The 55782-nt window shown below is 64.6% G+C and carries 55 protein-coding genes, 1 other RNA gene and 1 riboswitch (1 of these 57 only partly in view); of the genes, 25 read left to right on the forward strand and 31 right to left on the reverse strand.

The window, feature by feature from the left end:
• Both CFP68_RS02555 and CFP68_RS18050 read left to right on the forward strand, forming a co-directional pair.
• Positions 1 to 151: transposase (locus CFP68_RS02555; protein WP_145953387.1), on the forward strand; the 151-nt coding region annotated here is incomplete at its 5' end.
• A gap of 455 nt (positions 152 to 606) precedes the next feature.
• Complete coding sequence (locus CFP68_RS18050; protein ID WP_158234117.1) at positions 607 to 774, forward strand: hypothetical protein; 168 nt, start codon at positions 607 to 609, stop codon at positions 772 to 774.
• 202 nt (positions 775 to 976) lie between these two features.
• Here CFP68_RS18050 and CFP68_RS02560 read toward each other — a convergent pair whose 3' ends face one another.
• Positions 977 to 1552 (reverse strand): MotA/TolQ/ExbB proton channel family protein, encoded by a 576-nt coding sequence (locus CFP68_RS02560; RefSeq protein WP_099824230.1) that lies wholly within the window; start codon positions 1550 to 1552, stop codon positions 977 to 979.
• A gap of 75 nt (positions 1553 to 1627) precedes the next feature.
• On the opposite strand from CFP68_RS02560, the gene CFP68_RS02565 reads away from it, so the two are divergent.
• The 3 genes from CFP68_RS02565 to CFP68_RS02575 all read left to right on the forward strand — a co-directional run bounded on the left by CFP68_RS02565 (position 1628) and on the right by CFP68_RS02575 (position 6879).
• Positions 1628 to 2116 (forward strand): ATP-binding cassette domain-containing protein, encoded by a 489-nt coding sequence (locus CFP68_RS02565; protein ID WP_241523928.1) that lies wholly within the window; start codon positions 1628 to 1630, stop codon positions 2114 to 2116.
• Positions 2117 to 3856: 1740 nt separating this feature from the next.
• Positions 3857 to 4528: a hypothetical protein gene (locus CFP68_RS02570; protein WP_145953388.1), complete on the forward strand. Its 672-nt coding sequence runs from the start codon at positions 3857 to 3859 to the stop codon at positions 4526 to 4528.
• Positions 4525 to 6879: a Mu transposase C-terminal domain-containing protein gene (locus tag CFP68_RS02575; RefSeq protein WP_158234118.1), complete on the forward strand. Its 2355-nt coding sequence runs from the start codon at positions 4525 to 4527 to the stop codon at positions 6877 to 6879. The genes CFP68_RS02570 and CFP68_RS02575 overlap by 4 nt, the downstream gene beginning before the upstream one ends.
• Positions 6880 to 6990: 111 nt before the next feature.
• On the opposite strand, the gene CFP68_RS02580 is transcribed toward CFP68_RS02575, so the two are convergent.
• From CFP68_RS02580 to CFP68_RS02595, 4 genes are all read right to left on the reverse strand, one after another.
• The gene (locus CFP68_RS02580; protein WP_099824236.1) at positions 6991 to 7431 is read right to left on the reverse strand and encodes a hypothetical protein; all 441 of its coding nucleotides are present in this window, start codon (positions 7429 to 7431) and stop codon (positions 6991 to 6993) included.
• Positions 7432 to 7524: 93 nt separating this feature from the next.
• Positions 7525 to 7947: a hypothetical protein gene (locus CFP68_RS02585; protein WP_099824238.1), complete on the reverse strand. Its 423-nt coding sequence runs from the start codon at positions 7945 to 7947 to the stop codon at positions 7525 to 7527.
• A gap of 164 nt (positions 7948 to 8111) precedes the next feature.
• The gene (locus tag CFP68_RS02590; RefSeq protein WP_099824240.1) at positions 8112 to 8771 is read right to left on the reverse strand and encodes a hypothetical protein; all 660 of its coding nucleotides are present in this window, start codon (positions 8769 to 8771) and stop codon (positions 8112 to 8114) included.
• A 263-nt stretch (positions 8772 to 9034) separates the two neighbouring features.
• On the reverse strand, positions 9035 to 11551 hold the full coding sequence (locus tag CFP68_RS02595; protein ID WP_099824242.1) for an adenosylcobalamin-dependent ribonucleoside-diphosphate reductase: 2517 nt from the start codon (positions 11549 to 11551) through the stop codon (positions 9035 to 9037).
• Positions 11552 to 11686: 135 nt separating this feature from the next.
• Here CFP68_RS02595 and CFP68_RS02600 point away from each other — a divergent pair, with 135 nt between their 5' ends.
• Complete coding sequence (locus CFP68_RS02600) at positions 11687 to 12118, forward strand: DUF1489 family protein (protein ID WP_099824244.1); 432 nt, start codon at positions 11687 to 11689, stop codon at positions 12116 to 12118.
• Between the two features lie 6 nt (positions 12119 to 12124).
• Here the strand turns inward: CFP68_RS02600 and hisG are convergent, their stop codons facing one another.
• The 5 genes from hisG to CFP68_RS02625 all read right to left on the reverse strand — a co-directional run bounded on the left by hisG (position 12125) and on the right by CFP68_RS02625 (position 17623).
• Entirely contained in the window at positions 12125 to 12823 is a 699-nt protein-coding gene (hisG, locus tag CFP68_RS02605; RefSeq protein ID WP_099824246.1) for an ATP phosphoribosyltransferase, read from the reverse strand.
• Positions 12820 to 13920 carry an ATP phosphoribosyltransferase regulatory subunit gene (locus tag CFP68_RS02610; RefSeq protein WP_099824248.1) on the reverse strand — a complete coding sequence of 367 codons (1101 nt, stop codon included), beginning with the start codon at positions 13918 to 13920 and terminating at the stop codon, positions 12820 to 12822. Before CFP68_RS02610 ends, hisG begins: the two co-directional genes overlap by 4 nt.
• On the reverse strand, positions 13917 to 15422 hold the full coding sequence (gene hisS, locus CFP68_RS02615) for a histidine--tRNA ligase (RefSeq protein ID WP_099824250.1): 1506 nt from the start codon (positions 15420 to 15422) through the stop codon (positions 13917 to 13919). The genes CFP68_RS02610 and hisS overlap by 4 nt, the downstream gene beginning before the upstream one ends.
• 114 nt (positions 15423 to 15536) lie before the next feature.
• Positions 15537 to 16544 carry a Gfo/Idh/MocA family protein gene (locus CFP68_RS02620; RefSeq protein ID WP_099824252.1) on the reverse strand — a complete coding sequence of 336 codons (1008 nt, stop codon included), beginning with the start codon at positions 16542 to 16544 and terminating at the stop codon, positions 15537 to 15539.
• A complete protein-coding gene (locus CFP68_RS02625) occupies positions 16544 to 17623 on the reverse strand; it encodes an isocitrate/isopropylmalate dehydrogenase family protein (protein ID WP_099824254.1) in 1080 nt (359 codons plus the stop codon). Before CFP68_RS02625 ends, CFP68_RS02620 begins: the two co-directional genes overlap by 1 nt.
• 78 nt (positions 17624 to 17701) lie before the next feature.
• Between CFP68_RS02625 and CFP68_RS02630 the strand changes: the two genes are divergently transcribed.
• The 4 genes from CFP68_RS02630 (at position 17702) to CFP68_RS02645 (ending at position 19975) form a co-directional block, all read left to right on the forward strand.
• Positions 17702 to 17992, forward strand: coding sequence for a putative quinol monooxygenase (locus CFP68_RS02630; protein WP_099824256.1), 291 nt, complete (start codon positions 17702 to 17704; stop codon positions 17990 to 17992).
• On the forward strand, positions 17989 to 18786 hold the full coding sequence (locus CFP68_RS02635) for an N-acyl homoserine lactonase family protein (protein WP_099824258.1): 798 nt from the start codon (positions 17989 to 17991) through the stop codon (positions 18784 to 18786). The genes CFP68_RS02630 and CFP68_RS02635 overlap by 4 nt, the downstream gene beginning before the upstream one ends.
• 47 nt (positions 18787 to 18833) lie before the next feature.
• Positions 18834 to 19051: riboswitch (cobalamin riboswitch) on the forward strand.
• A 35-nt stretch (positions 19052 to 19086) separates the two neighbouring features.
• Positions 19087 to 19260, forward strand: a complete 174-nt coding sequence (locus tag CFP68_RS02640) for a CbtB domain-containing protein (protein ID WP_099824267.1) — start codon at positions 19087 to 19089, stop codon at positions 19258 to 19260.
• Between the two features lie 13 nt (positions 19261 to 19273).
• Positions 19274 to 19975, forward strand: coding sequence for a CbtA family protein (locus CFP68_RS02645; RefSeq protein ID WP_099824269.1), 702 nt, complete (start codon positions 19274 to 19276; stop codon positions 19973 to 19975).
• Between the two features lie 4 nt (positions 19976 to 19979).
• Here CFP68_RS02645 and CFP68_RS02650 read toward each other — a convergent pair whose 3' ends face one another.
• Positions 19980 to 20303 carry a DUF1636 family protein gene (locus CFP68_RS02650; protein ID WP_099824272.1) on the reverse strand — a complete coding sequence of 108 codons (324 nt, stop codon included), beginning with the start codon at positions 20301 to 20303 and terminating at the stop codon, positions 19980 to 19982.
• A gap of 50 nt (positions 20304 to 20353) precedes the next feature.
• Between CFP68_RS02650 and cobW the strand changes: the two genes are divergently transcribed.
• Positions 20354 to 21406: a cobalamin biosynthesis protein CobW gene (gene cobW / locus CFP68_RS02655; RefSeq protein ID WP_099824274.1), complete on the forward strand. Its 1053-nt coding sequence runs from the start codon at positions 20354 to 20356 to the stop codon at positions 21404 to 21406.
• Between the two features lie 159 nt (positions 21407 to 21565).
• Complete coding sequence (gene cobN / locus CFP68_RS02660; protein WP_099824276.1) at positions 21566 to 25321, forward strand: cobaltochelatase subunit CobN; 3756 nt, start codon at positions 21566 to 21568, stop codon at positions 25319 to 25321.
• Positions 25322 to 25329: 8 nt separating this feature from the next.
• Here cobN and CFP68_RS02665 read toward each other — a convergent pair whose 3' ends face one another.
• Entirely contained in the window at positions 25330 to 25647 is a 318-nt protein-coding gene (locus CFP68_RS02665) for a hypothetical protein (protein ID WP_241523929.1), read from the reverse strand.
• A gap of 152 nt (positions 25648 to 25799) precedes the next feature.
• Here CFP68_RS02665 and CFP68_RS02670 point away from each other — a divergent pair, with 152 nt between their 5' ends.
• Both CFP68_RS02670 and cobO read left to right on the forward strand, forming a co-directional pair.
• Positions 25800 to 26336: a hypothetical protein gene (locus tag CFP68_RS02670; RefSeq protein WP_099824278.1), complete on the forward strand. Its 537-nt coding sequence runs from the start codon at positions 25800 to 25802 to the stop codon at positions 26334 to 26336.
• A gap of 59 nt (positions 26337 to 26395) precedes the next feature.
• The gene (cobO, locus tag CFP68_RS02675; RefSeq protein WP_099824280.1) at positions 26396 to 27040 is read left to right on the forward strand and encodes a cob(I)yrinic acid a,c-diamide adenosyltransferase; all 645 of its coding nucleotides are present in this window, start codon (positions 26396 to 26398) and stop codon (positions 27038 to 27040) included.
• Between the two features lie 24 nt (positions 27041 to 27064).
• Here the strand turns inward: cobO and CFP68_RS02680 are convergent, their stop codons facing one another.
• Together CFP68_RS02680 and nudC are read right to left on the reverse strand one after the other, a co-directional pair.
• Positions 27065 to 27523 carry an SRPBCC family protein gene (locus CFP68_RS02680; RefSeq protein WP_099824283.1) on the reverse strand — a complete coding sequence of 153 codons (459 nt, stop codon included), beginning with the start codon at positions 27521 to 27523 and terminating at the stop codon, positions 27065 to 27067.
• Between the two features lie 58 nt (positions 27524 to 27581).
• Positions 27582 to 28571, reverse strand: coding sequence for an NAD(+) diphosphatase (gene nudC / locus CFP68_RS02685; protein WP_099824285.1), 990 nt, complete (start codon positions 28569 to 28571; stop codon positions 27582 to 27584).
• A 244-nt stretch (positions 28572 to 28815) separates the two neighbouring features.
• Here nudC and CFP68_RS02690 point away from each other — a divergent pair, with 244 nt between their 5' ends.
• From CFP68_RS02690 to dut, 4 genes are all read left to right on the forward strand, one after another.
• The gene (locus CFP68_RS02690; protein WP_099824288.1) at positions 28816 to 30744 is read left to right on the forward strand and encodes a bifunctional 2',3'-cyclic-nucleotide 2'-phosphodiesterase/3'-nucleotidase; all 1929 of its coding nucleotides are present in this window, start codon (positions 28816 to 28818) and stop codon (positions 30742 to 30744) included.
• A gap of 76 nt (positions 30745 to 30820) precedes the next feature.
• Positions 30821 to 31459: an HAD family hydrolase gene (locus CFP68_RS02695; protein ID WP_158234119.1), complete on the forward strand. Its 639-nt coding sequence runs from the start codon at positions 30821 to 30823 to the stop codon at positions 31457 to 31459.
• 67 nt (positions 31460 to 31526) lie between these two features.
• An RNA gene (gene ffs / locus CFP68_RS02700) (signal recognition particle sRNA small type) lies at positions 31527 to 31623 on the forward strand.
• Positions 31624 to 31746: 123 nt separating this feature from the next.
• The gene (gene dut / locus CFP68_RS02705; protein WP_479494863.1) at positions 31747 to 32202 is read left to right on the forward strand and encodes a dUTP diphosphatase; all 456 of its coding nucleotides are present in this window, start codon (positions 31747 to 31749) and stop codon (positions 32200 to 32202) included.
• Positions 32203 to 32214: 12 nt separating this feature from the next.
• Here dut and CFP68_RS02710 read toward each other — a convergent pair whose 3' ends face one another.
• The 7 genes from CFP68_RS02710 to rsfS form a co-directional block, all read right to left on the reverse strand.
• Positions 32215 to 32694: a hypothetical protein gene (locus tag CFP68_RS02710; protein WP_099824296.1), complete on the reverse strand. Its 480-nt coding sequence runs from the start codon at positions 32692 to 32694 to the stop codon at positions 32215 to 32217.
• Entirely contained in the window at positions 32691 to 33170 is a 480-nt protein-coding gene (locus CFP68_RS02715) for an RNA pyrophosphohydrolase (RefSeq protein WP_099824298.1), read from the reverse strand. Before CFP68_RS02715 ends, CFP68_RS02710 begins: the two co-directional genes overlap by 4 nt.
• A 64-nt stretch (positions 33171 to 33234) precedes the next feature.
• A complete protein-coding gene (locus tag CFP68_RS02720) occupies positions 33235 to 34569 on the reverse strand; it encodes a S41 family peptidase (RefSeq protein ID WP_099824300.1) in 1335 nt (444 codons plus the stop codon).
• A gap of 7 nt (positions 34570 to 34576) precedes the next feature.
• The gene (locus CFP68_RS02725; RefSeq protein ID WP_241523930.1) at positions 34577 to 35734 is read right to left on the reverse strand and encodes a murein hydrolase activator EnvC family protein; all 1158 of its coding nucleotides are present in this window, start codon (positions 35732 to 35734) and stop codon (positions 34577 to 34579) included.
• The gene (gene gpmI / locus CFP68_RS02730; RefSeq protein ID WP_099824302.1) at positions 35731 to 37248 is read right to left on the reverse strand and encodes a 2,3-bisphosphoglycerate-independent phosphoglycerate mutase; all 1518 of its coding nucleotides are present in this window, start codon (positions 37246 to 37248) and stop codon (positions 35731 to 35733) included. The genes CFP68_RS02725 and gpmI overlap by 4 nt, the downstream gene beginning before the upstream one ends.
• A 108-nt stretch (positions 37249 to 37356) precedes the next feature.
• The gene (gene rlmH, locus CFP68_RS02735) at positions 37357 to 37827 is read right to left on the reverse strand and encodes a 23S rRNA (pseudouridine(1915)-N(3))-methyltransferase RlmH (protein ID WP_099824304.1); all 471 of its coding nucleotides are present in this window, start codon (positions 37825 to 37827) and stop codon (positions 37357 to 37359) included.
• A gap of 19 nt (positions 37828 to 37846) precedes the next feature.
• Positions 37847 to 38212: a ribosome silencing factor gene (gene rsfS, locus CFP68_RS02740; RefSeq protein ID WP_338152794.1), complete on the reverse strand. Its 366-nt coding sequence runs from the start codon at positions 38210 to 38212 to the stop codon at positions 37847 to 37849.
• 226 nt (positions 38213 to 38438) lie between these two features.
• On the opposite strand from rsfS, the gene CFP68_RS02745 reads away from it, so the two are divergent.
• The gene (locus CFP68_RS02745) at positions 38439 to 38624 is read left to right on the forward strand and encodes a PLD nuclease N-terminal domain-containing protein (protein ID WP_099825232.1); all 186 of its coding nucleotides are present in this window, start codon (positions 38439 to 38441) and stop codon (positions 38622 to 38624) included.
• A gap of 34 nt (positions 38625 to 38658) precedes the next feature.
• Positions 38659 to 39591, forward strand: a complete 933-nt coding sequence (locus CFP68_RS02750; RefSeq protein ID WP_099824310.1) for a YihY/virulence factor BrkB family protein — start codon at positions 38659 to 38661, stop codon at positions 39589 to 39591.
• On the opposite strand, the gene CFP68_RS02755 is transcribed toward CFP68_RS02750, so the two are convergent.
• Positions 39584 to 40312 carry a Crp/Fnr family transcriptional regulator gene (locus tag CFP68_RS02755; RefSeq protein WP_099825234.1) on the reverse strand — a complete coding sequence of 243 codons (729 nt, stop codon included), beginning with the start codon at positions 40310 to 40312 and terminating at the stop codon, positions 39584 to 39586. The genes CFP68_RS02750 and CFP68_RS02755 overlap by 8 nt on opposite strands.
• A gap of 89 nt (positions 40313 to 40401) precedes the next feature.
• On the opposite strand from CFP68_RS02755, the gene CFP68_RS02760 reads away from it, so the two are divergent.
• On the forward strand, positions 40402 to 40779 hold the full coding sequence (locus CFP68_RS02760) for a hypothetical protein (RefSeq protein ID WP_099824312.1): 378 nt from the start codon (positions 40402 to 40404) through the stop codon (positions 40777 to 40779).
• Here the strand turns inward: CFP68_RS02760 and CFP68_RS02765 are convergent.
• From CFP68_RS02765 to CFP68_RS02775, 3 genes are all read right to left on the reverse strand, one after another.
• The gene (locus CFP68_RS02765) at positions 40766 to 41110 is read right to left on the reverse strand and encodes a phage holin family protein (RefSeq protein ID WP_099824315.1); all 345 of its coding nucleotides are present in this window, start codon (positions 41108 to 41110) and stop codon (positions 40766 to 40768) included. The two genes, CFP68_RS02760 and CFP68_RS02765, sit on opposite strands and share 14 nt — an antisense overlap.
• Before the next feature lie 3 nt (positions 41111 to 41113).
• Positions 41114 to 41422 (reverse strand): glycine zipper domain-containing protein, encoded by a 309-nt coding sequence (locus CFP68_RS02770; protein ID WP_099824317.1) that lies wholly within the window; start codon positions 41420 to 41422, stop codon positions 41114 to 41116.
• Positions 41423 to 41515: 93 nt separating this feature from the next.
• Entirely contained in the window at positions 41516 to 42343 is an 828-nt protein-coding gene (locus CFP68_RS02775) for a response regulator (protein WP_099824319.1), read from the reverse strand.
• A gap of 132 nt (positions 42344 to 42475) precedes the next feature.
• Between CFP68_RS02775 and CFP68_RS02780 the strand changes: the two genes are divergently transcribed.
• The 3 genes from CFP68_RS02780 to CFP68_RS02790 are packed head-to-tail and all read left to right on the forward strand — an operon-like array spanning position 42476 to position 44871.
• Positions 42476 to 42598 (forward strand): NepR family anti-sigma factor, encoded by a 123-nt coding sequence (locus CFP68_RS02780; RefSeq protein ID WP_241523931.1) that lies wholly within the window; start codon positions 42476 to 42478, stop codon positions 42596 to 42598.
• Position 42599: 1 nt separating this feature from the next.
• Entirely contained in the window at positions 42600 to 43145 is a 546-nt protein-coding gene (locus tag CFP68_RS02785; protein ID WP_099824323.1) for an RNA polymerase sigma factor, read from the forward strand.
• A gap of 1 nt (position 43146) precedes the next feature.
• The gene (locus CFP68_RS02790) at positions 43147 to 44871 is read left to right on the forward strand and encodes a sensor histidine kinase (protein WP_099824326.1); all 1725 of its coding nucleotides are present in this window, start codon (positions 43147 to 43149) and stop codon (positions 44869 to 44871) included.
• 17 nt (positions 44872 to 44888) lie between these two features.
• On the opposite strand, the gene CFP68_RS02795 is transcribed toward CFP68_RS02790, so the two are convergent.
• The 4 genes from CFP68_RS02795 to CFP68_RS02810 form a co-directional block, all read right to left on the reverse strand.
• Entirely contained in the window at positions 44889 to 49805 is a 4917-nt protein-coding gene (locus tag CFP68_RS02795) for a translocation/assembly module TamB domain-containing protein (protein WP_099824328.1), read from the reverse strand.
• A 53-nt stretch (positions 49806 to 49858) separates the two neighbouring features.
• Positions 49859 to 51655: an autotransporter assembly complex protein TamA gene (locus CFP68_RS02800; RefSeq protein ID WP_158234120.1), complete on the reverse strand. Its 1797-nt coding sequence runs from the start codon at positions 51653 to 51655 to the stop codon at positions 49859 to 49861.
• A gap of 173 nt (positions 51656 to 51828) precedes the next feature.
• Entirely contained in the window at positions 51829 to 53172 is a 1344-nt protein-coding gene (locus CFP68_RS02805; protein ID WP_099824332.1) for a mechanosensitive ion channel family protein, read from the reverse strand.
• 84 nt (positions 53173 to 53256) lie between these two features.
• Positions 53257 to 53838, reverse strand: coding sequence for a YqgE/AlgH family protein (locus tag CFP68_RS02810; RefSeq protein ID WP_099825236.1), 582 nt, complete (start codon positions 53836 to 53838; stop codon positions 53257 to 53259).
• Positions 53839 to 53959: 121 nt separating this feature from the next.
• On the opposite strand from CFP68_RS02810, the gene CFP68_RS02815 reads away from it, so the two are divergent.
• The gene (locus tag CFP68_RS02815) at positions 53960 to 54757 is read left to right on the forward strand and encodes a protein-disulfide reductase DsbD domain-containing protein (protein WP_099824335.1); all 798 of its coding nucleotides are present in this window, start codon (positions 53960 to 53962) and stop codon (positions 54755 to 54757) included.
• Positions 54758 to 54808: 51 nt separating this feature from the next.
• On the opposite strand, the gene moaB is transcribed toward CFP68_RS02815, so the two are convergent.
• Both moaB and CFP68_RS02825 read right to left on the reverse strand, forming a co-directional pair.
• Positions 54809 to 55351 carry a molybdenum cofactor biosynthesis protein B gene (moaB, locus tag CFP68_RS02820; RefSeq protein ID WP_099824337.1) on the reverse strand — a complete coding sequence of 181 codons (543 nt, stop codon included), beginning with the start codon at positions 55349 to 55351 and terminating at the stop codon, positions 54809 to 54811.
• A gap of 110 nt (positions 55352 to 55461) precedes the next feature.
• Positions 55462 to 55782 carry the 3' end of a uracil-DNA glycosylase gene (locus tag CFP68_RS02825; protein WP_099824339.1) on the reverse strand. 486 nt of this gene lie beyond the right edge of the window, so only the last 321 of its 807 coding nucleotides appear in the window; its start codon lies beyond the right edge, outside the window; the stop codon is at positions 55462 to 55464.

A 55782-nucleotide genomic window follows, 5' to 3' on the forward strand; every position in this document is an offset into this window, starting at 1 on the left:
TGACAAGCGTCGGTACAAACGCCGCAACCGGATCGAGATCATGTTCGGCAGATTGAAGGACTGGCGACGGGTGGCAACCCGATACGACCGCTGTCCGAAGGTCTTTCTGTCGACCATCGCGCTCGCAGCACTTGTCATCTATTGGCTATGAGTCCTGACCCTAAGGCCTCCAGCGCGACCTTCGCCTTGAACTCCGGCGCATGCTGCTTGCGTTTAGACATCTGTAATCTCCTTGGTGTTGAAGATCAGCAGACTGCATATCGTAGCTTATGTCAGTGTCCGAATTTCGGGGGGTAGCTTACCCCCTATCCCACAACACACAAGTGATAAAGCTGATTTCACTATCCGATTCGGCAAGCAGCTCTCACAAGGACGAAATAATACGATCACTTCACATGTTCCAATTTCTAAGATTTGTGGAACATGCTGCTTTCAACACCGTGATTGTTGGCTTTTGGAAATCAGGATGTTCCAAAATCTGACTCCGCCGTGCGCTACAAATGCTCTCAAAACAATAGCTTGCATGACTTTCGGCAGTCTGCTCATCTTGTGGCATGAGGACTTCCAATCCGGCAGTTCTTGGAAAATCATAAGGAGGGTTCGAACATGACCGATGCAACAAGCCCCATGCACAAGATTATGGAAGCAGCGAACATTAACGCCGCGCCCAAGCCGACGCTGAGAGCCGACATCGATTTTAGCGAACTCGAATTTGGTCTGATGGCGCCGCATCTGTCCGATGAAGAAGCGGACAAATTTATGGATGCACTTTGAGAAATCATGATGACCTTCGTCGAGCTTGGATTTGGCGTTCATCCAACTCAACAGGTCCTCAGTCCAGATGAAGTCCGGCAAGAGTTATTCGCGATGGCCGACAGAATTTTCAAAGCCGTCGCGTAAATATTGCTGGTGCAAGGGAAAACAAGAGACGAATTGTGAAAGAACTGTGTGATAGAATCGCAGAGCGCTGCTTGATCTACTGCCGAGTTTCATCCGTGAAACAAACAAAAGATGGTGCTGGCCTTTCTAGCCAAGAGCGAACCTGTCGTGAGTATGCAGAACGGGCAACCCAGATGCCCCCCGCAAGCATGGACGGATCGATCTGGCTTCCGGCGCGCTGCAAGGATTGAAACGCTTCGATCATGCCCAGAACAGTGCCGAAAAGTCCCAACAACGGTGCCAGTTGAGCCACGGAATCGAGCAATCGAAATCCGCGCTCAAGCATGGCGAATTGCGCCTCGGCCTCGGCCTCCAGACGGGCGCGGATGTCGGGCGCTGTGTGATGGTCGAGAGCCATGCGAAAGGTCGGCGCGAGATAGCTTGTGCTGGTGTCCAGGACGCTGATCGCCCGGACGCGCTCATTTCGATCCCAGGCGGCCACGGACCGCTGCAAGGCCGCGTGACGCCCGACGCCCGCCCGCCGGAATTGCCATATCTTGTAGAAAACGACGCCGGTTGTTACCACGGACACCGCGATCAGCACCGCCACCACCGGCCCGCCAAGATCGAACACCCGGCCAATGGCAGGGCCAAGTTTTTCCAGCGGGCTCATCTTAACAACTCGGTGCCGGTGCGACTGCTTGTTCCCAGAGCGTTACACAGCGCGCTATGCGCCCCGCCTGTCCGCATGGGGTTGCTGCGCGGTATGTCGGGCCAGCGCAGCGACATACCCGCCCGCGCGCTCTGCGCTGTCGGACTGGAAGGATACGGCGCCAGATTCTATCAGGAGCTTTCGGGCGGCGAGCAGCAGCGCGCCCAACTGGCGCGCGTCCTGTGTCAGGTCTGGCACCCTGTTGTCGAGGGCAACCCCCGCTGGCTGTTGCTGGACGAACCGGTCGCGAGCCTCGACATTGGACACCAGCTTCTGGTGATGCGCTTGGTGAAGGACTTCGCGGCACGGGGCGGCGGCGTGGTGGCCGTGATGCACGATCTCAATCTCTCCGCCATGTTCGCCGACCGGATGACCATCATCACGGCCGGAAATCTGTTGCAGGCAGGTGCGCCTGCTGACGTCATGCAGGATGAAGTGCTTTCGCAAGCCTACGGTTGCGCTCTGAGGGTCAACACACCAGCGGCCGCAGGGCAGAGTTACCTGCTGCCGCATCACGCGCAGTGATGCCCCCCTTTTCATCGGACACCCCAGCGGTTTCGGTTTTGGGCCTGATGAACTCGCGGGGCGAGCGCCATTCCCGGCTGCTGTGGGGTGGTTTTCGCTAGAGTATCGATGACAGTGCAGTTTCGGCGTTTGGCCGCGGGTTGACGCGGACGTCGTTGCGCTTGAGCGTTTTCACGAATGTCTCTGACATGCCGTTGGAGTGCAGGCTGGCTACCCCTCGCAAATGCCCCCGCGCGTGGGGCCAAATTCGGACCGTCGCCGAAGCGAAGCGACTGATACCGGACTGTTTCCGGCGCGACGCCGGCTGTCATGCACAGCAAAGACCCTCACCGTTCGACGCATTGAGGGCTTTTTTCGTGCTCGCCAGCCACTGGAAATTGCTGCCGTTCATCCGTTTATGTTGCGCATCAACACCCTGTGCCCCGCGATGTGATCCAGAACACAGCGCCGATTTTCCAAGAAACGGTCAAACAGAACTTCGAGATCGAGCAGCGTCGCGCCTCATGAACCGCCTCGATCAGCAAAAAAAAATCGAGAGTCGAAAGGCGTCCCCGAGTCACGTCAGCCATGATTCTAAAGATATGACGATGCACCGATTTTGAACAACTCCTTCTCCGTCCTGAACCGATCATATTCATATGTTGGTCAGGGTGAACGCACGGCACTTGGCGGCCGTTTCGGGAAATCCACTTGCGAGCAGAAAGGAGGCGAGATGGACTTTCCCGGCATCGCACGGCACGCCTGATGCGCGAGACCCCGTTGATCGCGCGGCGAAAAAGGCGGTTCACGCGCACCACGGACAGCGAACATGCCTGGCCTGTCGCCCCGAACCTCGTGGCGCCGGACTGCACGGCGGGTTGACCGGAGGTGCGGACATCTCCTGCAGCCGGACGGCAAAGGGGTGGCTCTACCTCGCGATCGTTCCGGACCTCTTCTTGCGCCGTGCAGCGCCGGCGCGGACCATCATCATATCGCTTGACCCTTCCCGGGGCTGGCGATGGCGCTTGCGATGCATCGATCCGCACGGATTCACATCATCTCCATTTCCTGAAAGCCACGGCCAGGGGCGTCGCGCATCGCGGCGGCCGCGTCGTTCGATGACGGCGTCAAGGTTGCGACGAATCACTGCGACGGTGTGACGGGCGCGCGCGAATGCCGTCGAATGCCATCCCCGTTCGAATGTGTTGCGCGAATACACAGCCTCAGCGCTCTGTTGGCGCGGCTTTCGGCACTTTCGAAAAGTCACGTCCCGGGCGCCGCGAGGCGGTGCCTGAGTCGATGACACGTACCGCGTTGTTTTATCTCGACTTTATATTTCACCAGATCCCTATGGGATCATCCGGCGGTCTCCGGAAATTTTTTCTTCATTTAATTTTCGGCCAAAAATCGCGATTGCCTGCCCCGATCTGACGGGTAGTTTCTGGGTCTCAAGCGAGGGCAAACGACGCAAACCACCCACCGGGGCGCAGAATTTTCTTCGTGAAACGCACAACCGGCCAATCTTGCCATTGACGATATCGGGTCCCGGCGGGCGAGGGAAAGACCCCCTCCACCGCGAGACGACGATCAGAACCAGGATCGTGCTGCACCCCGACACCGATACCGCAGGTTGCAAGACCTGCATCCCATGCGCCCGAAACCGGGCAGCATCTCGAACAGACTGAAATTCAATATCGCAGCCTGCGGGCAGCGTCGGAGCGTTTTCCGGCGGGCGGTATCGTTATGTGGGAAGGACAGGAAATGCCGATTTTTTCGGAGGGCACCGTGTTGCCTGAACACTCGCGCGCAGACCGCAAGATCCAGAACGTGTCGAAATGGCATTGCACCGCCCATGCCGTGCGCGGCGCCGGACCGGGCAGGCGCATGCAGGGGGAGAGCAAGCTGGAAATGGACCATCAGGCCATTCAGTTTTTGCAGCCCGATGTCGTCGACGTCGTCGAACAGGTCGAGTTCAAGTTCGGCTGGCGAAACGAGACGCGTCATGTCTTCGACATGCTGGTCACCACGACGGCCGGTGAGCAGATCGCATACACCGTCAAGCCGACATCGCGCCTCAATTCGAAAGATTTCCTCGGGAAAATGCAGGTGGTCGCCTGGTGGGTGCAGAAGAAGGAATTTGCATCGTCGGTGCGACTGCTGACCGAAGCGGATATCGACCCGATCGTCCTGCACAACGCCAACCTGAACGCGGCGGTACACGACAGCGATCCCGAGGCCGAGATCGCCGTGCGCGAGGTCGCCCGCAATCTCCGCGGGTCCGTCACCATTCGGACCCTCACACAAGAGGTCGGCCTGAAGGAACGCGGCTATCGCGCGATCCTGCGACTGATCTCGAACCGCGAGCTCAGGTCGGTGCACCACGAACGGACAACGCCGCACACCCTCATCGAATGGAAAGGCATTCAGTCATGAACGCAATTGTCGAAACCCGCGCCTTCGTCCACGCGGCGCCGGTCAAAACCGGCTTCCGGATCGAGGAATCCGACCGCCTGACGATTGAAGGGCGGCATTTCGACTGGGCCGGACGATCGGGTGATACGATCTTCCTGCAGCCGTCGAGTGGTCAGGGGATGACCGAGCAATTCACCATGGGGACACTCTCGCGGCTCAGCGCATCCGGGGCAATCAAACATGAGGTGGGGTATTACCTGCCGGATGATCTGAAGACCGCTCCGCAGGCAAAAGGCGTCCAGTTTCGGCCCGAGGACCTGAACCCGGCTCAAAAGAAGCGGTTCTACAATCGCTTCGTGCAGATCATGGCGCTGGAGGACATGATCTCGGAGGGTATCATCCTGCCGCGCAAAACCGACATCAAAGCCTTTTCCAAGGAAATCGAAGATCGCGCGGCCGTGTATCTGAAGAAGGAGATCACCGAGCGCGACCTGCTGGATCATGCATTGAAGCATCGGGAGTTGCCGGCTGCGGTTGCGAAGACGGTGCGTAAGAGCCGTGGGGGCACGAACCGGGAGAGTGTCGCCCTCTACACGCCGGACTATCTGCGCAAGCTCTACCAGAACTACCGGAAACACGGGCTTTCCGCCCTGGCGGACTCGCTGTCGAGGTCGGGCAACCGGACGGGTTCCGGCCGGCCCGAAGAACAGGCATTGCTGATGAAAACCATCAGGACCAGCTATCTGACGCTCGAGCGGAAGACCCTGAAAGCAACCGTCATCGACGTCCAGCGGGCGTTCCGTGACGAGAACAAACGCCGTGAAAAACTGGAACACGAGGGGCCGCACGACAACGAACCCCGTCTGCCTCTTCGCGTCCCTGGACGGGATGCTGTCCGCAGCGCGATCGGCAAGCTGGATCCCCTGCGGGTCATGATCGCGCGTTACGGCCGGGAGCATGCGATCAAGAAGTTGCGTCCGGTCGGAAAGGGACTGGAGGTCTCGCGGCCGGGGGAGCGCGTCGAGATGGACGAATGGTGCATCGACCTGCAGTCGATCATCCACTCTGCCAACCTCAGGGAATTCTTCGGCGATGACCTTCTGGACCTGATCGGCCTCGACGGTGATACGGCCCGGTGGTGGCTTGTCCTGGCGATCGATTGTCGGACCAAGGTCATCCTGGGGATGAAGCTGACCCGGAACCCCTGCACCAGCGCGGCGCAGGAATGCCTGCGCATGATCGTGAGCGACAAGGGCCGGCTGGCGGCCGCCTCGGGCGCACCGACGCCGTGGTCCATGGCCGTGAAACCCGAGGTGCTGGTCACGGACAACGGCCCGGCTTTCAAGTCGGAGGCCTTCACCAATTGTTGCCTGGACCTGCGCGTCGCGACACTGCGGACCCACGCCGGTGTTCCGGGAATGCGCGGTACGGGCGAGCGTATCTTCGGCACGCTCAGCACCGACCTGATGCCGCGGCTGAGGGGGCGCACCTTCTCCAACTCGATCGAACGCGGGGATTACAAATCGGAACACCGGGCCTGTCTCGATGCGGAAGATGTCGCCTTCATTCTGGTCCGATGGGTGGTCGATATCTATCACAATTCCGCGCATCGCGGTCTCGGCGGGCTCACTCCGCTCGAGCAGTGGAACGCCGATATGGAAGACGGGAATTACCCCTTGAGCGGGTTGCCCGATCTCGACACGAAACGTCTTGCCTTCGGCAAGCGCCTTGCGCGCAAGGTGGCGCAGGAGGGCATCGTGGTCATGGGGGTGCAGTATCAGAGCGCTGAGCTGGGCATGTACTTCATGGGAACGGAGCGCAGGCTGGTCGACGTTCGCTGGGATCCCGAAGACCTTGGCGCCATCAGTGTTTACCTCGAGGGCAAATGGCAGGTAATCCCCGCCGTGCATGACCGTTTCGTCGGCATGCACTTCCATGACTGGATGAAGGTTCGCCGCGCGCTGCGGGCGAAATCGGCCTCGCGCAAGGCCTGGAACCAGGAAATCGTGTTCAACGCGATCGATCAGATCGAGAACCTGGTCAAGGACCGCTCGATGGCGTTCGGGATCATCCACACGACCATCGGCGACACGGAGTTCAAAAGGATCGAGGAGGACTTCTTCTCGTCGTTCCGAATCGACGACACACCTCGTCTGCAAGCCGATGACGGGGGCCTTGGCCGGGTAATCGCGCCGCGCGCTCCGGACGCCGACATCGCCCCCGCGGGGTCCAGGGCCGATCCGATGGGCGCCACGGTGAAGCCGTTCCCGGAGTCCACCCCGGGTGAGGTCACCGGAGACAGCAACCTCACCGCTCGCAAATCCCCCGCGCGTGGGGCCAAATTCGGGCTGCCGCCCAAGCGCAACGACTGATACCGGACTGTTTCCAACGCAACGCCGACTGTCATGCACAGCAAAGGCCCTCACCGCTCGACGCAGTGAGGGCCTTTTTCATGCGCGCCGGTTGCCGGAAATCGCTGCCGTTCACCCCGTCATGTTGCGCATCAACACCTTGTGCGCCGCGATATGATCCAGAACAGAGCGCCGGGTTTCGACGAAGCGGTCGAACAGGTTTTGCAGATCGAGCAACTCCGCGCCTCTCCGGGTATACACCGGGACCTCTCGAACTTCACCGTGCTGCCCGGCCTCATCGAACCGGGTTTCGACAAACCGATGGTCCGTTCCGGTTTTCTCGGCCTCGATATCGCGTTCGAGAATGTCGCGGACCGCGTCGAGGCCACCTTCGACAGAGGCGCAGAACGGTTCGCGGTCACGCAGCGATGCAAGGCAGCGCGCCACGAAAGCCACGTCCCGGGCGGTGCGTCCGAGGTGCAGCACGCGGGCCTGCTCGGCAACCTCGCGGCCGAGCCGGATCGCGGTGGCGGCAAGATCGTCGATATTGGAGGAAAGCTGGGTGGTGTTCATGATCGGATCTCCCGAAATCGGCGCGCCGGGACGGCGAGCCTTCAAGACGGCCGGACCTCGGGAGATCCGGCCGTTTCGCATTTGCGGGGTCCGCTATGCCGCGGTCTCGAGCGTCAGCGTGCCGCATGCACAGCCGTCTGGTGCATCATCAGTGGCAATGTCGGCCAGCAAGGCCGCGAGGCGATCGGAGAGCCGACAGCACGCGATCACGAAGGGCGAGTCCGGGTCGATCTCGGCGAAGCGGGCCGTCTCGATGCGGTCGGGATCGCCCACATCCTGCAGGGTCAGCAGCCTGTGCAAGGCGATCAACTGACGGCGCTGTGCGCGGGTCAGGCGCCGCGCCTCACGAACCGCCTCGATCAGCAGAAAGACCCTTGCGCTGACCGCGGCGCCACCGAGGGTATGGGCCTTGCGCGCCAGGTCCGTTCCGTGATCGGCGAGGAACCTGCGGACCTGTTGCAGGTCGCCATCCGGCGCGACTGCGGCGCCCGTTTCGATCTTGCGATGAATGGTCATTGGGGGACTCTCCCTCCTGTTTCGCTGCACCCATGCGGCAGCTTCAAGCGCCCGGCATCTCCTCTCATTGGGCCTGTGTGACCGGACCGGCTGTAGCAGCAGCATTGTCCGCTGGTCGTGGGTAAAATCGAAAGCAACCTTGCCTTTGCCCGGCAGAGGCCGGGTTACGGGATCGCGGGATGGATGCGCGCCGCAAACGCCTCGGGATCCGCATCGCGCAACCGCAGGGCCTCGTCGGACAGCGTCAACATCCAACTACCCTTGCGCAGCCTGCCGGGCATGCCGGTCAGCATGCAGCGGCCCGCACTGCACAGTTCCGCCCAGGCCTTGATCTGGCCCACGCGGGCGCGGGCGTACTGCCTCCCGGTCGTCTCGACGTAGAAGCGGAGCGTGCCGAACTTCTCCTTGATCTGCGTGATCCGGATCGCAATCGGTCGGTGTTCCGGCTGCCGCATGACGTCGCTAAGGCCCGCCATGGCGCATTCCAGAACGGACAGCCATCCGGCGGGGATATGACGCAGATGTTCCGTGCCCAGTATCCCGGCGTCCTCGGCCAGGTTGCACAGCGCGCAAACGCGTCGCTGATACTCCGCAGGCGATCGCGGCGCGTTCCCCCAGCGCGGGGGCGTGACCGGTGTGGCGCGAACCGCAGCAATCGCCCAGGTCCCGGGCCAGGTCGACATTGCCTGTTCGGCCAAGGCGAACAGATCCGGCGTGGCCTCCGCCTCGGCCGACGTTTCGGCGAAGATGACGTCGCGATCACCGCTCCGAACATGGACCTCCCGTTTTACCGCAAACCGGTTTATCTGGCTTCCACCACCCATCTCGATCTCCCTGAATGACGCCGGGGTTGTTTCCGGCTCTCGCAGAGAAGGGCCGGAAACATCGCCGGAGGTGTTCGGAAGACCAACTCCTGCTGCCTCATACTCGAAGAAGTCAGCCCGGCGTGGGCCGGAGTCCTCCCCTCCAAACCAGGTTCGGAAAAATACCAGCGTTTACAATAACTTCAAAGACTTGGCAAAACTATCCCCGCCGCGTGGCAAACCAAACCCCCGGTTTTGGCATAACTATGCCCGTCCCGTCACCATCACCCCGTGCACTTCGAGAAGCCGCATGTTGCGCAGATTTTGCAGCCTTCGATCATGCGCAGGTCGAAGCTGCCGCACGAACTGCAGGCTACGCCGCCGGATCTGCCCAGCGGGGAGGTGTCGGCCCGGGGGTCCGCTTTCAGGCCCATCCCCTCGCCTTCGATGAAGCCGATTGCGATCATGTGGCGTTCGATCACGCCACCGATCGCGGCCAGGATCGACGGGATGTACTTGCCTTGCACCCAGGCGCCGCCGCGGGGATCGAAGACGGCCTTCAATTCCTCGACCACGAAGGACACGTCGCCGCCGCGTCGGAAGACGGCGCTGATCATGCGGGTCAAGGCGACGGTCCAGGCGAAGTGCTCCATGTTCTTGGAATTGATGAAAACCTCGAACGGGCGGCGGTGTCCGCTGATGACGATGTCATTCACCGTGATGTAGAGCGCGTGTTCGCTGTCGGGCCATTTCACCTTGTACGTGTTGCCCTCAAGGGCCTGCGGCCGGTCCAGCGGATCGGACATGTAGATCACGTCGCCATGGGGCTGTTGCGGCTCGCCATCGGTCGTCGCGCGGACTTCGGGGTCAGGTGTCCGAGTATTTACGTCGATGAGAAGTTCGGAAACAGGGACGTTGAGCGCCGTGGCAATCGGCAGGAGAACCGATTGTTCCGGCTGTGCGGTTCTGCCTTCGGCGATGTCCCGAATGACGGTCGGCTCCAGCCCCGTGGTCCGCGCCAGGCTTTCGATCGTGAGGCCGCGGTCGGCGATCAGCTGTTTCAGTTTTCCGGCCAGGGTGTGGCCGGGCGCCGGCGCTTCCGTTTCGCTGGAAATGCTGAGAACCGATCCGGTCACCGCATTCGGCCGATAGGTGGTGCAGCCTTTGCAGCCACTGTCCCACGCCGCCATGTAGACGTCCTTGAACGCATCGAAGCTGATGTCCTCGGGACAGTTGATCGTCTTCGAGATCGATGAATCCACCCATTTCTGTGCCGCCGCCTGCATCTTGACGTGTTCGAGCGGGGCAAGCGTCTGGGCGTTGACGAAGTGGGCCGGCAGGTCTGCGTCGCCCATCCGGTCGCGCCACATCTGGACGGCATAGTCGACCACCTCCTCCTCGGTGCGCGATCCGTTCTTTTGCAGCACCTTGCGCTTGTAAGCGTAGGCGAAGACCGGCTCGATCCCCGATGATACGTTGCCGGCGTAAAGCGAGATGGTCCCGGTGGGCGCAACCGACGTCAACAGGGCGTTGCGAATGCCGTGTTCGGCGATGGCCGCGCGCACGTCGGCATCCATCTGCTGCATCGCACCGGACGCAAGGTATTTTTCGGCGTCGAACAGCGGAAACGCGCCCTTCTCGCGTGCCAGATCCACCGACGCCAGATACGCGGCGCGGGCGATCCGGTGCATCCAGTGTTCGGTCAGACGCGCTGCCTCGTCCGAGCCATAGCGCACCCCGACCATCAACAGCGCATCGGCCAATCCGGTGACACCCAGACCGATGCGGCGCTTGGCCTGGGCTTCGGCGGCCTGTTGGGGCAGCGGAAAGCGCGACGCATCGACCACGTTGTCCATCATCCGCACGGCGACGCGCACCAGGTCGTCCAGCGTGTCCTCGTCCAGCGCGGCATCGTCGGCGAAAGGGTCGGGAATCAGCCGCGCCAGGTTGACCGACCCCAGCAGGCAGGCGCCATAGGGCGGCAGGGGTTGTTCGCCGCAGGGGTTCGTGGCGGCGATCGTTTCGCAATACGCAAGGTTGTTGGCAGCGTTGATCCGGTCGATGAAGATCACGCCGGGTTCCGCGTAATCATAGGTGGCGCGCATGATCGCGTTCCACAGATCCAGTGCGCGGATGGTGCGATAGACGCGACCATCGAACACCAGGTCCCAGGGGCCATCCGCCTTGACGGCCTCCATGAACGGATCTGTCACCAGGACCGAGACGTTGAAGTTGCGCAGCCGCGCCGCGTCGGATTTCGCGGCGATGAAATCCTCGATATCCGGGTGGTCGCAACGCAGGGTTGCCATCATCGCGCCCCGGCGCGATCCGGCGGACATGATCGTGCGGCACATGGCGTCCCAGACATCCATGAACGACAGCGGGCCGCTGGCGTCCGCCGCCACGCCCTTGACGTCGGCCCCCTTGGGGCGGATCGTCGAGAAATCATAACCGATCCCGCCGCCCTGCTGCATCGTCAGCGCGGCCTCTTTCAGCATGTCGAATATGCCGCCCATGGAATCCGGGATCGTGCCCATGACGAAACAGTTGAACAGGGTTACCGACCGTCCGGTGCCCGCCCCCGCGGTGATCCGGCCCGCCGGCAGATAGCGAAAGTCCGACAGCGCGTCAAAGAACACCTCTTCCCAATGGGCCGGATCGCTTTCGACGGCCGCCGTGGCGCGCGCGATGCGCCGCCACGTGTCCTGCACGGTGCGGTCCACCGGGGTGCCGTCGGCCTCTTTCAGGCGATATTTCATGTCCCAGATCTGCGCGGCGATGGGGGCGGCAAAGTCGGTCATGGGCGGTGTCCTGACGGCATTGTGGCGGAGCCGCGACAATACGCCAAACCGTCAGCGCGGGCAATGCGGCACCACAAGCTCTTGCAGCTTTCGGCACACCCCCTACCATATGGGCGGATCACTGGGGGTGAGTCGATGGCGGACCATGTCAACATGCTGAAACTCAGCGTCGGATCGGAGTCGGTCGAGTCCCTGATCGACTGGCAATGTGCGCGCAGCGGCCAGTTCGCCGATGGCGCCTATTACCACATCACGCGCATGTGGCCGAAACGGACCGCCGAAATACTGGCCGGCGGATCCATATACTGGGTCATCAACGGGTTGATCCAGTGCCGCCAGAAGATCACCGGCTTTCGCGAGGTGATCGGCAACGACGGGATTCGCCGCTGCGGCATCGTCCTGGACCGCGACGTGATCCGCACCGATACGGCGATCAAGCGGCCATTCCAGGGGTGGCGATACCTGGCGCCCGAGGACGCCCCCGCCGATCTGCGCAAGGGCGCTGCGTCGGACCCGGCGCTTCCCGCCGAACTGGCCGCCGCACTGTCGGAAATCGGCGTGCGCTGACGCGGATCAGTCCAGCAGGTCCAGCTTCGCCTTCAACGCTTCCTTCGCGCCCAGCGCCGCTTCGTCCCAGGGGGCGGTCAGCGACATGAACAGCGTGGCCTGCGATTTGTGCACCGGTCCGCCGGACAGGATGCGCAAATGGTTGGCCCGCAGGGTTTCACCGGTTGAGGTGATGTCGGCCACCGCCTCGGCGGTTTCGTTGCGCACCGTGCCTTCGGTTGCGCCTTGGCTGTCGACCAGTTGATAGTCGGCGACGCCGTGCAGGCGCAGATGATTGCGGATCAGCCGGTGATACTTGGTTGCGATGCGCAGTCGGAAGCCGTGTCGCGCACGGAACGCGGCGGCGACGGCATCGAGGTCGTCCAGGGTTTCGACATCGACCCAATGATCGGGCACGGCAATCACCAGGTCGGCGTGCCCGAACCCCATCTCGGCCATCTCGGTCACCACCGAATCCCACATCGGCAGCTTTTCGCGGACCAGATCGGACCCGGTGACGCCCATGTGGATGCGTCCCGCCGCCAGTTCGCGGGGAATTTCACCCGCCGACAACAGCACCAGATCGATATCGTCCACGCCGTCGACAGCGCCCGCGTATTCGCGCTCGGATCCGGCGCGTCCCATGCCCACGCCATGGTTGCCGAACCATTCGAACGTCTTTTCCATCAGCCGCCCCTTGGACGGCACGCCCAGTTTCAGGGTCATCGCCCGCCCTCCGTGCCCAGACGCAGGGTCAGATCCGGGCGGATGACACCGCCCACCGCCGGGATCGCCCGCCCCTGCCCCAACACCCGCGTCAGCGCGTCATAGCGGCCACCCGTGGCGACGGGCGGCAGATCGGGGCGGCCGTCGGCGAAAAAGCCGAAGACGAAACCGTCGTAGTATTCCATCGACGTGCGCCCATAGCTTGCCTCGAAATCCAGCGTCTCGACGTCGATCCCCCGGTCGCCCAGCGCATCCAGCCGCCGTTCCATGCCCTGCACCGCCGGCTGGATCGCCGGCAGGTCGACGGCAAGATCCTGCAGATGGCTCAGCGCGACGGGGGCCTTGGCCTGCAACGCCAGCAGGTCGTCGATCAGTTCGACCTCCAGCGCCGAAATCGGCGGCTCGTCGGCCTCGGCGCGCAGGGTGGCCAGACGCGCCTCGACCTCGGCGCGCGAACGCAGGCCGATGACCGGACCCGCCTTGGCGAACGGATCGGCCTGATCCAGAATCTTGCGGCGGGGCTTCGACGCGCTGCCATCGCTGAACCGGTCCAGCAGCGCGCGGAACCGCCGCGGCCGCCACAGGTGGCGCAGCAATGCCGCCTTGCGCGGCGCCGATGTCCGTAATCCGCGGATCGCGGCGCTGAGGATGCCGATATCGCCGATGGCCACCCGCAGGTCCAGCGGCGCCAGCGCGCCGGCGATGGTGGCGAAAACCTCGGCGTCCGACAGGGCCGGGTTGCCGCAATCGAACACCTCGTAGCCCGCCTGAAGGTATTCGGTCGCACGCTCGGGATCATCCTCCTGGCGGCGAAACACCTGTCCGGAATAGCAATAGCGCGCGCGGTTCGCACCGTCGGTCATGTGCATCTGCACCACCGGCACCGTGAAGTCGGGGCGCAGCATCATTTCACCGCGCAGCGGATCCTGGGTGGTGAAGGCCCGGGCGCGGATGTCCTCGCCATAGAGATCCAGCAACAGGTCCGCCGGTTGCAGCAGGGTCGTCTCGACCGCCCGCGCACCCGCCGCCTCGAACAGCGCGCGCAAACGCGCTGCTTCGGCCAGTTTCGCGCGTGCCTTGTCCTGTGTCGCGCTCATGTATCGCGCGCCAGCCGTTTTTCGATTTCGGCGACCATGTCGGCGCGCGCACATTCGAACTGCGCGGGCTGATCCTTCCATTCCTCATGGGTGACGCTGGCGGCCAGTTTCGCGCCAAGGTCCAGATCCTTGATCTGCACCACGCCGCGCTCCGCCTCGTCCGCGCCCTGGATCACGGCGATGGGAGAGTTCCGCTTGTCGGCATATTTCAACTGGTTGCCGAAATTCTTGGGGTTGCCCAGATAGACCTCGGCCCGAATGCCGGCGCGGCGCAGGTCGGACACCATCGCCTGGTAATCGGCCATCCGGTCACGGTCCATGACGGTGACGATCACGGGGCCGCGTTCGTCGCCCTCGGTTGCCCCCTTCGCCTCCAGCGCGGCCAGCAACCGGTCGACCCCGATGGAAACGCCGGTGGCCGGCACTTCCTGCCCGGTGAACCGTTTTACAAGGTCGTCATACCGGCCTCCGCCTGCGACCGACCCGAACTGGCGCGGACGGCCCTTCTCGTCGGTGATCTCGAAGGTCAGCTCCGCCTCGTAAACCGGACCGGTGTAGTAGCCGAGGCCACGGACCACCGAGGGATCAATGACGATACGATCGGGGCCATAGCCTTGGGCGGTCAGAAGGTTGCTGATGGTTCGCAATTCCTCGACCCCGCTTGCGCCTGTGGCCGAGCCTTCCACCAGTAGACCCAACCGTTGGATCGTTTCTTCGGCGTTGGCCTGTCGGCCGTTGACGAAACCGAGTATCAGTTGAACCTGATCACCACCGATCTGGGCACCTTCCGTGTGATCGCCGCTTTCGTCTGTCCGGCCTTCGGTCAAAAGCGCCAAAACACCAGCGTCACCAAGCCGATCATGCTTGTCGATGGTGCGCAAGACGACGCCACGCTGCCATTCGGTCCGCTCGTCGCCGCTGTCCTTCGGCAGGTTCGCGGCTTCGAGCACACCTTCCAGCACCTTGCGGTTATTCACGCGCACCACGTAATCGCCGCGCGCAATTCCCACGGCTTCCAGCACATCACACAGCATCGCGCAGATCTCGGCGTCGGCGGCGACCGACGGCGCGCCCACGGTGTCGGCGTCGCATTGATAGAACTGGCGGAACCGCCCCGGCCCCGGCTTTTCGTTGCGCCATACCGGGCCCATCGCATAGCGGCGATAGGGCGACGGCAGGTCGTTTCGGTATTGCGCCGCAACGCGGGCCAACGGCGCGGTCATGTCATAGCGCAGCGCCAGCCAATCGGCGCCCGACCCGGTGTCGTCCTCCTGCCAGGCGAAGACGCCTTCGTTGGGACGGTCTACATCGGGCAGGAACTTGCCCAGCGCCTCGACCGTTTCGACCGCCGGCGTTTCCAGCGCGTCGAAACCATAGAGATGATACACCTTCGCGATGGTCTCCAGCATGTCGCGCCGGCGCGTCACCTCGGCGCCGAAATAATCGCGGAACCCCTTGGGCGCGGCGGCCTTGGGGCGGGGCTGTTTCTTGGGCTTGGCCATGGTCAATCTCGCTGATGCGGGTCGCGGCAGGCCTTATCGGATGGGCGCCACGGGGGCAAGGCGGGCCCGCACGCACAGCGCCCCGCGATGCCGAAAACCCGCGTCCGCCCCGGCCTAGAGCGTGATCTTGCACCCGCTGTCGGCCGACGCATAGACCGCATCCTTGATCCGGATCACATCCAGATAATCCGTCGCGGTATTCTCGGGCGTCGCCCCCGACAGCACGCACTGAACCACATGGCGTTGCAGGGCATGGACGCAATCGCCGCCGAACCCGTCGTGGGTGTCGGGGGGCAACAGCTGTTCCGCCTGCGTGTCGCCGAACCGGCGCAGATGCACGGCACCGTCGCCGGTCAGGGTCAGGGTGCCGGCGGTGCCCTCGATCAGCGCCTCGCCCATGGTGCGACGCTGGTTGTCGGCGGCGTGGTCCAGATGCCGGTTGCCGTCGAACAGGGCGCGCAGACCGTTCGGATGGTCGAAGATCACATATCCCGCATCTTCGCCCGCAATCGCCGGATTGACCCGCCGCAGATCGGCATAGACCGCGGTGGGGGCGCCGAAGAGATAGCGGAAGGTATCGATCCAGTGGACGCCGGTTTCATGGATCAGCAGGCGCGGCATCGTCTGGAAATACGGCTGCCGGTCCAGATAGGCGCGCGGCCCCTGCCCGTCGCCCGGACGCAGGCGGAACGTGGCCTGGAACGGCGTGCCGATCCGCCCCTGCTCCAGGGCCCGCGCGATCGCCCGATACCACGGCATGAAGCGGAAATTCTCATGCACGATCAGGATCGTGCCCGCTTGCGCGGCCTCTTGGGCGATGGCTTCGGCCTCGGCCAGATCCTGGCAGAAGGGTTTCTGACAGATCACGGTCCTGACGCCCGCCGCGATGGCGGAGCGGATCGCCCCGGCATGGGCCGCGGGCGGCAGGATGATGTCCAGGATATCGGGTAGTCCGGCCGTCAGCATCGCATCCAGCCCGTCGAACGCCGGCAGGCCGGTGGCCACGGCGGCCGCAAGATCGCGATCCGCGGCGCCGATCAACCGCACCTCGGGGATTCGCGCCCATGCATCGTAATGAAAGCGGCTGAAATATCCCGCACCAAGGCAGGCGACCGTCGGCATCAGAGGCGCGCCATGACGGCTGCCGCCGCCTGTCCGGTGGTTGCGGTGCCGCCGAGGTCGCCGGTCAGCGTGGTGCCCTCGGCGATCACCGCCTCGACCGCTTCACGCAGGCGGGTGCCATCGGCAACCATGCCGGGGTGATCGTGCTTGACTCCCAGCCAGTCCAGCATCATCGCGCCCGACAGGATCATCGCCAGCGGATTGGCGATGCCTTGCCCCGCGATGTCGGGGGCCGATCCGTGGCACGGCTGGAACACGGCGTGATGCTCGCCGATGTCGGCGGACGGCGCCACGCCAAGCCCGCCCATCAGGCCCGCCCCCAGATCGGACAGGATGTCGCCGAACATGTTTTCGGTCACCAGCACGTCGAAATCCCAGGGCTTCAGCACGAACCACAATGCGGTGGCATCGACATAGGCATGATCGGCAATCAGGTCGGGGTGCCTTTTGGCTTCGGCGTCGAAAATCGCACGGAAGAAGGCGAAGGCGCGGAACACGTTGGCCTTGTCCACGCAGGTCACGCGGCCCTTGCCGCGCCCCTGATCCTTGCGGGTCTGTGCCAGGTTGAACGCGAAGCGAAACAGCTTTTCCGAGATCTCGCGCGTGATCAGCAACGTTTCGCGCGCTTCCTTCTCGGACACCTCGCCGCGACCCTGGGTGTGGAACAACCCTTCGGTGCTTTCGCGGATCAGGACGAAATCCACCTCGCGCCCCTCGGGCATGTTCAGCGGCGTCTGCTGGCCCGGGAAGATCCGCACGGGCCGCACGCCTGCGAACAGGGTCAGCGCCTTGCGCAGGTCGATCTGCGGCGAAATTTCGGTTCCGTCGGGATAGCGGACCGACGGCAGCCCCATGGCCGACAGCAGGATCGCATCCGCCGCGCGGGCGGCGTCCATGGATGCCGCGGGCAGCGACTCGCCCGTTCGGTCATAATGCGCCGCCCCGGCCGGGACGTGTTCGAAGGCAAGCTCATAGTTGCCGGATTGCGCAAGGAATGTAAGGATCTCGACGGCAGGGGCCATGATTTCGGGGCCGATCCCGTCGCCATCGAAAACTGCGATCTTAAATGCGCGTTCCATTCTATACTCCGGTGTGACTTGATGTGACCTGTTGTGCATGCATTAATGTATGCGCTAACGCAAAACAAGGATTTTCGAATGTTCGCAGTTCTGGTCGACTTTCATATCAAGCCGGATCGCATTGCCGATTTCATTCCGCTTGTCCGCGAAAACGCAGCCGCATCGCTGAGGAACGAACAGGGCTGTCACCGTTTCGACGTGCTGACAGACCCTGACCATCCCGGCGACGTGTTCCTCTACGAACTCTACACCGATCTCGCGGCGTTCCACGCCCACCTCGAGACGGCGCATTTCAAGACCTTCGACGAAGCGGGCTTTACCATGATCGACACCAAGCAGGTGCGGACATTCCGCCAGGTGGTGACGTGAGCGTCTGGCAGATCCACGCCGTCAAATACGCCGAGCGTGCGGCGCGGCGACGGGGCGACAGCTTTGTCTTCGATGACAACCACGACGCGCCCCACCCGATGGATTATTTCATGTGGGTTCTGAAGCGCGACGACGATGTGATCCTTGTCGATACCGGATACGACGGCGCCGAGGCCACGACGCGCGGCCGCCCCATCGCGATGGAGCCGGCGGCCGCGCTGGCGCCGCTGGGCCTGAGCCCCGAAGACATCACGCAGGTCATCGTGACCCACCTGCATTATGACCATGCCGGGGGCCTGCATCTGTTTCCGAACGCACGTCTGCACATGCAGGCGGCGGAAATGGCCTATGCCACCGGACCCTGCATGTGCCACGACACGCTGCGGATGCCATTCACGGCGGACCATGTCTGCGAGGCGGTCAAGCGGCTGTATTCCGGGCAGGTGATCTTCCACGACGGGGACGGTGAAATCGCCGATGGCGTCACGGTGCATTGCATCGGCGGCCATTCGCGCGGCCTGCAATGCGTGCGGGTGCGCACCGCGCAGGGATGGATGGTGCTGGCGTCGGACGCCACGCATTATTACGAGAACTTCATGCGCCGCAAACCGTTTCCGATTGTCGTCGATGTCCAGGATATGCTGAACGGCTTTGCCACCCTGGAACGTCTGACCAGCCGTCCCGACCTGATCGTGCCCGGCCACGATCCGCTGGTGACACGGATTTTCCCCCAGGGTGTGGCGGATCATATCTGGCGTCTCGATCCCGGACCGCAGGCGCCAATCACGGTGTAGGGGCCCGCCCCGCCGGCAGACCACCCTTGACCCGACCGACCGTTCCGCGCCACATGGACGGGCATGGTGCCCCCGTCACCCGTGCCACGCACGAGGGGGCCAAATGGGAATGCGGAACGGGCGACCCACACAGGGGCCCGCCACCGCAGCCGCCCCCGCGACTGTCCGCGGCGAGCGTGTGTCACAGGCCACTGGAGCGATCCGGGAAGGCGACACCACGCGTTGACCCGCCAGCCAGGAGACCAGCCATGCGTGTGTGAAACCCTCCCGTCGGGTGTGACGGGGCAAAGGAGAACGATTATGAATACCGCGACCCACGATCTTCCGGTCCAGTCCCTGGCCAACCCCGCCGCCATCGCGTTCGCGCTGCTGGCCGGTCTGGCGCTTCTCACCGTGTCGGGCATGGCCCAGGCGACGGTGCTGCACGATGCGGCCCACGATCAGCGTCACGCCATGGCATTTCCCTGCCACTGAACCGCGACCTGTCATGTTCAGAAATCTGCTGACCAGCGCCGTGTTCGCTGGCCTGGGTGCGGGGCTGATTGCCGCCGCGCTCCAGTTCGTGTTCGTCATCCCGCTTCTGCTGGAAGGTGAATTGTATGAAACCGGTGCGCGGATCCACTTCGCCACCGACAGCTCGACCCAGAGCATTTCCGAGGCACCCGGCCTTGGCGGCGAATGGGCCCGTCACGGCATGACCGTCGCCTTCAACCTGGTCAGCTATACCGGCTATGGCTTTGTCCTGGTCGCGCTGATGGGCCTGGCGGCGCTGCGCGGCTTTGCGCTGACGGCGCGCACCGGGCTGCTCTGGGGCATCTGCGGCTTCATCGCCGTGCAACTGGCTCCCGCGATGGGCCTGCCGCCCGAATTGCCCGGCACCCCGGCGGCTGAGCTGCAACCGCGCCAGATCTGGTGGGTGTCGACGATCATCGCCACCGCGGCCGGCTTGGGGCTGATCGTGTTCGCGCGCGGGTTCCTTCCGCTGCTCGGGATCGTTTTGATCGCCGCGCCGCAGTTGATCGGCGCGCCGCATCTGGACACGTATTTCGGCGTCGCACCCCCCGAACTGTCGGCCCAATTCGTCACCCAGAGTCTGGGTTGCGCCCTTGTCGGCTGGAGCGTTCTGGGCTTTCTCGGCGCCTGGTTCCTGACCCGGACGGCCGAAGCGACACGACCGGCGTTCGCCTGATCGATCAGACCGGCACCCGGCCGACAAGGCAGTGACGCAACCGGCCCGCCGGTCTGGCATCTTCGATCCACCCCTTCGGCGCCGCCCGATACAAGGCGCCGAAGGCGGCGATATCGGCCAGATCGCCGGCGTTCAGACCCGAAAACAGATAGGTCGCCCGTCCGTCACCGCGAAATGCCACGCTGACCGGATTGGCGCACATCGACATGCATTCGACCCGCCGCAGGGTGAACCCCGACGGACAGGACGCCGCAAGCGCATCGGCCAATGCCGCGCCCGCATCCACGCCCGACCGGCAGGTTTCGCATATGACGATCTCGTCTCCCATTCCCCGCGCCTAGCCCAACGGCGCGCCCCGATCAACCAGAGGACCACACCATGCCCGCAAAGATCCCCGCCACCGTCATCACCGGCTTTCTCGGCTCCGGCAAGACGACGCTGATCCGCAACATCCTGTCCCAGGCCGACGGCAAGCGGATCGCCCTGATCATCAACGAATTCGGCGATCTCGGCGTCGACGGCGAAATCCTGAAAGGTTGCGGCGACGAGGCCTGCGCCGACGAAGACGTGGTCGAACTGTCCAACGGCTGCATCTGCTGCACCGTGGCCGAGGATTTCATCCCGACCCTGGAAAAGCTGCTCGACCGGCCCAATCCGCCCGAACACATCGTCATCGAAACCTCGGGCCTCGCGCTGCCGCAACCCCTGGTGCGGGCCTTCGCCTGGCCGGGCATTTCGACCCGCGTGACGGTGGACGGCGTGGTGACCGTGGTGGACGGCAAGGCCGTGACCGAGGGCCGCTTTGCCCACAACGTCGCCGCCGTGGACGCCCAGCGCGCCCAGGACGAAAACCTTGATCACGAAACGCCCCTGTCGGACCTGTTCGAGGATCAGATCGCCTGCGCCGACATGATCGTGGTCAACAAGACCGACCTGATGACGGCCGATGAAACCACCACGCTGACAACCCGCCTGCGCGCCGAAAGCCGCGATGGCGTGCAGGTTGTCGCGGCGTCCATGGGCGCGCTGCCGCTGTCGGTGCTGCTGGGCCAGAACGCCGCCGCCGAAACGAACCTGGACGCCCGCCACGAGGTGCACCACCACCACCATGACGACGAAGACGACCACCACCACGAACACGGCCATGACGAATTCGACAGCTTCGTCGTCACCCTGCCCGAACTGACCGATCCAGCCGCGTTCTCGGCCAAGGTCGTAAAGGTCATCGGCGCCCACGACATCCTGCGTCTCAAGGGTTTCGCTGCCGTCCAGGGCAAACCGATGCGCCTGACGTTGCAGGCGGTCGGCCCCCGGATCGACACCTATTTCGACCGTCCCATTGCCGCGCACGAGGCGCGCGAGACCCGGCTGGTCGTGATCGGCAACGCCGGACTGGACCGCGCGGCCATCACCGCCGCGCTGTCGGCCTGATGCCGACGGCCGGACGTGGTGCCCCGGTGTGTCCGGGGCCACGTCCGGCCCGGCATGAAACCCGCGCACCGCTGCGGCAACGTGGCCAGCCCCTGTCGTTCGCGCCGCGACCATGGGACACAGGCTTCGCGACCACGGAAACACCACTGGAATAACGCCATGCATCTTCTCGCCGCCACACCCGGTCAGATCGAAACCGGCGACGAGCCCGTCGATCTGGGCCAAACGCCCGCCGACCTGGTGGTCATATCGGCCGCCGACACCGAACTGGCCGCCCTGTCCGAAGCGCGCGCGACGATGGACGCACCGCCGACCCTGCGTCTGGCGAACCTGTCGCACCTCGCGCATCCGATGGCGGTCGATCTGCACCTCGACACCTGCGCGACGCAATCCCGCCTGGTGGTGGCGCGGATCCTCGGCGGCGCGGGATACTGGCGCTATGGGTTCGAACAATACGCCGCCCGCCTGCACGCCGCCGGCATCCCCTTCGCCGCCCTCCCCGGCGACGACCGCCCCGACGGCGACCTGCGCGCCTTGTCCACCGTCAGCGATGAAGACTATGACGCTCTGTGGTCCTATCTGGTCGAGGGCGGGGCACAGAACGCCGCCGGCTTCCTGTCCTACGCCCGCGCCATGCTGGACGCCCCCGACGACCGCGCCACGATTCCCGCCGCCACATCGCTGCTGCGCGCCGGCGTCTACTGGCCCGGCACCGGCCAGACGACGCTGGACGCCGTGCGCCGCGAATGGCACGCCGACGCGCCCACGGTGCCCATCGTTTTCTATCGCGCCCTGGTGCAGGGGGCGGGTCTTCACCCCGTCAACCGGCTGGTCAAGGCCCTGCTGCGCGAGGGGTTGAATCCACTTCCCGTGTTCGTCGCATCGCTCAAGGATCCGGTGTCCGCGGCAACGCTAGATCACCTGTTCCGCGAAACGAACCCCGACGCGATCCTGAACGCCACCGCCTTTGCCACCGGCTCGGCCCATGCGGACGATCCCGACGACACGAACCCCCTCGCTGCGCCATCGGCCAACGCGGCCCCCGTGTTCCAGATCGTGCTCGCCGCCACGTCCGAAGAAGCATGGGCCGACAGCGCCGCCGGACTCTCGGCCCGCGACATCGCCATGAACGTGGCCCTCCCCGAAGTCGACGGCCGCATCCTGTCGCGCGCCATATCGTTCAAGGACACCGCCTTCTTCGACGAGGCAACGCAGTGCCCCATCGCGACCTACCGCGCCCGCGGCGACCGCGTGACCTTCGTCGCGCGCCTTACCGCCAACTGGTGCCGCCTGCGCCGGACCGCGCCGGACCACCGCAAGGTCGCGCTGATCCTCGCGAATTACCCCAACAAGGACGGCCGCCTCGCCAACGGTGTCGGCCTCGACACCCCCGCCGCCACGACACATGCCCTCACCCTTTTGCACGACGCCGGCTACCGGATCGACAACGCCCCCGACGACAGCGCCGCCCTGATGGAGCGCCTGATGGCCGGTCCCACCAACTGGCTCACCCACCGGGCCGAGCGGACCGGCGGAGAAACCCTGCCCCTCGCCGCCTACCTCGAACACTACAAAACGCTTCCCCTGGCCATCCGCGATGCCATGGAAACGCGCTGGGGCGCGCCCGAATCCGATCCCTTTTTCTTGCCCGAAATACTCCCCCCGGAGGGGCCCGCATCCGCCGCGCACGCAGGCTTCAAGCTGTCGATCCACCGCTTCGGCCATGCCGTCGTCGCCCTGCAACCGGCCCGCGGCTACAACATCGACCCCACCGATACCTACCACGCACCCGACCTGGTGCCGCCGCACAACTATCTCGCCTTCTACATCTGGTTGCGCGAACACTGGGGCGCCCATGCGCTGGTGCACATGGGCAAGCATGGCAACCTCGAATGGCTGCCGGGCAAATCCCTGGCCCTGTCCGAAGCCTGCTTTCCCGAAGCGGTCTTCGGACCGATGCCGCACATCTATCCCTTCATCGTAAACGACCCCGGCGAAGGCACCCAGGCCAAGCGCCGCGCACAGGCCGTGATCGTCGATCACCTGACGCCGCCCCTGACACGGGCGGAAACCTACGGCCCCCTGCGTGATCTCGAATCCCTGGTCGACGAATATTATGAGGCGGCCGGCATCGATCCCCGCCGCATAAAGCTGCTGCGCGAGCAGATCCTGTCCCTGACCCAGACCAGCGGCCTTGATGCCGATGCGGGCTTCACCGGCGATGCCGACACGGATCTGGCCAAGCTCGACGCCTACCTCTGCGAGTTGAAAGAAGCCCAGATCCGCGACGGTCTGCATATCTTCGGCCAATCCCCCACGGGCGATCTGCATTGCAACCTGACGATCGCGCTGGCCCGGATCCCGCGCGGGGCCGGCAAGGGCGGGGATGCCTCGCTTCTGCGCGCGATGGCGGCGGACCTCGGTCTGGGTTTCGACCCGCTCGATTGCGACATGGCCGCACCATGGAGCGGCCCGAAACCGACAATCCTCGCCGACGGCCAGATCTGGCGCACCCATGGCGACACGGTCGAACGGCTCGAAACACTGGCGCGAACGCTCGTGCGGGACGGCGGGTGGGGCGACGTGGCGCAGCCACGAGCGTCACGCGTCGGTCCCGCCACACAGCAGGTGCTGCACGAGATCACCACCCGCATCGCGCCCGCCGTCACCGCCTGTGGCCCCGCCGAGGGGGCGGGCCTGCTGCGCGCGCTGGACGGCCGGTTCCTGGCCCCCGGCCCGTCGGGTGCGCCGACACGCGGGCGGCTCGACACGCTGCCGACGGGGCGCAACTTCTTCTCCGTCGACAGCCGCGCGGTGCCCACCCCCACCGCCTGGACGCTGGGCTGGAAATCCGCCAACCTGCTGATCGAACGCCATCGTCAGGATCAGGGCGACTGGCCGCGCGCGATGCTGCTGACCGCCTGGGGCACCGCCAACATGCGCACCGGCGGTGACGACATCGCGCAATGCCTCGCGCTCATGGGGGTCAAGCCGACATGGGATGCGGCCAATCGCCGTGTTACCGGCTTTGAAGTCATGCCCGCCTCGGCCCTCGGCCGCCCCCGCGTCGATGTCACGCTGCGCATCTCGGGCTTCTTCCGCGACGCTTTCCCGCAGTTGATCGACCTTGTCGATTCGGCCGCCCGCGCCGTCATGGCGCTGGACGAACCCGAAGACATCAACCCCGCCGCCGCCCGCGCGCGGCGCGAAAACACCACCACCCGCGTTTTCGGCTCCAAGCCGGGGGCCTATGGCGCGGGTCTGCAAGCAATGATCGACGAACGGCTCTGGGCGGACAAGGCCGCGCTGGCCGACGCCTATCTGACATGGGGCAGCTATGCCTATGGCGGCGGAGCCGAGGGCAAACCGGACCGGCGAGGTCTTGAAACACGCCTGAGTCAGGCCGAAGCCATCGTTCAGAACCAGGACAACCGCGAACACGATCTTCTGGATTCAGACGATTACTACCAGTTCGAAGGCGGGGCCGCCGCCGCCGTTGCCACCCTGCAAGGCCACGACCGGCCGATCTATCACAACGATCATTCCCGCCCCGAACGCCCCCTGATCCGCACCCTCGACGACGAGATCGGGCGCGTCGTGCGATCCCGTGTCGTCAATCCGAAATGGATCGCGGGGGTGAAACGCCACGGCTATAAGGGCGCCTTCGAAATCGCGGCGACAGTGGATTACATGTTCGCCTTCGCCGCCACCACCGGGGCGGTGAAATCGCACCATTTCGACTTGGTCCATGCCGCATTTCTCGAGGACGAGGACACCCGGCAATTCATCGAGGACGCCAACGCCCCCGCCCTGCGCGAAATCGCGCAGCGTCTGGACGAGGCCATCGAACGGGGTCTTTGGACGCCAAAATCAAACTCGGCCCGCGCGCTGATTGACCGGCTCAAGGGGGCGTGACGCCCAGCCTAGCCACAGTCCAGCCTGGCGCGCTGGATCGCCTGATCGCCGCTCAGCCCGGCCTTGGTGATGGCGCATCCCGACGCCTGTTCGATGGCCTTGGCTGCGCGCGCCATGACGACGCTTTCGGCCGGGCGAAATTCGCGACTGGTGCGCAACGCCTCGGCCCGGTCACCCCGCACGCGCACCGAGAACGTCGAACCGTCCACCGTGACGGATGTGGCGGGCACGCCGGAAAACGCCGGACTGGGGCTGTCGCATCCGGCGTTGACAGCCAGGGCAGCAAGGCCCGCAAGGATCGATCGGGGAAAATCAGGATATCTCATGCCGGCAGTCTGGCGCACGTTTGGTTAACCAAGGATTAACGGCGAGCATCCCTTCAACATCCTGACGCAAAATGATTTTCAGATGTCGTGAACGCTGTTTCGCCGGGGCGGCATCGCTTAATCCGAAACGATTGACACCTTCGGAGCAACCCATGTCACGTTCAGCTCTCGCCCTCTGTGTTCCCGCGTTCCTTGCCGCCTGTGTCGGGGCCGAAGTCACCACGCCCCCGGTCAACATCACGCCAAAGGTGCAGGCCGACGCCGTCGGTCTGGATGTCTATGCCCGGCCCCGCGCGCAGGGCAATCCGGTGCCGCGCTTCCGCGGCCAGGAAACGCTGACGATCCGCACGCGCGGCAAGGGGGAAAAGGGCGGCAACACCGAAATCTCGGGCCTCGCCTGCACCCTCGATTCCGGGATCTATACCGCACGGTTTCAGACCCCCGCCAACGTGATCGTGCCCAATTACGGGCCGAATTCGCCCGCCGTCTTCGTGCGCTGCATGCATCCCGACGGGCGCAGCGGATCGACCACGGTCAGCCCCTACAACTTTACCGCCGCGCAACGCAGCAACAACGCGGTGGGCGCGGGCGTTCTGGGGGCGCTGGTCGTCGGGGCCATCAACGCGGCCTCGATCAATCCCGAAAAGGACGAATTCAAGTATTATCCGGTAACCGTCAACGTGAAGTAAATTCGCTTGCGTCCCGCATCCGGGGGCGACACCCTGCCCCCGACAAGAAGGAGACCGCCATGACCGAAACGCCGGACGCCCCGTCCCCCGACGCCTCGAAGGCAGATCTGGAACGCCACGCCGCCAAGATGGCCAAGAAGAAGGCCGCGCGTGACAAGATCATGGCGACCAAGACCGACAAGAAAGGTCTGGTGATCGTCCACACCGGCAAGGGCAAGGGCAAATCCTCGGCCGCCTTCGGGATGATCTTCCGGTGCATCGCCCACGACATGCAATGCGCCGTCGTGCAGTTCATCAAGGGCGGCATGTCCACCGGCGAACGCGACCTGATCCTGCGCCATTTCACCGACACCTGCGCGTTTCACACCATGGGCGAAGGGTTCACATGGGAAACCCAGGACAAGTCACGCGACATGGAAATGGCCGCCGCGGCGTGGGAAAAGGCCAAGGAGCTGATCCTGGATCCCGCCAACCACATGGTTCTGCTGGACGAGATCAACATCGCCCTGCGCTATGATTATCTGGACGTGAACGAAGTGGTGGCGTTCCTGCGCGACCGGAAGCCCGAGATGACCCATGTCGTACTGACCGGTCGCAACGCCAAGGACGAGCTGATCGAACTGGCGGACCTGGCGACCGAGATGGAGCTTCTCAAGCATCCGTTCCGCGCCGGGATCAAGGCGCAGATCGGCGTCGAATACTGACACCGCCCCGACAGGCGTCGACCGTCAGGCCTGGTGGCGGCGGGCGATGTCGCGGGCGAAATCGCCGACACGCCTGGACAGCCGGCCGTTGAGGTTGCACTTGGCCAGCTTCATCGTCTGCACCATCATCCGCGCCGTCATGCTTCGCGGTTTCAGGACCACCGACAGGACCATCCGCGTCTGCACCCGCGACAGCGCGATGAGTTCGACGGCAAGCGCGACGTCCATCCCTTCGGTCTGTCCCGCGACGGTCAGGCCGTTGGGCTTGTCGAACCGTTCGACACGCGCATCCAGCGTGCGCGGCTTGCCCTTGACCGCGAACTTTAGCCGCCACGCCGCCTTGGCCGGATCGTTGCCACCTTGCGTCCGCTCGACCTCGATGCCACGGCGCAGCGCCTGCCGCTCGAGCGCCGAAAAATCGGTGCAGGCGGCGAAAACGGCGTCGATGGGCGCGGCGATATCGTGTTGCGTGCCAAGTTGCATGATTTCTGCATCTTTCCCGTGGTTCCGATCATGACGCGCGATACTGCTTTGCGCCGCGCTAGTCCAGACGATCGGCGACCCAGTGCTCCAGCAGAAAGCCGGCGATGGCCCCCTTGCGCGGCGGACGGATGCGCGGGTCTTCATCGGCAAAGACCTGAACCATGTCCTCGCGGCTGACCCAGAGCGCCTCTTCGATCTCGGTCGGATCGACGGTGATCGCGTCATCCAGCGCGACGCCCCGACATCCCAGCATCAGGGACGCCGGAAAGGCCCAGGGCTGGCTGGCCAGGTAACCGACCTCGCCGACGTGGATGCCGGCCTCCTCGAAGACCTCGCGGCGCACCGCCGCCTCCATCGTTTCGCCGGGTTCGATGAAACCCGCCAGCAGGGAAAACATCCGTTCGGGCCAGCCGGGCGACCGCCCCAGAAGAACCGAATTGCCGCGCGTGATCAGCATGATCACCACCGGATCGGTGCGCGGAAAATGATGCGCCCGACAGGCCGGACAGTTGCGTTGCCAGCCGCCCATGGCCGGAACCGTTTCGACACCGCAGCGCGCACAGAACCGATGGCTGACGTGCCAGCCAAGAACCGCCTTGGCGGTGGCGGCCAGTTCGGCCGCGCGCGGGGTCAGCGCGCACATGATGCCGCGCAATTCGGCAAACGCCTGGGTTGCGGGCAGATCGGGATGGTTCTGGCGCGACGTGTCGAGAAAGGCATCCAGGTGATCGGGCATCGCCTCGGGCTCCCACGCGGACAGGTCGATCGCAAAGCGGGCCGCGCCGCGGGCGCCATCGCCGGTCTGCGCGCCTTCGAACCCCAGAAGCACGCGCACGCCGGCACCGGCCATGATCGGATGATCCGGCGGCAGCCACACCAGGTCGTCGCCCGTCGCACCCGTCCGGCAGAGCGGCTTGCCACGCCAGATCGGCAGGACGCGCGCGCCCGGCTGATGCCACAGCGCCTCCTGCGTCGCCGCATCGGCCCGCAGATCACCGGCCCGGTCCAAGGCGCTGCCCCCGAAGGTCACCGTTTCCGCCCGCTTCATGTTGTGCCCCCTGTTGCTGGCTGTCGTCGCCCCAGCGTTGCCACGCAGGTCGCGTAAGGTAAATGCAACACCTCGCAAAAAGACACCGCTCAACCGGAGGGTGAATTGACGCGCGGCCGTCCACTGGATACCTCGAACATTGGCTTCGGCTGCCCGGGAACCGCTGACGTTCGGGCATTTCTGCCCCTTTCACGCTTCTCGCGCGTCGCATGCCGGACCGCCAGCTCGCACGGATTCCTTGCCCATGACCGATCACGCCGTTCCCTTCGATGCCCGCAGTTTCGGGCGCCGTCTGGCCGGCGACCAGGTGCATCTGCGCCTTCTGGCGACGACCGACATGCATGTGCATCTGCATCCCTATGATTATTACGGTGACCGCCCCGACGACAGCATTGGATTGGCGCGGGTGGCGGGGCACGTGCGCCAGTTGCGCCAGACGGCGCAGAACGCGCTTCTGATGGACATCGGAGATTGCCTTCAGGGCAGCCCGATGGGTGATTACGTGGCCTATGAACGCGGCGTTGGGCCCGACCGACCGCACCCCGCAATCGTCGCGATGAACGCGCTGGGGGTGGATGCCGCAACCCTGGGCAATCACGATTTCAACTTCGGGCTGGACCATCTGAAAGCCGCGATCGACGGCGCCGACTTTCCGGTGGTATCCGCCAACACCATCACGCACGCGGGCGCGACACCGGACAAGGACCGGACCCTGGTGCCGCCCTTTGCGCTGCTCGAGCGCGAAATGCGCGACGGCGACGGGCGCCGCCACCGGATCCGGATCGGCGTGATCGGTTTCCTGCCGCCCCAGATCGTGATCTGGGACCGTCGGCACCTGAGCGGCCGGATCACCACCCGTGATATCGTGGAAAGTGCGCGCGCCCACATCCCGCGCCTGCGAGCCGCGGGGGCGGATATCGTCGTGGCCTTGTCCCATTCGGGGATCGAGGGCGAATTCGAATCCGCCACCCACGAAAATGCGACGCGCGCCCTGTCCACGGTGCCCGGCATCGACGCGATCCTGGCCGGTCACACGCATCAGACGTTTCCCGGCCCGGCCCATCACGGCCAGGCGGGGATCGACGTGCGGCGCGGAACGCTGAACGGCGTGCCCACCGTGATGCCCGGCTTCTGGGGCAGTCACCTGGGGATGATCGATCTTGCCCTGCATCGGTGCGACGGTGCCTGGCGGATCGCGGCGTTCGACGTCGCGGCCCATCCGATCGCCGCGCGGGCCGCCGATGGCGTGCAATATCCCCTGATCGACAGCGACCCGGCGATCCTGACCGCGACTCAGGACGTGCACCGCGAAACATTGGCCTATATCCGGCGCCCGGTGGGCCGCACCACCGCCCCGCTGAACAGCTATTTCACCCAGATCGCCGATTGCGCCAGCCTGCAACTGGTGAATGCGGCACAATCCGACCACGTCGCCCGCGCCATCGCCGGCACGCCGGATGCCGACCTGCCGCTGTTGTCGGCGGCGGCGCCGTTCAAGGTCGGCGGTCGCGGACGACCCGACCAATACATCGACCTGCCGGCCGGCGATCTGGTGTTGCGCAACATCGCCGATCTCTATCTCAACCCCAACCTGGTGCGCGCCATCCGGATCAGCGGTGCCGAACTGCTGGAATGGCTTGAGCGGAGCGCCGGGCAATTCCACCGCATCCGTCCGGGGGGCTGCGGTCAGACCCTGCTGAACGCCGATTTTCCAAGCTACAATTTCGACGTGATCGACGGTGTGACCTATGCGATCGACCTGTCACAGCCGTCGCGCTTCGATCTCGACGGCAACATGGCGGATCCTGACGCGCACCGGATCGTCGCGCTGTGTCACGATGGCCGCCCGGTCGCGCCGGACCAGATGTTCGTCCTGGCGACCAACAGCTATCGCGCGGCGGGGGGCGGCACCTTCCCGGCCACCGGGCGCGCCCGCGTCATCTACAGATCCCACACCCGAAGCCGCGATGCCCTGCACGCTTATGTGGCGCGGAATGGCGTGATCACGCCCCAGCGGCGGCCCACGTGGTCATTCGTTCCCATGCCCGAAACCTCGGTGCAGTTCGACACCGGCCCGGGTGCGATCAGGCACCTCGAGGCGATCGCGCACCTGTCGCCCGAACCCCTTGGGCAGACTGCCGACGGCTTCCTGCGGCTGCACCTCCACCTCTAGGGCGGCTGCGGGCTGGCCCCCTTGGCGCCTGACGGCTATGTCAGGGTATGCAATCCCAGCTGAGAAGGGGCGAGCGATGCAATTTTCGGCAGTGATCTTCGATCTGGACGGCCTGCTGCTGGATACCGAGCGGGTTGCAATCGACGCCGGCGTCCTTGCGCTGGCGCAGATGGGTCACGCCGTCGGCCCGGATTTCCTGACGTCGCTGATCGGCTTCGATCACGACGAGGGATTGGTGCGCCTCAGCCGGCATATCGGCGTGCCGCTGGATTCCGCGACGCTGCACCACGCCTGGGACGCCGCGATGGAAGAACACGACGACGTGCCGGTGAAGCCCGGTGCGCTGCAACTGCTGGACCGGCTTCAGGTGCTGCGCCTGCCCTTCGGGGTTGCCACCAACAGTCGCCGCGCCTCGGCCCACAGCAAGCTGGACCGCTCGGCGCTGGTCGGGCGGATCACCACGCTGACCAGCTATGAGGACGTGGCACGCGGCAAACCGGCCCCCGACGTCTATCTGGAAACCGCCCGCAAGCTGGGCTGTCCGCCCGAACGCGCGCTGGCGTTCGAAGATAGCGACGTGGGCGCCGCCGCCGCCCGTGCGGCCGGCATGACGGTGATCCAGGTGCCCGACCTGCTGGCGCCCACCGGCGACGTGCCCCACCATGTCGCCGACGACCTGATCGCCGGGGCGATCTGGGCCGGGCTGATCGACTGACGCGCGATCTGCACCGCGCGCCCGGCGCCCCCTTGAACTCTGCCGTCGGTTTGCGTATCTGAAGCGTGAGAGGTTGGCGCGGGCAGGCACCTCGCCAACCCGGTCAGGTCCGGAAGGAAGCAGCCGTAACGAGCCTCGCTTGGGTCGTTGTCCAGCCTCTCACCCACTTCCCCCATTCACCCCGGTCGTTGCGAAATCGCTGATCCGGCGGCCTGCGCCCTTTTCCGGTCGCGTGGAACATGGCACGCCGGGCGTTTATGGTGGCGCGGCAACATCGGAGGATGCGGATGCAGATCAAGGTTTTGGACGCGCGACTGTTCGACTGGGGCCTTCCCCGCTATCAAACCGAAGGATCCGCCGCGATCGATCTTCATGCCTGCGTGGACGATGCCGAATGGGTCCACGCCCAGGCGCCGGCGATCCTTGTGAGATCGGGCCTGGCCGTTTCCTTCGGGGATCTGTCGCTTGCCGGCTTGGTGCTGCCGAGATCGGGACTGGGACACAAGAAGGGTCTGGTGCTGGGAAACACGGTTGGCCTGATCGATCCGGATTATTCTGGCGAAATCCTGATCAGTGTCTGGAACCGCAACCCGGACGGAACACCGCCGATCAGGATCGAGGCCGGCGATCGGATCGGCCAGCTGGTGTTCGTCCCGATCGTGCGGCCAACGTTCGAGGTTGTGGACGACTTCACCCATGAAACCGCGCGCGGCGCCGGAGGCTTCGGCTCGACTGGGACGTAACGCGCGGCGGCCTCACCGGATCTGTGTGTCGCCGCCCCGGATGGCGGTGCGCATCTGGTCGAGGATCTGCGTCGATGGGGTCTGGAACGCCCATTGGGGACACGGTCCGATCTCAAGGACATACCCGCCGATTCGCCGTTCGAGAAAGGCGAGGTAGTCGATATCGGCGCCGATTCCGCCGCACCACGGGCCGGCACAGGACACGTTCAGCGTGACCCCCATCGCAAGCGGCGTGGTGAACCCTTCAACGGTCAGCCCCGCGCCTTCGAACCGGGCGGGAATGGCCACCGGGGGCTGTTGGCTCTGGTTGTCGCCCCGGGGCAATTCGCCCGCATCAAAGGCGAACCGCCCGTGGACGACGATGAAGTTGCCATCGGATTTCGCCGCGGCATCAAAGCTGCGCTGGGCATCCGGCGCGCGACAGCTGAGCGCCGCCGCCTGCCCGGCCATGGCCAGCACCATCAGGCCGGTCACGACGAGCCGTCGGATCATGGCCGGTGCCCAAGCTGAGACAACACCGCTTTATAAACGCCGCGCTTGAACGGAACGATATGGTCCAGCACTGCCGCCTGCGGCAACCACTGCCAGCGGGCGAATTCGGGCGGCGGGCCCGATATGTCGATCTGTCCGTCGGTGCCGGTGAACCGCAGTCGGAACCAACGCTGCCGCTGGCCGCGATAGCGGCCATGCCACAGCTTCGGCACCAGGTCGGGGGGCAGATCGTAATAGACCCAGCCATCGGTTTCGGCTTCGACGCTTACCGATCGGGGATCAAGACCGGTTTCCTCGCGCAGTTCGCGCAACGCGGCGGTGCGGGCATCTTCGCCGGGATCGATCCCGCCCTGGGGCATCTGCCAGGCTCCCGGGGTATCGATGCGTTCGCCGACGAAAACCTGCCCCTCGGCGTTCACGAGCATGACGCCGACACAGTCGCGATAGGGAAGATGTTCGATCTCATCGCGCGTCATGGGGCACCTTTGCAATCGTGATCGTTGATCCGCGCGGCGGGCGCGCGGATCGGTTCGGGATGGATTATTCCTTGGGGCCGAGCGCCGACAACCCCTTGAGGATGTCGATGGCATAGGCCAACTGGTAGTCCTCGTCGCGCAGCTTGGCCGCCTGTCGTGCCTTTTCCTGTTCTTCCAGGATGATCTTGCGCTCGTCCTCGGAGACCGAATCGTTCGTGATGGCGCCCCGCAGATCCGCTTCCGAGCGGGACGGGCGCAGGACCGATTCCTCTTCTTCCGCCTCGGGGCGGCGCGAAGGCTGGGCAACCACGATGTCGGGCGACACGCCCAGGCTCTGGATGGAACGGCCCGACGGGGTGTAGTAGCGCGCAGTGGTCAGCCGCATGGCGCCGTCGCCCTTCAGCGGCATGACCGTCTGCACCGATCCCTTGCCGAAGCTTTTCGTGCCGATGACGATGGCGCGGCGGTGGTCCTGCAACGCACCGGCAACGATTTCCGACGCCGAGGCCGACCCGCCGTTGATCAGCACGACCAGCGGCTTGCCCATGGCCAGATCGCCCGCGGTCGCATTATAACGGTCGCTGTCGGCCGGATCGCGGCCCCTGGTCGATACGATTTCGCCGGATTCCAGGAACGCGTCGGACACCCGGATCGCCTGGGTCAGCAGACCGCCGGGGTTGTTGCGCAGATCGATGACGAAGCCGTTGACGTTGTCGATGCCGCCGGCCTCTTCGACCTGCTCGGCCAGCCCTTCCTTGAGGTTCGGGAAGGTCTGATCGTTGAACGTGGTGATCCGAAGCACGACCGAATCGCCTTCGCGCCGCGGGCGCACCGCCGTCAGCTTGATCGTGTCGCGGATGATCGAGATTTCCAGAGGCTCCTCGCGGCCTTCGCGCACCACGGTGATCAGGATCTCGCTGCCCACCGGGCCGCGCATCAGGTCAACCGCCTTGTCCAGCGTCAGGCCCAGCACAGATTCGCCATCGACGTGGGTGATGAAATCGCCGGCCTCGACGCCGGCCTCGTCCGCCGGGGTGCCATCCATCGGCGCCACGACCTTGACGAAGCCTTCTTCCTGCGTGACCTCGATCCCCAGGCCGCCGAATTCGCCCCGGGTCTGCACCTGCATGGCGGCCGCGTCCTCGGGCGACAGATAGGACGAATGCGGATCCAGCGATGTCAGCATGCCGTCGATGGCGCTTTCGATCAGATCCTTCGGTTCGACCTCTTCGACGTATTGCGCGCGGATCCGTTCGAAAATGTCACCGAACAGGTCAAGTTGTTCATAGACGCCCGAATTCTTCGCGCTTTCCTGCGCCAGGAGCGGCCCCGCCACCTGGGTGGTCAGAAGGACGCCCGCCAGTGTTCCGCCAAGGGCGGCAACTGCGAATTTTCTCATGTCTCGATCATTCCTCATCAATTCTGAACCACGGCGCGGGGTCCACCGGACCTTGCCCTTCTCTCAGTTCCAAATAAAGCGTCTCGCGCGGATCTTGGCCATCCCCGCCCGCGCCTTGCGTCATGAACCCTTCCAGGCCGTCCGCGCCCCCGCCCATCAGGCCAACGGGCGTGTCGGCGGGGATGACCTGTCCGGTTTCTCCGTAAACCGTCGCAAGCCCCGCGAGAACCAACAGATAGCCTGCGGCGGGTTCAAGGATCATCACGTTTTCGTAGTCGGCCAAAGGTCCGCGATACCGGATCGTCGCGGGCCAGGGCGTCGTGACCAGGGCCCCCGGCGCCGTCGCCAACAGCAGACCCGGCCGCGCCACCCCCGCCGCATCCGCGGCCTTGAACCCCGCCACGACCGTACCGCGCACCGGCAGCATCAGATCGCCCTTGGCAAAGGCGAAATCGGGCGCGACCAGGCCATCGTCCGTTGGCAGCGCCTCAAGCTCGGCGGCGAAGCCTTCAAGCGATTGCGCGCTTTCGGCCAGGCGCGCCATCTGTTCGGCGTTGTCGGTCAGGCGTTGCGGCAGATCGGTGCGATCCGAAATCGCAAGGCTGAGCGTGGTGCGGGCCTTCTGGATCCCGGCCAGCGCTTCCCCCAGGGTTTCGGCGGCCCGTGCCTCCAGCGCGCGCAGGCTGGCGATTTCGGCAAGATCGCGGCGCAGGCTGTCGACCTGGCCCAACAGCGCCGGTGTGACATCCGACAGGATCATCCCCGAACGCGCGGTCCCCAGCGCGCCATCGGGATGCAGAAGCAACAGCGCCTCGGGAGACCCCTGCATCGTCTGCAACGCCCCTATCAGGCCGGCCAGTCGGCGGTTTTCGGTCTCGAAAACGGCGCGGATCTCGGCCTCGCGCTGGTTGGCCTGGCGCACGCCTTCGCGCAGGGCGGACAACCCCCGTTCATAGGCGCGGATCGTATCTGTCAGCGCGGCAATGCGGTCGCGCGACCCTTCGGCCGCGGCCAATGCGGCACCTGCCTGTTCCAGTTGCGCAACGGCGCGGCGGGCGATCTGACCGGGATCGGCCTGGGCCTGAACCCCGTCCGCACTTGCACCCAGCATCGCCGCACACAGCCACGCGCCAAGCGCCCGTCGGAAGGCGCGCGCGCCGATCATCCCGCGATCAGGCTTTCGCCGGTCATTTCCTCGGGCTGCTCCAGCCCCATCAACGCCAGCAGGGTCGGCGCCAGATCGGCCAGGCGCCCGTCCTTCAGGGTTGCGCCCTCGGGTCCGCCGACCAGGATCACGGGCACCAGGTTTGTGGTGTGGCTGGTGTGCGGGCCGCCGGTTTCGGGATCGACCATGGTTTCGCAGTTGCCGTGATCGGCCGCGATGATCATGGCACCGCCGGCCTTTTCCAGCGCATCGAGCACCCGCGCCAGCCCCTTGTCGACCGCCGCGCAGGCCGCTTTCGCCGCTTCCAGGTCGCCGGAATGGCCGACCATGTCGGGGTTGGCAAAGTTGCACACGATCAGGTCATAGGGCTTTTCGATCGCCTCGACGAAGCGATCCGTCACCTCGGCTGCCGACATTTCCGGTTGCAGATCATAGGTCGCGACCTTGGGCGACTTCGGCATGGCCCGATCTTCGCCGTCATAGGGCTGCTCGCGCCCGCCGTTCAGGAAGAACGTCACGTGGGGGTATTTCTCGGTTTCGGCCAGACGGAACTGTGTCCGACCCTGTTTCGACACCCATTCGCCCAGGGTGTTCACCAGCTTCCGCTTGGGAAAGACCGCCTGCATATAGTCATTGTGGCGATCCGAATACTCGACCATGCCCAGCATGGCGGCGAACTGCGGCTGGTCCGCGTCGAAGCCGTCGAACGCGGGATCGCCCATCGCGGCCAGAAGCTCGCGCGCGCGGTCGGCCCGGAAGTTGAGGCAGAAGAACCCGTCGCCTTTCCGCACGCCGGGATATTCGCCGATCACCGTGGCGGGAATGAACTCATCCGTCTTGCCCGCGTCGGCCGCGGCCTTGATCGCCGCCTGTGGATCGTCCGCCATGGCACCGCGGGCGTGGACGATGGCATCGAATGCGGTTTGCACCCGGTCCCAGCGGTTGTCGCGATCCATGGCGAAATACCGCCCGATCACCGTGGCGATCCGCGCTCCGTCGGGCAGCCCGGACTGGAGCGTATCGACGAAACCGGGCGCCGAATTGGGCGCCACATCGCGCCCGTCGGTGATTGCGTGGATGGCCACGGGCACACCCCGCGCGGCAATCGCGCGGGCCGTCACGATCAGATGCGCGACATGACCGTGGACGCCACCGTCCGACGCCACCCCCATCAGGTGCGCCGTGCCGCCGGATGCCTTCAGCGTCTCGATGAAATCGTTCAGCGCCGGCTTGTCGAAATAGCTTTCGTCCTCGATCGCCAGATCAATCTGGCCCAGGTCCATCGCCACGACGCGGCCCGCCCCGATGTTCGTATGACCCACCTCGGAATTGCCCATCTGCCCCTTCGGCAGGCCCACATCGGGCCCATGGGTCGTCAGCCGTGCGTTGGGACAGGTGGCCATGATCCGGTCGAACGCCGGAGTATCGGCCAGGACGGGCGCGTTGGCGGATGTGTCGGGGTTGATGCCCCATCCATCCAGGATGCAGAGAACGACGGGTCTGGGAACGGTCATGATGGCTCACCTCTCGCTATGGGACGCGATGTAGCGTGAATCGAAAAGCGTTTCGACCGCCGAATGTGCCGTCACGGGCGATTGGCCGACAAAATATCCACGGCCGCGTCATGCGCGGTGATAGGGCGCACCGGCAAGAATCGAGGTGGCCCGGTATAATTGTTCGCTCAGCATCACCCGGACCAGCATGTGCGGCCACACCATCGCACCGAACGACAGCCTGAAATCGGCCGCGTCCCGCAGATCCGCATCAAGACCGTCGGCGCCGCCGATCACGAAAGCGACGTCCTGACGCCCCTGGTCGCGCCACGATGCAAGGTGATCGGCAAATTGCGGAGACGACAGGGTGCGGCCACGTTCGTCCATCGCACAGACCAGTGCGCCGGCCGGGATCGCACGACGCAACAGCGCGGCTTCGCCCGCCTTGCCGGCGCCCTTCTTGTCCTCGACCTCGGACAGGGTGCCAAAGCTCAGCGACAGGGCGCGGCCGGATTTGTCGAGCCGGGCGAGATAATCGTCACAGAGTGCTTTTTCGGGGCCGGCCCGCAACCGGCCCACCGCGGCAATATGGAGACGCATTCAATACGTCTCCGCCCGTTCAGGCCTGCGACGCGTCATCACCCGAAGGCAGCCACATCTTTTCGAGCTGGTAGAATTCACGCACTTCGGGACGAAACACGTGAACGATCACGTCGCCGGTGTCGATCAGCACCCAATCGCCGGTTTCCTTGCCCTCGACCTTCGAGGCGCGACCGTGATCCTGCTTCAGCCGATCGACAAGGTTCTGGGCAATCGACATGACCTGACGGGATGAACGGCCCGAACAGATGACCATGTAATCGCCCATCTCGGACTTGCCGCGCAGGTTGATCTTGACCACGTCCTCGGCCTTGTCTTCATCCAGCGATGCAAGAATGTGAGCCAGCAATTCATCGCTGGACAGGGGGGAATGCGCATCGGTCATGACCGGCGCCCGCGCGACCGTGGAACCGGTCGCATCTTGTGACAGAGACAGGACATCGTCCTCCTTCGTAACACGCCGTGAAGCCCCGGCGCCGGGCATTTCCGAGATATAGCAATCGCCAGCCGCTTTCTCAATGGATCGCCGTGATTGCATCGTATCGGCGGCGGCCGGAACCCGCAACCGGCGCAAAGCGTTGCGAAAGTGCAACCTGAACGGAGAGAATACAATGTCGGGACTTGGCGGGCTGGGCGGACTTATCGTCCTTGTGCTTGATATATGGGCGCTTATTTCGATCTTCAATTCAAACGCGACGACAGGTCAGAAGGCGCTGTGGATCATCCTGGTCCTGGTCTTGCCCGTCATCGGGTTCATCATCTGGTTCTTCGCCGGACCGCGCGGCCAATCCGTCTAGCAAAGCGGCACTTCCGGCGTTTCCGTCAAGGAGCATGCGTGTGACGCCGGCCTGGAAAATCTGGTGGCGGGCTTCGGTCGCTGTCTTCAACGGAATGCACGAACTGAACCTTGGCCTGATTTCGGCCGGGGTGGCGTTTTACGGTATCCTGGCAATCTTTCCCGCGGTGGCCGCGGTGATCGCGATGTGGGGCGTGTTTGCGGACCCCGCGATCGTCGAAGGGCAATTGCAACTTCTCAGGAATTTCGTGCCCGCCGAAGCGTTCAAGATCCTCGACACTCAGGTCAATCAGCTGATCCTGACCACCAGCAGCGCACTGGGCTGGACCACCGTGATTTCGACCGGTGCGGCCCTGTGGAGCGCGCGGGCCGGGGTCGCGGCGCTGATCCGCGGGCTGAACGCCATCTATCGCATATCCAACCGTCCAAGCGTCTGGCAGGCCATGGTGGCCATGATCGTCACGCTGGCGTTGATCGGTGTCGCGCTGGTGGCGCTGGCCTCGGTCATCGTCGTGCCGATCCTGCTGGTGTTTCTGCCACTTGGTCCGTTGACGCAACTGGCCTTGTCCGCCGCCCGCTGGGCCATCGTCGTCGCGGTGGTCATGGGGGGATTGGCGGTCATCTATCGCTTCGGGCCGAACCGGCGTGGCAGCCGGCCCAAATGGCTGACGCCCGGTGCATTGGTCGCTGTCGTGATCTGGGTGGCGGCGTCCTATGGGTTTTCGATCTACCTGTCGAATTTCGGACGATACAACGAGATTTACGGCGCCTTGGGAGCGGTCGTGATCCTGCTGTTGTGGCTTTATATCAGCGCCTATGTGATCCTTCTGGGAGGCTTCCTGAACGCCGAGCTTGAGCGCGCGCGCCGTGCCGCGACACCCGGCGAGGTCCCGCCCAGAACCACGCCGTTGCCCGATCCCTTATCGCCGGATTCGGAACAGGAGGCCCCGGGGCAACTGACTACATGAGCGGGCGACGCTCTTCCTGTTCCAGATCGACCTGCGCGAGCTGCGCCAGTTTCTCGACATTCATCAGGCGCAATGTCCCATCGCTCCACGAGGCAAGCTGTCGGTCGCGCAATTTGGCCAGCGTCTTGTTCGTGTGAACCAGGGACAGGCCCAAGGCATCGGCAAGATCCTGCTGACGATACGGCATCGGCATCGACTGGCCTTGGGTCATATTGAGGGCTTCGGCACGCCGGAAAATGCGCACCATGGCCCAGGCGATACGCTCGATCGCCGTCCGCTGACCGATCGACGCCAGCGCGTCGCCCAGAAAATGCTCTTCCGCGGCTGAGGACCATGTCATGTCAAAGGCGCGTTGCGGCTGGTTCTTGAATACGTTCCAGATGTCGCTGCGGGCGAAGACACAGAGCGTCATCTTCGTGCTCGCCTCGAACGAATGCTTCATTTCGCCCATGATTCCGGCCTGCAAACCGATGAAATCCCCGGGAAACGCGAAATTCACGACCTGCCGTCGCCCTTCCTCGAGCATCTTGTAGCGCAGGCCCATTCCCCTGAGCACCGTGAACAACTGCGGCGAATTGGATCCTTCCATCAGGATCTGGGTTCCCTTTTGAACCGTTAATTCGCCGGTCTTGAAGCGCTTCATGAACGCGACTTCGTCTTCCGTCAGCGGAACAAACAAATCCAGACCGCGCAACGGGCAGTTCGTGCAATTGGTCGCCATTTCGGCCCTGTTCTGTGTCATAGTTTAATGCGCCGGCTCCGGTGTTCGTTCCATAAGGTGGAAATACCACTAAAAAGGCCATCCGTATCATGAAACCCTTCAATCCATGGACCGAGCGGCAAAAATCCATCCTCGTGCTTGAGCAGGACATCATCATCGCGCAGGATCTTGCGGAATGCCTGCGCGAAATCGACCCGCTGGTTGACGTTGTTTCCGTCTTCACGTTCGACAAGCTGAGGGAGGCTCTGGGCACCGGCCAGATGTATCACCTTGCCATCGTGCCGCTGAAAATACGAAACGCCCCCAATAACGAACTGTTCTCGTTATTGAAGGCCAAGGTCGCAACCCTCGTGTTTCATGGCGACCGCGTTGGTCGCTGCGCAGACGAGGAAGACCTTCACGTTCTGGAAAAGCCTTTCTCGGTCGAAACGGTCCGCACGCTCTACGGCAACGTCACTTCCGCTTGATCTTGCCCCCTGCCGCAAGGCCGCTGAGGAAGGCGTTTACAAGTGCCACGGTATCGACCGCGGCGGGGGGTGGTGGTGGAGGTGGTGCGACGTGGCGCACGGGGTTTCGCAGCCCAAGCGCCAGAACGATCAGCCCGATCCCGATGAACACCAGCCCCAGGATCAGCGCAGCCAGCCCCGAGCCGAGCTGCTGCGCGAGGAAAATCCATGCGGCAATGGTCAGGAACACGCTTCCGACCAGAATCAGAAGGCCGGCGGCAGAGCCGAAAACGGCCCGCCGCACAGCCAGCGCTATCGCCCGCCGCAGCGGGTAGATGAGGGGGGCGATCATCGATCAGCGACGTGAGCCGAGGAAGCCGACCAGAAACCCGAAACCGGCCGCGATCCCGATGGCCGCTGCGGGGTTCGTGCGGACATAGTTTTCGGCATCGCGATACTTGTCTTCCGCCTGAAGTTGAACGGCGGCCAAATGATCCTGCCCCGCTGCGCGTGCGGCGCGGGCCTGTTCGCGGACCGAACGCGACACTTCCTCGCCCTTGGCGCGACCGAGGTCGCCGATGGACTGGGTCAACGTGGCGATGTCGGTCTTCAACTGGTCGACCTGCTTGGCGAGATCTTCGGTGGTGATATCCTTGGTGGCCATTTGGCTCTCCTGAAAAAAAGTGGCGCCTAACGGCTCAACGCCGGATCGCGCGACATGTTCCGCGCGATCCGGCACTGGCCTTGCACCGTTGCGTCAGACGGGCGCCTTCAGCGTCTCGGTGCTTGAAAAGAACATAGCCTGACTGACCGCCGAACGCACCTGGTCTTCGGTATAGGGTTTGGAGATCAGGAACGCCGGTTCGGGGCGATCACCGGTCAACAGCCGTTCCGGGAAGGCCGTGATGAAGATGACCGGCAGATCCTCGAACTGGGCGAGGATATCGTTGACTGCATCGATGCCCGACGAATTATCGGCCAGCTGGATATCGGTCAGGATGAGGTCCGGCCGCTTCTTGCTTGCCAGTTCGACCGCAGCACTTCGCGTGCGGGCTATCCCGGTGACCTCATGCCCCATGTCAGAGACGATGGAATGGATGTCCATCGCGATGATCGCTTCATCCTCGATGATCATGACGCGACCGGCCATCGACCGCTCCATTTCGGAAATGGCGATGCCGACCAGTTCCGATGCCTCGTCGGCCGTGATGTCCATCACCTTGGCAATCTCGTCGAATGTGAAAGATTCGATGGTCGAGAGCAAAAGCGCCTCGCGGCTGTTGTTGGTCAGCCCCGACATGTGATCCAGCGCCGCGGATTCCAGCCGACTGACCGGATCTTCGGTGTCGGCCGTCGGCGCCCCCGATGTCGCCCAGATCATGTGGAACGCACGGAAAAGCGCAACCTTTGGCGTGAAAGTCGCATCGAAGATGGATCTGTCCACCAGAATGGCCTCAAGCGTGGCGGCGGCATACCGGTCGCCGGTCTCCTGGCTGCCGGTGAGCGCGCGTGCATAACGCCGAAGATAAGGCAGATCTCCGGCAATCTGCGATGACAGGTCTTGTTCGTTCACACTCGGAGCCATGCGTCGTTCTATCCTCGAAATAACTTACGTTGTCTGGAACCGAACGCGCGTGGGCCGCGTTGGTTCCCGACTTGTAGCAATAACATAAGCGACTGCCCCCGCATGGACCGTGATCAGGAAACTTCCCGCGTTATGAAGCACATCGACGAAAATCTGCGGCGGGTCTACCGCGACGTGGAGCAGGACGAGGTGCCCGATCGGTTTAAATTGCTGCTTGATCGCCTTCGCGAGCAGGAAAAATCCAATGACAAGTAACATGGACCCGCGCGATGAGCTGGTCACCCATCTTCCTGCACTGCGTGCCTTCGCCATGTCCCTGACCCGGAATCCGTCGCAGGCCGACGACCTGGTTCAGGACACGATCGAAAAGGCATGGAAGAACATCAAGTCGTTCACGCCCGGCACGAACCTGCGCGCCTGGCTGTTCACCATCCAGCGGAACGCATTCTATTCCAGCCGCCGCAAGGTCAAGCGCGAGGTTGCGGATGTCGACGGGATCATGGCGGCATCCCTGGCCGTCAAGCCCGACCATGACGGACGTCTGGCGCTGAACGATTTTCGCGTGGCGTTCGAACAATTGCCGGTCGAACAGCGTGAGGCGCTGATTCTTGTTGGCGGATCCGGCTTTGCCTATGAGGAAGCCGCGGAAATGTGCGGTGTTGCCATCGGCACCATCAAGAGCCGGGCCAATCGGGGGCGCAAGCGCCTGGCGGAATTGATGCATCTGGCCGAAGGGGAAGATCCGACGATTTCGGACTCGAACACGGCGTCGATCTTGTCGGCATCGCCGCAGAACGGCTGAGATGGTTCCCGGCGTTCAAGGATTCGGTCCGCTGGACCGGCTGGGACTTCGCTTGGCCGTCGTGTTGGGTGTTGCACTGCTGCCGCTGGGGATGATTGCAATCTACCAGACCTATCGCGTGATCGACGAAGCGAACGAAAGGGTCGAAGCGGCATTGTTGGGCGAAACGCTGAACGCCGCTGCGGCCGAACGTCGGATCGTCACCCATACGATGGGCGTCGGCGATACGTTGGCAAAGTTCATTCCCGACCTGCTTGACGATCCCGAGGCCTGCAACACCCGGATGAAAGATGCCGTCAACGGCAATCCGAACATCGTGTTCGCCGGTTTCATCACCAAGGATGGCCTTCTGCGCTGTGCGTCCGAAGGGGTCGGACGCGACCTTTCGGATCGCGCGACATTCCTGGACTGGCGCAAGTCGCCACGCGCCATCGTCACCATCGCGGCCGAGACGGCCATCACCAAGCAGACGGCGATCGTGGTCATCGATCCCGTGATCGTAAATGGCGAGCCGATCGGATATATCGCGCTGACCGTTCCCAACATGGCCATCGCGATCGAAAACGTATCCGATCAGAAGATTTCCCCCTTCGACATCCTGACCTTCGATGCCGAAGGCAAATCCCTGACCTCGACGGCCGGTCTTCAGTCGGTGCAGTCCCGCCTGCCGGCCTCGCGCGCGTTGTCGACGCTGAATGTCTCGCGCGGGGTGGTGTTTCGCGACATGGACGCGGCCGGACGCAACCGGATCTTCACCGTGGTGCCTTTGGTCAGCGACCAGATCTTCGCCCTGGCCACATGGCCCGCATCCGAGGCGTTGATCACGCCCGGGCGGCTAATGTCGACGGTGGCCCTGCCCATCCTGATGTGGCTGACCAGCGTCGTCGTCGCCTATATCGCCGTGCATCGCCTGGTGATCCGCCACATCCGCAATCTGCGCCGCAATATCCGGACGTTCAGCGCATCGCGCCGGATCAGAATGGACATGGACACGTCCAACATCACCGCCGAGCTGCGCGAGGTGATTGATGCCTTCGTGCACATGACCGACCGGATCATCCGCGACGAGGCCGAGCAGGAAGACCTGCTGCACGAAAAGGACGTGTTGCTGAAAGAGGTTCACCACCGGGTCAAGAACAACCTGCAACTGATCGCCTCGATCACCAACATGCAGATCCGCAAGGCACAGCACCCCGAAGCGCGATTCCTGCTGCGTCGTCTTCAGGACCGGGTCATGGGCCTGGCGACCGTGCATCGCAGCCTGTACGAGGCCAGCGTTTTCTCGGAAATCCGCGCCGACACGCTGATCGCGGACATCGCGCGTCAGCTTGCCAATTCCGCGATCATTCCGGGCACCAAGGTTCAGTTCACGCTGAAGACCGATCCGGTGACGCTGTACCCCGATCAGGCCGTTCCGCTGTCGCTTCTGGTGACCGAGGCGGTGACCAACGCCTTCAAATACCTCGGCCGACCCGACAGTGGCGCGCCATGGGTGTCGGTGACGCTGACCAAGAACGATGATGGTGCGGTCATGCTCGAGGTGGCGAATTCGACCGGCACCCCCGTGATGCCCCACGACGAAAGCGCGGTGTCCGGCCTCGGATCGCAACTGATCGGCGCGTTCATCATGCAACTGGGCGGTCACGGCGACATCGGCGAAAAAGATGGCGTCTATCGCGCGAATGTCGTGTTCGATCCCGCCGACTTTGAAAAACAGGACGGCTGAGCGGCCATTGCCGCCGCTCAGTAGTCTTTCTCGAAGAAGATCCCCAACGACGTTTCACCCGAATTGCTGGCACCGCCGCGCACGGTCAGGGAATCCGTCAGGTCCAGGTTCAGGTTGATCTCGGCCTCGCCGCCCGCTTCCACGGTGACATCGGTATAGACGTTTTCCGACAGATAGGCGCCGGCACGCACGCCGGCATTGCCATCTTCGTCGGTCGTGATGTCCAGATCGTCCAACCCGAAACTGTCGCGTAGCTTCGAGACGACACCGTCACCCCCCTTGCCCGCCAACGTCGCCACAGCCGATGCAAGCTGGGCCGCCTGAAGCGGCGATATCGACGAGATCGACTTGCCAAAAAGCAGGCGCGCCAGAACTTCGTCCTCGGGCAGTTCCGGTTCCGAGCGGAAGTCGATGTCGGGCGCCAGCGCGTCCCCCTCGATCACGATCAGAACCACGGTGTCGCCGGCATCCGTTCGGGCCACAAGGCGGATATAGGGCGTGAAATCGCCCTGCAGCGTCACCTGCCCCTCGTCCATGGTCAACCGCTTGCCCAGCAGGTCAAGACGACCGCGGATCAGCTCGAACTGGCCCGACGGGATGATGTTTGCCGTGGTGCCGCCGATGGTCAGGCTGCCGCCCAATTCGGCGTCCAGACCCCGGCCGCGAATGAAGATGCGGTTTTCGGCCACGATGGTCACGTCGATCGGATACGGCCGCGCGGTGCCACCGCCACCCCCGGTGCCGCCCCCTTCTTCGATCAAACCGGCCCGCCGACGCGTGGCGCGCACATCCGCCGGTTCGGCCACATGAACCAGACCGTCGGGAATCGGCCCGGTGGCCCCAAGTCCGGTGGAGGGGATCCTGATTTCGGTTTCGTCCAGATCCAGCCGGCCGGCAATGCGCGCCCCGCCCGCAAGCGGACCCGTCACGCTAAGGGCGCCGTCCACCGTGGTGCGATAGAGGCGCGGATCCTCGACCACGATACCGGCCAGCCGGATCGCCAGATCGGCGTTCAACCCGCCGGTCAGGCTGATCGGCCCCGACGCCGTGATCTCGCCCCCTGCCTGTTTGCGTCCACGCACATCCAGCCGGACTGTCGAATTGGCGATATCCGCCCGCAGCGAAATGTCTTCGATCACGATGGCAAGACTTGGCACGACAACCCGGGCGTCGCTGCTGCTCAGGGTGCCGCGCACCGATGACAGGGCCAGCGGGCCGTTGACCGAGACGTCATAGTTCAAGGTGCCATCGATCGAGCGCGGCGAGATGAACGGATCGGCCAGGCCCAGCGGGGCGCTGCCCGACGCATCGATGTTCGCGCGCGAGAAATCCTGCGCGATGGTTCCGTCGGCACGCAGGGTCATTCCCCCCGGACCGCTGCCGGTGACGTTCAGCCCCAGGTTGCTGCCGGATTGCGACACGCGCCCCTGCGCCGTCACCGGGCCGTTGAACCCCTCGACGAACGCGCCGACGTCGGCGAGCCGCGCATCGAAGGTCAGGTTGCTGCCGCTGCCCAAGATTGCGCCATTGGCGTTCACGGTCAGCATCGGCGTCGTCACATCCAGACGTTGCACGTTGATCGGGGCATCGGGTCCGGTGCGGCTGGCGCGCAGCTGGGCATTGGTGCGCCCGCCCAGGATCTTGTCCGCCTCGGCAATCCCGGTGCGCAGGTTGTTGGCAACGACATCGGCGGTGACGTCGAACTTGCCCAGGTCGGCGCGCAGATTGCCGTTGGCCGTCGCATTCACCGACCCGCGCAGAGGCCGGTTCACCAGGGGCGCGAACCGCGACAGGTCGGGCGCATTCAGGCGCGCCGAGCCGTCGATGGTCGGGTTGCCCGACAGGGGGTCGCGCACCTCGGCCATCGCCTCGATCACGGCGCCGGCGCCTTCCCCATCCAGCGACACCTGCCAGACCTCGCCGGTTTCCTCGGCAAACAGGTTGATCCGGGCGTTGCCCTGCATCCGGGCGTCGAGATCGCGCAGATCCGCGATGACCACGTCCGCACGCAGCGCGCTTTCGCCCTTGGCATAGCGTCCGTCGGCCTCGGCCCGGATCTGCGGATTGACGAGGTTGAAACGCGGCAATGCGATCGTGTCGCCGTCCCGTTTCGCGGTGATGCCCAACTCGGTGACCCCGCGCAAAAGGCGGTCGGCATTTTCCTGGCCGACCTTTACCGAACGCGCGGTGCCGTCCACCACCACGTCCAGAACGCTCAGGTCGGTCCTGACCTGTCCGTCGACATCCAGATCCAGCGCGCCGGCCAGATCCCGTTTGGCCAGATTGGAAAATTTCGACAGATCGTCCACTGCCACCTTGGCATCCGCCTGGATCAGCGGCGCGGCGCCAGTCAGCCCGGTCGCGGTTCCAGATCCTGCCAGCCGCAGACCGGGACCGGTTGCGTTCAGGTCCAGGCGGTTGACGCTGATGGTGTCGCCGGTTCGCACGATGTCGGCGTCCAGTTCCACAAGGCCGGCGATGATCGGATCGATCTCGGCCATTCCGGCCCTCAGGGACCGGCCCGTCGCCTTCACGGTTGCGTCCACCTCCGAGCCGTCGATCGTCGCCCGCCCGTTGATGGCGGCGTCCAGCGCCCCGCCCAGGTCACGCCCGGCCAGACCGGAAAAGGGTGCCAGGTCATCGGCCGCGATCGTCATGTCAGCGGTAATCGCCGGAGTCTGCCCCGCGATCTGCACGTTCTCGGCGCTGCCGCTTCCCTCGACCCGCAGGCCGATGCCCTGCCCGTTCAGCGTCAGGTTCTCGACCGTGACCGACCCTTCGTTGCGCAAAATGCGCGTCTCCAGTTCGGTGCGCCCCGCCAACAGCGGATCAATCCGCCCGTCGCCGATCCGCAGATCCAGCAGGGTGCCCTCGACCGTCATGGCCGCCTGTTGCAGGTCGGAGGTGATCACACCGTCGATCGAAAGGTTGGCGGCCCCGTTCAGATCGCGGCCGGTCAGCGCCGCGAACACGCTGATATCGCGCGCATTCAGCCGCGTGTCGCTGGTCAGCGTGCGCACCGGCTCGCTCAGGTTCGCGACCGTGCCCTTCGATTCGAGCGTCGTTTCAGGCGCCACGACCGTCGCGGTGTAATCCCACGCGTCGTCGCGCTGGGTGGCGTCGATCTTGGCCTTCGCCGGGCCGGACAGGTCGCCATCCAGGATCGACGTGTCCGCCATCGCGATATCGGCCCGCAGGGTGCTGGCACCGGTTTTCAGATCGGCCGAAGCGTTCAGCGTGACGGCAGGATTTTCGACGGTCAGCGTCGAAAGCCGGGTGCCGGTTTCATCCCGATCGGCGCGCAGCGTCAGCAGGGTGCGTCCCGCCAGCAGGGCATCGGCCTGCTCCTGCCCGATCCGCGCGTCGTCGACGGTTCCGTCCAGCGCAATGTCGAAACCGGCATCGGACAGCGACACATCGGCCGTCAGGTCCAGATCGCCGGACCCGCCCAGCGTGCGCCCGGCCAAGCCCGAGAATGCGTTGAAATCACCGGCCTGCAGTTTCGCGTTCAGCGTCGCCACTGGACCGTCTGTTCCCGTCGCGTCGATGATGGCGTCGCCGTTCAACGCGAAACTTGCGCCCGTGACGCGGATCGTTTCGATGCGCACCGGTTCGCCGCTTTCCCATTCGATGGTGACAGCGCCGTCCGCCGCGCGGCCCAAGGCCTGCTGCACGCCGGGATCGCGGGCCTCAAGGCCCGACGCCGCGAACTCAAGGTCCGCCGATACGGCCTTGCCGCCGGCGTCGGTTTCGGCGATCCGGCCGGTTCCCCGCAGGCTGGCTTCGGCGATGTCCAGATCCGCAAGGTCCAGATCGCGAATTGTGATGTTGCCTGTCCAGTCCTCGCTTTCGGCGGCGTCGAACTGCACCGACAGGCCCGCCCGCCCGACGCGGGTTCCGCCGCCCGCAACGGGCAACAGGACGGGGGATCCGTCGTCGGACGCGATTTCGCCGGTCACGTCGATCTTTTCGGGCAGCCCGCCGGCGCCGATCTCGACCATGCCGCTCAGCGTCAGGGCCTGCGCGTTCAGATCAAGCCGGTCCAGCCGGAAACCGCCATCGACAAGCGTGCGCCCCGACGTCTCAAGCCGGACTTCGGGGCCGAAGAATGCGTGATACTGGGGGGCGAACACCGGGGCCAGATCGCCGCCCAGCGTCGCGGTAAACCCGCGCGTCGCCGTCTCGCCCTCGCCGCTTTCGCTCAGGGCGACACGACCGCTCAGGCGGTCCTCGCCGTTGGTGGCCAGCCTGATGTCGGCGGCGAATTCCGACAGCGGCCCCGCGCCCTCTACCGACAATTCGACCGATGGCCGGCCCGGCAGGTTCAGAAGGTTGGCCGCGATCCCGTCCGCGCCTTCGCGAAGCCCCAGGTCCAGCGCAAGGACCGATGTCGCGTTCTCGAAACTCGCGTCGAGCGTCAGCGCACCGGTCTTGCCGTCGATCCGTTCAATCGACAGGTTCGCCGCACCCTCGCCGTCGGCCAGCGACATGGACCCGTCCAGCGACACGTCGGCCGCGGCGCCGAACAGGGCTGCGCCCAACTCGACCCGCTCGGCCAGGATCTTCTGGATCTGCACCGAAACCGGCAGATCGGGCAGGCTGAACGGTGTCGCTTCGGGCGCCGGGGCATCGGCCTGCGCCTGGCCCCTGGGCAGCCGCGGCAGCAGGATCTCTTCTGCCGAAAGCTCCTCGACCTCCAGACGGCCCCTCAACAATGCCGACCGCTTCCAGTCCAGCGTGGCGCCACGCAGGGTCAGCCAGACGCCGTCCTCATCGGAGATGGTCAGCTGGTCCAGCGACGCCTTCGAACTCAGCGCACCCCGGAAGCCGCGGATGTCGACGTTGCGCCCGGCGCCCGAGAGGTTGTCCTCGATCAGGCGCTCGAGAAAGCCGCCACCGTCGTCCTCATCGGCGCTCTGCGCCCATGCGGTCATGCCCAGACCTAGACCCGCTGACAGGACGACAACCGAAACCCACGCAATACGCATCAGAATGACTGCCCTATGCCAACGTAAACCTGATAACCCGAACCGCGACCCCCGACCGGTGCCGCCAGATCCAGACGGATCGGGCCGATCGGCGTCAGGTAACGCAACCCGATCCCGGCGCCGGCGTGGGTTGCCGAATCCGAGTCGGGAAAGCTGTCCTCGCCCACGATGCCGAAGTCGGCAAAGGCGACCAGCCCGATCTTTTCGCGGACCTGCGCGCGCACCTCACCGGAAAAAACGGCAAAGGATCGCCCCCCCGACAGAAAATCCGGCGTAAGCTGAATGCCCAGCGACTGATATTCCTGGCCACGCACCGTGCCGCCACCGCCCGAATAGAAACGATCGTCGTTCGGAACGCCGGTCAGCGACGCCCCCATGATCGAACCGCCCTGAAGGCGCCCGGCCAGCACGATATTCTCCTGTTTGCCGAATGCCAGATAGGCGCGTGTGTCAAAGGTCGCGCGCAGGCCGCTGTCACTGCCGGACACGCCCACGAAGGGGGTCGCGGTGATATCGGCGAAATACCCCTTCTTCGCGTCCAGCGGCATGTCGCGGCTGTCATAGGTCGCCTTGAGCGGCAACAGAAGCTGATGGTATTCGCGCGTGCCGGTCGCGTCCTTGTCCTTGGAAAACTGGTACGAAAGACCCCCTTCGAGGGTCAATTCGTCCGTCGCATAACGCGTGAACCCCAGGCCGATGGTCGCGCGGTCGCTGGTGTATTCCTCTTCGTCGATCCGTTCGACCCGCGCCAGCGCGAAGGCGTCGATGTCGGCCTTGGGGGTGGCGGGTCGGTCGATCCGCACGCCCAGGCTGTAATCCAGACCGCCGCCCGTGCTGCCGCCGATATTCGCCACCTCACCCTCGATGCGCAACCGTTCGGCGCCGCCCAACAGGTTGCGATGCATCCAGAACGCCGTGATTTTCGCGCCCTCGGTCGACGAGAACACCGCCCCCGCGCCAATCCGCCGGGGTTTCTGTTCATCGAGAACGGCGGTGATGTCCATCGTGTCGCCCGCACCGAGCGTTTCGGCCTCGGTCACCGCGACCGACCGGAACACACCCGTCCGGCGCAGACGTTTTTCGACCTTTTCCAGTTCGGTGGGATCATAGACCGTCCCGACCGGCAGGCCGGCGATCTTGCGAAGCCGGTCTTCGCGCACCGAATCGCCACCTTTCAGGATCAGATCGCCGAACCGCACGACCGGTCCGGGGGCGATGCCCACATCGACGCCGACCGCGTCGTCGTCATGGTTCGCGACCACCTTCTGGCTGCCGACCTTTGCCTTGGCATTGCCGACATTGCGCCAGCCGTCCACGACGGTGGCCACGGCGTCGCGGATCACCGGCGTGCGCGCCGGCTCACCGACCGCAAATGCGGGATCGACCTCGGTGTTCGGGGCCTGGGGTTCGATCCGGGCACGCGAAAACCGGTATTGCGGCCCCACGTCGATCGTCACCTTGATGGTCGAAATCGTCTTGGGCGGGTTCAGCGGCGGAATTTCCGCGGCTTCGCGCCCGTCGATCAGGATGTTGATGACACCGCCGAAGCGGCCCTCGGAATAAAGCGCGCCGACCAGTCGGCCATAGTCGGCATTGGCCGAGGCCAAGACTTCCTGGGGATCATGGGTGCCCGCGGTCTTGGCCGCCACCAGAAGCGAAGCGGCGCGCAGATCCTCAAGCAGCGCCTCGTCCGCACCCGGTGCATAAAAACCCAGCGCGTCGAACGCCGATGCTGCGGGTGCGGTGGCCACCCCCGCCATCGCGCAGACAACAAAACCCGCCGAAATCCGTGTCACCAATCCGTCCATACACACGACCGCCCCGCCCCTGTTTCACAACGTTTAACGAGCGTGCCATGGCTAGGCCAGTGTGGACAGCTCACTTTATCGTCGGATAACGGCGGTTTTACGCTGTTTGTATGTCAATTGACGTCCGATTGGTCAAAAAAGCGGGGTTTGGCGATCGGGGCTCAGCCGGGTCCGTCTTCGGTTTTCTGCGCCGCTGCGGCGGAAGCGGGATCGTCGAGGATCTTCACCTCGCGTTGCGGGAACGGGATCGAGATGCCGTTTTCGCGGAACGCATCCCACAGCGCCAGATAGACATTGCCGCGGATGTTGGTCAGCCCGGCCGCCGGATCCCGGATCCAGAAGCGCAGGATGTAATCCACCGAACTGTCGCCGAAGCCGACGATGTGGCAGACAGCGGGTTTCGAGGCCAGCACCCGATCGACCCCCATGGACGCCTTGATCGCGACCCGCCGCACCAGATGGGGATCGTCGCCATAGGCACAACCGAAATGGATGTCGAGCCGCACGAAATCGTTGGAATGGGACCAGTTGACGACCTGGCCCGTGATCAGATCCTCGTTCGGGATCAGGTATTCCTTGCCGTCCCGCGTCGTGATCGAGACATAGCGCGCGCCCAGCGCGTTGATCCAGCCGAAGGTTTCGCCGGTCGAGATCACGTCGCCGGGCTTGATCGACTTGTCCAGCAGCAGGATGATCCCCGACACGAGGTTCGAGATCACCTTTTGCAGACCGAAGCCGATGCCGACGCCGATGGCCCCCGACAGCACGGCAAGGCCGGTCAGGTCCACGCCGACCGATTTCAGCCCCAGAAAGAACGCCGCGCCATAGAACGACAGTTGCAGCGCCTTGATCGACAGCACCTGCATCGACGGGCTGATGTGATCGTTGCGGCGGATCTGCGCCGCACTGGTCTGGGTGATGATGCGGGCGATGGTGAACAGCACCGCCACCACCACGGCCGCGTGGATCAGCACCAGGGCCGACAGGCGGAACGCACCAAAGTTGATGGCAAGCCGGTCCAGGAACGCCGATGCCTCGTCGATCAGCCCGAGGTAATACAGCGTCACCCAGATCCAAAGCCCCCAGCGCACCAGCAGGCGCAACAGCGGATGGCGCACCAGCCGCGTCAGGAAATCCACCACCAGCCAGGCGGTCGCGATGCTGGCCGCCAGATACAGAAGGAACGTGCGGGACGGAAAGATATGGATCGCCTGCATGATCCAGGTGGCCAGCCAGATCAGTGCCACGAACCAGATCAGCGCCAGGCGCTTGTTGATCGTCAGCAGGATACGCAGCCGCCATTTCGGCCAGCCTTCCAGCGTCCGCATCCAGTCGCGCATCCGTTCGCGGCTGACGCGGGCCAGCAGGAACGCGACCGCCATGCATCCGGCGATCAGGGCGAACTGCCACAACCGCGACGGCAACAGAAGGTTGGCGACCTGCGCCTGCAACTGGGCCCAAAGGGTGCCCAGCTGCGCGACGACGGCATCAAGTCCCAGTTCCATGTCGTGAATCCGCCCTTTTCAGACGGGCAAACTGGCACGGGCGCGCGCCTCAGGCAAGCGGCGCGTCACGTCCGGGCCGGCCCCTCAGGCGCGCCCGGCCGCCCCCGACAGGGTGCGCGGATCGACCCCCATGGAACCCAACGCGGCCGCCCACTTGCCCTCGGCGTCGGGTGCGAACACGATCTCGGGATCGGCGGCGCAGATCAGCCAGCCGTTGCCCATGATCTCGTCCATCAACTGTCCCGGACCCCAGCCGGCATAGCCAAGGGCGAACAGCGATCGCGTGGGCCCCGTGCCCTGGGCCAGCGCCCCGAGGATGTCGGTCGTCGCGGTCAGCGCGAAATCGGCGTTGATCCGTATCGTGCCCTCGGCACTGTCGTAATCGTCGGAATGCAGAACGAACCCCCGCGCCTTTTCCACCGGGCCGCCGAAATACACGCCGATATCCGCCGCCCGTGGCCCGCCCTCGATCTGGAGCTGCTCCAGCAGGGTGGTGAAATCCAGTTCGCTCACCGGCTTGTTGACGATCAGCCCCATCGAGCTGGTCGCGTCATGTTCGCAAAGATAGATCACCGACCGCTCGAATCGCGGATCGCCCATGCCGGGCATCGCGATCAGCAGCTTGCCGATCAGGTCTTCGGAAACGGTTTCGGTGCTTGGGTTCATGCTCATGTCCCAAGCGTGGCGATTCCGGTCGAGGGTTACAAGTCTGCCGGGCCAAGGAACGTCACATTCCGTCGCTGGTTTGTGATTTCCAATCTCCGGCCCCATGGCTAGGGTCGCCTGCATGAACAGATCATCCCTCGCCCTTGCCGCCACATTGGCCGCCGCCGTCCCGTTCAGCCTGCAGGCGGCGGGCGATCCGGCGCGCCTTGACGTGCTGCCCGGCTGGCGCACCGACCGCGGAACGGTGATCGCCGCGATCCGGATCCAGCTGGATCCGGGATGGAAGACCTATTGGCGGACGCCCGGCGATGCCGGAATTCCGCCGCAGTTTTCGTGGGCCGGATCATCGAACCTTGCCAGCGTCGCGCTGCACTGGCCGATCCCCGAAACCTTTGGATCGAACGGATATACCTCGATCGGCTATCACGATCAGCTGATCCTGCCGATCGAGCTGACGCCGCGTGACCCGGCGCGCCCGATCGGCTTGCGCGGACAGGCCGACATCGGCGTCTGCGCCGACATCTGCGTGCCGTTTTCATCGGGCTTCAGCGCCAACCTGGCCGCCGACGCCGGGCGGCGCGATGCGCGGATCGTGGCCAACCTTGCCGCCCGCCCGATATCGGCGCGCGCCGCACAGGTCAGCGCCGTGCACTGTGACCTGACCGCGCAGGACGGCCAATATGCGCTGCGCGCGGACGTGACGATGCCCAGCGCCGGGCGGGATGAACATGCCGTGATCGAATTGCCCGGCCAACCGGTCTGGGTGTCACAGGCCGAGACCGCGCGCAGCGGCGACACCCTGTCCGCCACGGTCGAGATCGTGCCCGAGCCCGGCAAGACCCTGATGCTGGACCGATCCAAGGTGCGCATCACGGTGCTGGCCGGGCGCAATGCCGTGGATATACGCGGCTGTTCCTGACGACGTGACGCCCGGTGGTGACGCGGCACCGCCGGCCATGCGCACGGTCCGTCATTTCCGTTGGCGATGCTCGTCAAGACGCGGAAAGATCTCGACAAAGTTGCAGGGGCGGTGGCGGTAATCCAGCTGCAACGACAGGATCTCGTCCCACGCATCCTTGCACGCGCCCGGACTGCCCGGCAGGGCGAACAGATACGTGCCATGGGCGACACCGCCGCACGCGCGGCTTTGCACCGCACTGGTGCCGATCTTCTTCATGGATACGATCGTGAAAACCGTGGCGAAGGCGTCGATTTCCTTTTCATAGACATCGCGGTGCGCCTCGACCGTGACATCGCGCCCGGTCAGACCGGTGCCACCGGTCGATATGACGACATCGATGCCCGGATCGGCGCACCAGTCCCGCAACTGCGCGGCGATGGCGGCGCGGTCGTCCTGGACGATGGCGCGCGCCGCCAGCAAGTGACCCGCCGCACCCAGCCGCGCGACAAGGGTGTCGCCGGAACGATCCTCGGCCGGGGTGCGGGTATCCGAGACGGTCAGCACGGCGATCCGCACGGGGATGAAATCGAGGGTGTCATCGATGCGCGACATGATTGTAACTCCTGGCGGGATGCCCTGTCGGGCGATGGGTTGCGGGGGATCTGTGGGATTCGAGTATTTGGAGCAAGAAAAAGCCAGGTGGTCGGAAAGCGGCCGTGCGATCACTGGCGCAGGCGGGCCCGGAGCATCAGCAGGTCATGCCATGCCTCGCGCTTTGCCGGCGGATTTCGCAGCAGATACGCCGGATGGAACATCGGCAGGGTCGGCCGGCCAAGCGCTTCGGTCCAGGCACCGCGCAGGCGCGTGATGCCCTTGCGCCCGAGCAGCGCCAGACAGCTGACGTTGCCCATCAGGATCAGGATGTCGGGTGCCGCCAGTTCGATGTGGCGATGGACGAAGGGCAGCATCATGGCGATTTCGGCCGCATCGGGATCGCGATTTCCGGGCGGATGCCAGGGCAATGTGTTGGTGATGTAAAGGCC

Source organism: Oceaniglobus indicus, assembly GCF_002751875.1.
Classification (GTDB): Bacteria; Pseudomonadota; Alphaproteobacteria; order Rhodobacterales; family Rhodobacteraceae; genus Oceaniglobus; species Oceaniglobus indicus.

Excerpts from the sequence above, each read along its gene's own strand:
- CFP68_RS18050 (WP_158234117.1), top strand. The coding sequence starts at position 607 with ATGACCGATGCAACAAGCCCCATGCACAAGATTATGGAAGCAGCGAAC.
- CFP68_RS02560 (WP_099824230.1), bottom strand. The coding sequence starts at position 1,552 with ATGAGCCCGCTGGAAAAACTTGGCCCTGCCATTGGCCGGGTGTTCGAT.
- CFP68_RS02565 (WP_241523928.1), top strand. The coding sequence starts at position 1,628 with ATGGGGTTGCTGCGCGGTATGTCGGGCCAGCGCAGCGACATACCCGCC.
- CFP68_RS02570 (WP_145953388.1), top strand. The coding sequence starts at position 3,857 with ATGCCGATTTTTTCGGAGGGCACCGTGTTGCCTGAACACTCGCGCGCA.
- CFP68_RS02575 (WP_158234118.1), top strand. The coding sequence starts at position 4,525 with ATGAACGCAATTGTCGAAACCCGCGCCTTCGTCCACGCGGCGCCGGTC.
- CFP68_RS02580 (WP_099824236.1), bottom strand. The coding sequence starts at position 7,431 with ATGAACACCACCCAGCTTTCCTCCAATATCGACGATCTTGCCGCCACC.
- CFP68_RS02585 (WP_099824238.1), bottom strand. The coding sequence starts at position 7,947 with ATGACCATTCATCGCAAGATCGAAACGGGCGCCGCAGTCGCGCCGGAT.
- CFP68_RS02590 (WP_099824240.1), bottom strand. The coding sequence starts at position 8,771 with ATGGGTGGTGGAAGCCAGATAAACCGGTTTGCGGTAAAACGGGAGGTC.
- CFP68_RS02595 (WP_099824242.1), bottom strand. The coding sequence starts at position 11,551 with ATGACCGACTTTGCCGCCCCCATCGCCGCGCAGATCTGGGACATGAAA.
- CFP68_RS02600 (WP_099824244.1), top strand. The coding sequence starts at position 11,687 with ATGGCGGACCATGTCAACATGCTGAAACTCAGCGTCGGATCGGAGTCG.
- hisG (WP_099824246.1), bottom strand. The coding sequence starts at position 12,823 with ATGACCCTGAAACTGGGCGTGCCGTCCAAGGGGCGGCTGATGGAAAAG.
- CFP68_RS02610 (WP_099824248.1), bottom strand. The coding sequence starts at position 13,920 with ATGAGCGCGACACAGGACAAGGCACGCGCGAAACTGGCCGAAGCAGCG.
- hisS (WP_099824250.1), bottom strand. The coding sequence starts at position 15,422 with ATGGCCAAGCCCAAGAAACAGCCCCGCCCCAAGGCCGCCGCGCCCAAG.
- CFP68_RS02620 (WP_099824252.1), bottom strand. The coding sequence starts at position 16,544 with ATGCCGACGGTCGCCTGCCTTGGTGCGGGATATTTCAGCCGCTTTCAT.
- CFP68_RS02625 (WP_099824254.1), bottom strand. The coding sequence starts at position 17,623 with ATGGAACGCGCATTTAAGATCGCAGTTTTCGATGGCGACGGGATCGGC.
- CFP68_RS02630 (WP_099824256.1), top strand. The coding sequence starts at position 17,702 with ATGTTCGCAGTTCTGGTCGACTTTCATATCAAGCCGGATCGCATTGCC.
- CFP68_RS02640 (WP_099824267.1), top strand. The coding sequence starts at position 19,087 with ATGAATACCGCGACCCACGATCTTCCGGTCCAGTCCCTGGCCAACCCC.
- CFP68_RS02645 (WP_099824269.1), top strand. The coding sequence starts at position 19,274 with ATGTTCAGAAATCTGCTGACCAGCGCCGTGTTCGCTGGCCTGGGTGCG.
- CFP68_RS02650 (WP_099824272.1), bottom strand. The coding sequence starts at position 20,303 with ATGGGAGACGAGATCGTCATATGCGAAACCTGCCGGTCGGGCGTGGAT.
- cobW (WP_099824274.1), top strand. The coding sequence starts at position 20,354 with ATGCCCGCAAAGATCCCCGCCACCGTCATCACCGGCTTTCTCGGCTCC.
- cobN (WP_099824276.1), top strand. The coding sequence starts at position 21,566 with ATGCATCTTCTCGCCGCCACACCCGGTCAGATCGAAACCGGCGACGAG.
- CFP68_RS02665 (WP_241523929.1), bottom strand. The coding sequence starts at position 25,647 with ATGAGATATCCTGATTTTCCCCGATCGATCCTTGCGGGCCTTGCTGCC.
- CFP68_RS02670 (WP_099824278.1), top strand. The coding sequence starts at position 25,800 with ATGTCACGTTCAGCTCTCGCCCTCTGTGTTCCCGCGTTCCTTGCCGCC.
- cobO (WP_099824280.1), top strand. The coding sequence starts at position 26,396 with ATGACCGAAACGCCGGACGCCCCGTCCCCCGACGCCTCGAAGGCAGAT.
- CFP68_RS02680 (WP_099824283.1), bottom strand. The coding sequence starts at position 27,523 with ATGCAACTTGGCACGCAACACGATATCGCCGCGCCCATCGACGCCGTT.
- nudC (WP_099824285.1), bottom strand. The coding sequence starts at position 28,571 with ATGAAGCGGGCGGAAACGGTGACCTTCGGGGGCAGCGCCTTGGACCGG.
- CFP68_RS02690 (WP_099824288.1), top strand. The coding sequence starts at position 28,816 with ATGACCGATCACGCCGTTCCCTTCGATGCCCGCAGTTTCGGGCGCCGT.
- CFP68_RS02695 (WP_158234119.1), top strand. The coding sequence starts at position 30,821 with ATGCAATTTTCGGCAGTGATCTTCGATCTGGACGGCCTGCTGCTGGAT.
- dut (WP_479494863.1), top strand. The coding sequence starts at position 31,747 with ATGCAGATCAAGGTTTTGGACGCGCGACTGTTCGACTGGGGCCTTCCC.
- CFP68_RS02710 (WP_099824296.1), bottom strand. The coding sequence starts at position 32,694 with ATGATCCGACGGCTCGTCGTGACCGGCCTGATGGTGCTGGCCATGGCC.
- CFP68_RS02715 (WP_099824298.1), bottom strand. The coding sequence starts at position 33,170 with ATGACGCGCGATGAGATCGAACATCTTCCCTATCGCGACTGTGTCGGC.
- CFP68_RS02720 (WP_099824300.1), bottom strand. The coding sequence starts at position 34,569 with ATGAGAAAATTCGCAGTTGCCGCCCTTGGCGGAACACTGGCGGGCGTC.
- CFP68_RS02725 (WP_241523930.1), bottom strand. The coding sequence starts at position 35,734 with ATGATCGGCGCGCGCGCCTTCCGACGGGCGCTTGGCGCGTGGCTGTGT.
- gpmI (WP_099824302.1), bottom strand. The coding sequence starts at position 37,248 with ATGACCGTTCCCAGACCCGTCGTTCTCTGCATCCTGGATGGATGGGGC.
- rlmH (WP_099824304.1), bottom strand. The coding sequence starts at position 37,827 with ATGCGTCTCCATATTGCCGCGGTGGGCCGGTTGCGGGCCGGCCCCGAA.
- rsfS (WP_338152794.1), bottom strand. The coding sequence starts at position 38,212 with ATGACCGATGCGCATTCCCCCCTGTCCAGCGATGAATTGCTGGCTCAC.
- CFP68_RS02745 (WP_099825232.1), top strand. The coding sequence starts at position 38,439 with ATGTCGGGACTTGGCGGGCTGGGCGGACTTATCGTCCTTGTGCTTGAT.
- CFP68_RS02750 (WP_099824310.1), top strand. The coding sequence starts at position 38,659 with ATGCGTGTGACGCCGGCCTGGAAAATCTGGTGGCGGGCTTCGGTCGCT.
- CFP68_RS02755 (WP_099825234.1), bottom strand. The coding sequence starts at position 40,312 with ATGGCGACCAATTGCACGAACTGCCCGTTGCGCGGTCTGGATTTGTTT.
- CFP68_RS02760 (WP_099824312.1), top strand. The coding sequence starts at position 40,402 with ATGAAACCCTTCAATCCATGGACCGAGCGGCAAAAATCCATCCTCGTG.
- CFP68_RS02765 (WP_099824315.1), bottom strand. The coding sequence starts at position 41,110 with ATGATCGCCCCCCTCATCTACCCGCTGCGGCGGGCGATAGCGCTGGCT.
- CFP68_RS02770 (WP_099824317.1), bottom strand. The coding sequence starts at position 41,422 with ATGGCCACCAAGGATATCACCACCGAAGATCTCGCCAAGCAGGTCGAC.
- CFP68_RS02775 (WP_099824319.1), bottom strand. The coding sequence starts at position 42,343 with ATGGCTCCGAGTGTGAACGAACAAGACCTGTCATCGCAGATTGCCGGA.
- CFP68_RS02780 (WP_241523931.1), top strand. The coding sequence starts at position 42,476 with ATGAAGCACATCGACGAAAATCTGCGGCGGGTCTACCGCGACGTGGAG.
- CFP68_RS02785 (WP_099824323.1), top strand. The coding sequence starts at position 42,600 with ATGGACCCGCGCGATGAGCTGGTCACCCATCTTCCTGCACTGCGTGCC.
- CFP68_RS02790 (WP_099824326.1), top strand. The coding sequence starts at position 43,147 with ATGGTTCCCGGCGTTCAAGGATTCGGTCCGCTGGACCGGCTGGGACTT.
- CFP68_RS02795 (WP_099824328.1), bottom strand. The coding sequence starts at position 49,805 with ATGACCGCATGGGCGCAGAGCGCCGATGAGGACGACGGTGGCGGCTTT.
- CFP68_RS02805 (WP_099824332.1), bottom strand. The coding sequence starts at position 53,172 with ATGGAACTGGGACTTGATGCCGTCGTCGCGCAGCTGGGCACCCTTTGG.
- CFP68_RS02810 (WP_099825236.1), bottom strand. The coding sequence starts at position 53,838 with ATGAACCCAAGCACCGAAACCGTTTCCGAAGACCTGATCGGCAAGCTG.
- CFP68_RS02815 (WP_099824335.1), top strand. The coding sequence starts at position 53,960 with ATGAACAGATCATCCCTCGCCCTTGCCGCCACATTGGCCGCCGCCGTC.
- moaB (WP_099824337.1), bottom strand. The coding sequence starts at position 55,351 with ATGTCGCGCATCGATGACACCCTCGATTTCATCCCCGTGCGGATCGCC.